Source organism: Thermomonas brevis (assembly GCF_014395425.1).
GTDB lineage: Bacteria > Pseudomonadota > Gammaproteobacteria > Xanthomonadales > Xanthomonadaceae > Thermomonas > Thermomonas brevis.
Genome location: NZ_CP060711.1, coordinates 3,341,129 through 3,396,623, shown reverse-complemented (window position 1 = coordinate 3,396,623; position 55,495 = coordinate 3,341,129). Strand labels below are relative to the sequence as shown.

Below are 55,495 nucleotides of genomic sequence, written 5' to 3'. Positions count from 1 at the left end.
GCCACCGGCAGGCTGGACATCGAGGCGCTGCCCTTTCCGCCCGAGATCGAGCGCGCGCGCAAGGCCGGCAAGAAGATCGAATCGTCCTACTACGTCGAGGCCACCGTCGCCCCGCGCGGCGCCTACACCTACGACCTCACCGCGCGCACCAAGGCGCAGGAAAGCGCGGTGCGGCGGCAGTATTCGGAGCTGTTCGACCAGGACGGCAACCTGATCCGCAACGCGCGCTCGCCGACGCTGTTCACGGTGTTCCTCGACACCTCGAAGATCACCGCCGGCAGCGAAGTCGCGTTCTCGATCGAACTGGCCGTCTCCAACGCCGGCTACGAGGTCGACGGCGCGCTGTTCCTCAAGCAGCACATCCCCGGCGAATACCTGTTCCGCGACACCCTGGTGCTGTTCGCCAAGCAGGACGATGCCGGCGACTGGAAGCTGCGCTACGTCTGGGCCGACGACCGCTGGGCCACCGGCCCGAAGTCGGAGGCCGACGTCATCGAATTGGGAAAGAAAGCCATCGGCATCCAGCAGCAGTCGCCGTCGGCGTTCGCCATTCCGCTGGAATCGAGCAAGGGCTTCCGCGCGTCGCTGTGCATCGCGCTGTCGGCCTGGGCCTGACGGCGCCCATGCGCCGGCGCGACGCCGGCGCTTCCACTTCGGCGTTTCAGACGTGGAGCGAAGTGAGCGAGGCGTGCAGGTGGGCGGCTTCCAGCATGTGCCGAAGCCGCAGCTCGACCGCGTGCAGATCGCCGAGTTCGTGCGGCGCATACAGCGTGTAGATCGGGCGGTTGCGCTGCCCGTCGAACGGCTCCTTCCTGCTGACGCCGATGTTGCGCGTTCCGCTGGCCTGCACCCAGAGGCTGCGCAGCGCGTGCGGCCCGATGCTCTCGTCCTTGCCCAGGGTGAAGGTGAACATCGCGACCTGGTGGCTGGACATGCGTGGACTCCGTACGGTTCCCGAGTATGCGCCCTTCCTTGCGATCGCGACGCGCGATCCGCGCGCATGGCGGCCGGCGCCGCATGCGCGTAGGATGTGGTAGCCATCGCGCCACGCGCGTCCCGCCGGCGCATTCCGCGCCGCGCGCTTCGCTCCCTTCCATGCGTCTCCATTCCGCCCATGCGGAGTGACGCCCCTCCGGGAGCGCCCATGCAGGCATGCCACGCCCACAGCACCCGCCCTCCGCACCGACCGGCCGCATGACCGCAGCTGCCGACGCCGCAGACTGCGCGCGGTGCGACGCCGTCTGCTGCCGCCTCACCGTGGTGCTGACGCCGCAGGACACGGTGCCCGCGCGTTTCGCCGCGACGACCGCGCGCGGCATCGCGGTGATGGCGCGCGACGCCGACGGCTGGTGCTCTGCCCTCGACCGCAGCCGCATGCGCTGCTCCATCTACGCGAACCGGCCGGAAGTGTGCCGCCGGTTCGCGATGGACGGACCCTACTGCCGCGCGGTGCGCGCCGACTACCGCGAGCGCATCGCCCGCGGCATCCCGCTCCTGCTGCATTGACCCAGACATCGAACCGAGGAGGCCACATGCCGCGCCCGAAGAAATCCGCCAGCAGCGACGCGCAGGAAGCGCCGCAGCCGTCCAGGACCAGCCACCTGTTCCAGAGCCGCAAGCCCCCGGAGCGCGGCGGCGCGCTCACCCGCGAACGCATCGCCGAACACATGGACGCGTTCCGCAAGGCCGGCGGTGCCATCGAGGTCCTCGGCACCACCCGCTCCCTCCAACGCATCGGCCAGCCGGCGGACGCGTCCGCGCCGGTGGCGCCCGCAACCCCAAACAAACGCAACCGCTGACCCAGGAGCTTCCATTGCCGAAACCCAATTACGCATTCGAAAAACGCCAGCGCGAACTGGCGAAGAAGAAGAAACAGGACGAGAAGGACGCCCGCAAGCGCGAAGCGCGCGAGGCGAATGCGCCCGTCGCCGCGTCGGCGACGGAATCCCCACCGGCGGATGTCCCATCGCCGGCACCCGGTCCGCGCGTGCACCTGCGCAAGCCGGACATGTGACGAAGCAGCGGCCGTCCCGTCGGCCGTTCGCTTCTCTCGTGACGACGCGAAACGCGACGCCCGCGTCGCGCTTCAGCCGGAACGGCACGCGGCCGATACAGGAGGACGGCTGCGCTTCGCGGCCCCAGCCGGATGCTTCCATGACGCGCCATCGCCGCCGCATCGCTTGCGTTTCCCTGCTGTTCCTGCTGTCCGCCAGCGCCGCCGCACAGGCGGCCGACTGGAGCGACACCTCGGTCGCCTGGCGCGCCGGCGACCGTTTCCGCGAACCGCACAACCCGAACGCCATCGGCAAGCAGATCGCCTCGCTCACCCACGCCAGCGGCTGGCGCTACGGCAGCCAGTTCCTCAACCTCGACCTGCTGCAATCCGACCACCGCGACCCGGCCTCGCCCGGCGGACGCAAGGGCGCGTTCGAGGCCTACCTGGTCTATCGCCACACGCTGGACATCGCCAGGCTGGGCGACCTGCACCTGCCCGGCCCGATGCGCGGGCTGGGCCTGACCGCCGGCATCGACCTCAACGCCAAGGACGATGCCGCCTACAATTCGCGCAAGCGGATGTGGGTACTGGGGCCGCAGGTGTCGTGGGCCGTACCCGGCCGCCTCAACACCGCGCTGCTGATGGCCTGGGAAAGCAACGCGCCGCACGGCCCGTTCCCGCCGATCTCCGGCGTGCAAGGCCGCTACCGCTACAAGCCTCACCCGCTGCTGGCCGCCGACTGGAGCGTCCCGGTGGGCGAGCATTGGGCGTTCGAGGGCTTCGCCAACTTCATCGCGTCGAAAGGCCGCGACGAAGCCGGCCGCGCCACCGGCGCGGAAACCAACATCGACGCCCGCCTGATGCTGGACGCCGGCGCGCTGCTCGGCGCCCGCAAACGCGCGTTCCTGGCCGGCATCGAATACCAGTACTGGCACAACAAGTTCGGCAACACCGACGCCACCACCGGCAACCGCGGCAACACCGCCAGCACGCCGATGCTGCGCGTCGAACATCATTTCTGAGGCGGCGCCGCCAACCGCAGCGCCAGCGCGAACCACGCGAAAGGGAACAGCGCGAGAACGGCCATGGCGATGAGGCCGGTACCGGCCAGGCGCAACGCCACCAGCATCCAGGCCAACGCGAACGGCACGAACGCGAAGACCAGCAAGGCGTTCACGATGCGTCGCCTGGTGGATGGCATCAGCGCACGCGCGGCGGCATGGGCGATCAGCCGCCCGACAAGCGACGCCGCGAAGACGAGTTCCGCGCTTCCGAACAGAAGGATGAGACTCGCGAAGGCGGGGCCATCGCCGCCGCTCGGATGCGCTTCCAGATCGCGCAATGCGTACAGCGGCCCCAGGACCAGTGCAACGAAAAGGATTCCCGCCGCCGCCAGCGCATGCCGCCACTTCGGCAGGAGCGCCGGCAACGAACCGACCAGCAGGAAGAACAGGATCAGGAACGTCATGCACGGCTCCGGCAATCGCCACCTGCCGCAACGCGGCCGTGGCCCGCACGCATCGCGCTAGCCGTTGTACGACAGCGCCACGATGCCGAGCTCCGGCACGACCAGCAGCGCCTTTTCCGGCCCGTAGGCGTAATAGGCGCCGGCCGTGCGGGCTGCGCTCTCCAGTTGCGCCCGCAGCCCGCCATCGAGCTTCGCGCACTCCAGACCGGGCGAGAGCAGCGTCTGGTCGTCGTCGGCCCACGCCGGGTCCGGCGTCGAATGCCACGAGGAAAACGTGTGGTAGGCATCGTTCGCCTTGCGCGAGTGGCCGGCGTCCTTGGAGAACGCCAGGCCCCTGGATCGGATGTCCCGCTTCGTCGCCGCGTCGATCCGGAACACCGCCATGCCGCAGCCTTCGCGGAAATCGCTGATGCCGTCGATGGCGATCGGGTAGTTGATGCCGATGGCGGCGGGAACGACGCCGGCGAAGTGCCAGGCTTCGAACAGTTTCCAGGCCACCACCAGCGCCGCCGGAACGCATGCGAAGCCGATCGCGGCCGCGCGGCATCCACGCATCGACGTGGCGTCAACGCGCGGCGCTGCGGAACAGCCACCCGGCCAGCAGCCACGGCAGCGCGAAGCACGCGGTCAGCGCCAGTTCGCGCGCCTCGAAACCGCCCGTCGCCAAGGCGATGCCGACCGCCGCCAGCTGCGCCGCCGCCGTCGCGAACATCGCCTTCGCCATGCCCGCCGGCCGGAAGCGGGCCAGCAGGCTGCCGAGCGCGGCGACCGCCAGCACGCCGAGGAACAGCAGGTTGGCGGGATTGCCTTCGTCGCCCAGCATGCCCACCGCAAGATTCGCCCAGACCGTCAGGAAGCCGGCAAGCACCGCCAGCCCGAAGCCGGCGCGGTACGCGCGCGTCGCGCCCAGCCAGGCGCCGAGTTCGTACAGGCCGCAGGCCGCGGCCAGCAGCGCGCCCATCACCGCGAAGTCCGCGCCCGACCAATCCACGCCGGCCTCCGGAAAGAACCGCATCGCCGCCACCGGCAACAGCAGCAGGCCCGCCGCGCCGCCCCACACGAAAGGACGCAATCCGTTCCCGCGCCCGCTTCCCATCGCCATCGTGCCCGTCATCGCCCTGCTCCCGTCGTTGAGTGGAATGGCGCGCAGCATCCGCCCGCGGCAAGGGCGCGCGATGGCGGCTGTGTGAAGCGTGGGCGAAGTCGCGCGATGGCGACAGCGAGGTCAGGCCGTGCCCGCCTCGTCCTCCAGCACCCGCTCGCGGCAGGCCTGCCAACTGCCCGCCACCATCGCCAGCGCACACAGCGACAGGAACGCAAACGGCAGGCCCCAGCCTCCGCGCAGGTCGTGCAGCACGCCGAACAGGATCGGCCCCGCGCAGCTCAGCGTGTAACCCACGCCCTGCATGAAGCCCGACAGCTTGGCCGAGCCGGCCGGCGTGCGCGTGCGCAGGTTGATCAGCGTGAGCGACAGCGGGAACGTGCTGGGGCCGATGCCGAGCAGCACCACCCACAGGATCGGCGCGGCCATCGGCGCCAGCAGCAGGCCCGGGAACGCCACCGCGTAGGACAGCGCGCAGGCCACCACCAGCGGGAACGGATTGCGCATGCGCACGGCGACCGCCGGCATCGTCAGCGCGCTGCACAGGCCCAGCGCCGCGAACAGCGCCACCATCGTGCCGCCGAACGCCGGGCTGGCGCCGGCTTCGGTCATCAGCTTCGGCAGCCAGGTGAACATCGAATAGGTGATCAGCGAGGTCATGCCGAACATCAGCGCCATGCCCCAGGCCAGCGGCGAACGCCACGGCCGTATCGTCGCGGACGCCTTCGCCGACGGCGCCGCCAGTTCCGGCGCGGCGTCGCCCGTGCGCACCGCGCCATCGTGCACGGCGGCCAGCACGCAATCCCGCTGCCGTTCCCGCCACAGCACGCCCAGCCAGACCAGCGTCGCGACCAGCGCCGGCAGCGCCCACACGCCCAGCGACACCTGCCAGCCGGCCGCGTCCGCCAGCGGCACCGCCGCCAGCGCCGGCACGATGGTGCCCACCTGCAGCAGGGTGAGATACAGCGCGCTGACCGTGCCCACCCGCTGCGGGAAATAGCGCTTCACCAGCGGCGGCAGCACCACGTTGCCCATGCCCATGCCGGCCAGCGCGACCACGCAGCCGATAGCCAGCCCCGGCACGCCGCCGGCGAACGCGCGCGCCAGCAGGCCGACGGCGGCCAGCGCCATCGACAGCAGCGCCGCCTGTTCCAGCCCGATGCGGTGGGCGATGCGCGGCGTCGCCACGCCGAACGCGGCGAAGGCGGCGGTGGGCAGCATCCCGAACAGTCCCACCACCGTCGGCCCGAAGCCGAAGCGGGCGGACAGCAGGTCGAGCAACGGCGTCAGCGAGGTGACCGCGGTGCGCAGGTTGAGGGCGGACAACAGGATGCCCGCGAGCACCAGCGCGCGGCCGGTCCACGGGGAGGAAGCGGGGGAAGGCATGCGGCGATTATCCCAGAGCGGGCGCGGCGACGCGTGACGTTCGCCTTGCCACGCCGGCCGATGCCGGTAGTGGCTCGAGAAACGCAACGCAAGAGGGCGGCAGCGGCAATCGCGTGGAAGCGATCCTCCGCGCGCTCCGAAAGCGGCAACTGCCTGGACGCGGCGCGGCAAGCCGCGCATTCACCCCTTGTTGCGTGCGCCCGCGAACAGCGCATAGCCGACCGCCACGAAGCACGCGAAGTACGCCAGCGCCTGCGCATGCGGCTCGAACAGCGGCGGCGGCATCCTGCCGCCCGCGTCCGAAGCGATGTACTGCACCATCGTGGCGGCATAGGGACTGAGCGAACCCCAGCCGGTGCCGAGCATGCCCAGCGTGCCCACCCAGAGCATGAAGCCCATGCCCACCGGCACCATGACGTTGGCGAAGCGCAGCGCCACCGCGTATTGCAGGGCGACGATCGGCAGCGCGCCGACGAAGTAGCCCAGGCCGTCGCGCGCGACCATCGACCACGGGATCGGCGCCGACGGCAGGTCCACGCCCGGCACCAGCAGCGCCGGGATCGCCGCCGTCATCCACGTCGCGAGGCAGAACGCCGCGACGAACAGCGCGATCATCGACGCCACCACCGCGAGCTTGGCGAAATAGAGCGTCCATGGCCTGGCGGGAAGCACGTGCACCAGCTTCCATGCCTGGTTGCGGAACTCCACCTGCACCACCAGGCTGGTCGCCAGCACCGCGCCCATCGGCAGGAAGAAGATCGCCGACGATTCCCAGGCCGCGTGCCAGAGGCGTTCCCAGTAGTCGGGGGCGGCGTGCAGCGCGGGCAGCCCGCGGTATCGCAACAGCCGCATCGCCAGCACGATCGACGGCGTGAAGCAGGCGCAGGCGACGACCATCCAGGCCGTCCACGTGCGCCGCTGCTTCAGCCATTCGCCGCGCAGCACGTCCGCGAACGCGGCGCTCACGCGGCCTCGCGGCGCGCGCCGCCCTCGGTCATGTCCATGAAGATGTCCTCCAGGTCGGCCCGATCCTGTCCGGACGCGACGCCGTGGATGCCGATTCCGGCGCCGACCAGGCCGGCGACCGCCGCCGCGACGGCGGGATCGTCCAGCATGGGCAGCGCCAGGCCGCCCTCGCCGCGCCGCGCCGCATGGCCCGCCTGCCGCAGCCACGCCTCCGCGCGCGCGTCGTCGTCGGTGCGCAACCGCACCATGCCTGCCTCGCGCCTGCGCGCCTGCAGGTCGGCGATGCTTCCCTGGAACAGCAGCCGCCCGCGGTCGAGGATGCCGACGTGGGTGGCGAATTTCTCCACCTCGGCCAGCAGATGACTGGACACCAGGAACGTGATGCCGCGCTCGCGGTTCAGCCGCTGCAACAGCTGCCGCATTTCGACGATGCCGCCCGGGTCGAGGCCGTTGGTGGGCTCATCGAGGATCATCAGATCCGGCCCGTGCAGCAGCGCCATCGCCAACCCCAGCCGCTGCTTCATGCCCAGCGAGAACCGCGCGGCGCGCTTGCCCTGCGTGTCCGCCAGGCCGACCAGCGCCAGGACCTCGTCGACGCGCGCCGCCGGGCAGCGATGGATGCGCTGCAGGAGCAACAGGTTTTCGCGCGCGGTGAGGTTGCCGTAGAAGGCCGGGCTCTCGATCATCGCGCCGATCCGGCGCATCGCTTCGGGCCGGTTGGCCGGCGTCAGCGGCCGGCCGAACACCAGGATCTCGCCGGCCTGCGGCGCCAGCAGGCCCAGCAGCAGGCGCAGCGTGGTGGTCTTGCCGGCGCCGTTCGGCCCGAGGAAGCCGTAGATGCTGCCGGCGGGCACTTCGAGATCGATGCCGGCGAGCGCCGTGCCCTCGCGAAACCGATGGGTCAATCGCCGGGTCTGGAGGCAGAGCATCGCGCATCCCCATGTTTGTTGTTAGAGTTAAAACTACTCCGCCGAAAATTTTAAGTCAAACTTAAATAACGATCATGGACACCCTGCCCCTTCCCGCTTCCCTGCGCACCCGCAGCGCACGCCTGGCCCGCTGGACGGGCGTCCTGCTGGCCATCCTCGTCCTGATGCTGCTGACGGAAAGATTCGGCGCCGTCGGCCTCTCCCTGTTGCGCGAAGGCGCGGATCCGTCGGTGCGCGCCCGGCTCGGCGCCGAGGCGGCCGCGGCCCTTCCGGAGGGGTGCTGCATCGGGGCGCTCTGGTGGATCCGCGCGGCCCTGCTCGAACTCGCCTCCGGCGTCTTCCACACGCCCATCCTGGCCAGAGCGCTGCGGCGGGTCGGCACGCTGCTCGCGCTCGGCGCGGCGCTCGCCCTGTTCGCGGTGCCTAGCCTGCAACGGCTGGCCGGCGCCGATCCGGGCTACCTCATCGCCTACGACATCGGCAGCATCGCGCTCTGCGTGGTCGGCGTGACGCTGGCGATGCTGGCGCAGGTGCTGGAGCGCGCGGGCGAAGTCCAGTCCGAACTCGACGGGATGTTCTGATGCCGGTCCGCACCACGCTCGACGGCCTGCTGGCGCGCTCCGGCCTCACCGCGCGGGAGGTCGCCGCCCGCATCGGCGCCAGCGAAACCCATCTCTCGCTGTTCCGCTCGGGCAAGGTCCGCGGCGTGCGGTTCTCGACGCTCGCCAAGCTGTGCCTGGTGCTGGACTGCCAGCCCGGGGAATTGCTGGCCTATGACCCGGATCCGGCGGATCTCGCTTCTGCCAGCGACGACGATTGAACCGGCCTTTCGGCATCGCGGGCGAGCGCCGCTAGGCCTCGTCCGCCGCCTGCGCCGTGCCCAGGTGCTCCCGCAATGCCCGCCGCACCGCCTCGGCCTTTTCCAGGTGGAAACCCCGCGGTCGTTGACAACCAGGGATCGCGGCCATCGGCACCGGCATGGAAAAGTGCCGCCCATCGCAAATCCGGATTACAGTCGCGACCTCGGCGACCATCGCCGCGCGCAGCGCCCCATTCGACTGGAACAGGCACCGCATGCCCGCGATCCTCCGGAAGCTTTCCTCCTCGTTCCTGCCGGTGTCCGCGCTGCTGGCCGTGGTGCTGCCCACGGCGATCGCGCTGCTGATGGCGCACTGGGTCGGCATGCAGCGGCTGGAGGAGATCGCCACGATGACGGCGCGGCAGACGCTGGCGCGCGCCGACACGATCAACATCGAGATGACCCGGGCCAACGGCATGCTGGCGCCGCTCGACGGCCAGGATCCCTGCGGCCGGGAAAGCATCCGGCTGATGCGCAAGGCGATGCTGCACACCGACACGCTGACCGATGTCGGCTACATCCGCGGCGACCGCGTGCTGTGCTCCGCCTTCGGCCAGCAGGACCAGCCGGTAGGCGCGCCCGCCTACACCAGCGGTCCCGGCTTCGCGATCCGCAACGACGTCCGCTTGTCGGACGCGCCGGACATCCCGCTGGTTGCGACCACCGTTCCGCAGACGGGCGTCTCCATGTTTGCGCACGGCGCGCAGGTCATGGACGGCATTCCGGCCGACGAGCCGTGGCGGGTGGCGGTGGTCGGCTATGGGCAAGGGCCGGGCAAGGCCGTCGTCCTGGCGAGGCGCGGCGAATTCGATCCCGGCTGGCTGGAACGCGCGACCGCCGCCGACGCCGGCACCTTCCTCCACGCGCAGCAGATCGTCGCCTGGGAGCGCTCGAAGATCGGCGCCTACACCGCGTTCGCGGCGATGCCGCCCGAGGTCTGGCGGCCTGCGCTGCGCAAGAGCACCCGGCTGGCGCTGGCGCTGGGCCTGCCCGCCAGCCTGCTGCTCGCGTTCGCGTTCCGGCGGATGGCCTCGCGCAACACCACCATCCGCAACCTGCTGCGGCAGGCGATCAAGCGCGACGAGCTGTCGCTGGCCTACCAGCCCATCGTGGAACTCGACACCGGCCGCTGGATCGGCGCGGAAGCGCTGATGCGCTGGAACCGCCCGCGCGGCGAGACGATCAGCCCCGACATCTTCATCCCCATCGCGGAAAAATCCGGGTTGATGCCGGCGCTGCGGGAACACCTGATCCACATGGTCGAACGCGAGACGCCTGCGCTGTTCGCCCGCCATCCGGACTTCCACGTGGCGCTCAACTTCTGCGCGGAGGATTTCTGCGCGGCCGGGTTCACGACCCGGCTCGCGGCGGCCATCGAGCGGATCGGCGCCAGGCCGGGCAACCTGCAGGTGGAAGTGACCGAGCGCGTGTTCATGCACCTGGAGGACGCCGCGCCGGCCATCGGCGGATTGCAGAAGCTCGGCGTCTCCGTCGCCATCGACGACTTCGGCACCGGCTTCTCCAGCCTGTCCTACCTGACCCGGTTGCAGTTCGACTGCCTGAAGATCGACAAGACCTTCGTCGGCACCGTGGACACCGGCGCGGTCACCAGCAAGATCGTCGACCACATCATCGAGATGTCCAAGTCGCTCGGCATCGCGATGATCGCCGAAGGCGTGGAAACGCAAGCGCAGGCCGACTACCTGCGGGAGCGCGGCGTCCGCTACGCGCAGGGCTGGCTGTACGCCAAGGCGATGCCGATCCGGGAGCTGCTGGAGCGGCTGCACGCTGCGCATTCCGCCGCGTGACCGCCGCTCACTGGCGCTGGAACGCCTGCCCGCGCCAGGTGAGCCGGCCCGCACCGGCATCGCATTGCAGCGGCTCCGGCGGCTCCAGCGCCGCGGTCGAAGCGGCGAACAGGCCCGGCCGCGCCGGCGCCAAGCGCAACTCCAGTTCGCCGATGCGGGCCGACAGCGATCCTCCGTCCCGCTCCACGCGCATGACGCCGTAGAACGCGTTGGCGAAACTGCCTGTGCACGTTCGCAATGCGGCGGCATCGGGATGCCAGTGCCAACCGCCCCACTGCGGGTCGGCGCGATCCCGTTCGATCGCGGCGCGGCGCTTCGCCGCCTTCGCCTCGACGTTCGCCGGCCACGCCTCCATCGCGTTGCGCAGGCGTTCCGGCTCGCCGGGCAGTCCGGTCGCCAGGCCGATGAAGGCTTTCATCATCGCCAGCTGCAATCCCTCCATCGCGCTGTCGCTGCTGGCGACCAGCGACAGCCCAGCGCGCGCCGACGGCACCAGCACGGTCACCGATACCGTGCCGTCGTAGGAGCCCGGATGCATCAGCGCCCGCTGCCCGCGATACGCGCAGCTGTACCAGCCGAGGCTGTAGCCGTCGCAGTCGATCTCGCCGTCGGCCAGCTTCGCCCGCGCCAGCGGACGCTGCGAGCGTTCCCACGCGGCGGCGGGCAGAGCGCCGCGCGCATTGCTGATGCCGAGGTTGGCCTGCATCCAGCGCGCCATCGCGGCCGGCGTTGCGACCAGGCCGCCGGCCGCGTGCATCAGCGCGTCGGGCTTGGGCCGCAGGGTGCGCCAGCGCGCGCCGTCCCACTGGTGGTTCCAGGCGAGGCGTTCGGCGGGCACCGTCGAAGTGCGCGACGACACGCCGTCGAGCGCCAGCGGTCGCAGCACCTCGGCATCGAGCCAGTCGCGCCAGTTCCGGCCGGTCGCCGTTTCCAGCGCCGCGCCGTAGATCAGGTCGCCGATGTTGGCGTAGCGGAAGCCGGGATCGCGCGGCTGCGCCTCGGTCGCCAACAGCGCCGGATACTCCGCCGCCGGCACGTCGCGCACGTGGGCGGCGAGGACGTTGAGCGTGTCGGTGCGCAGCCCTTCCTGATGCGAAAGCAGATCGGCCATCGTGATCCGGTGCGGGTCCGCTGGCGCGGGCAGGACCAGGTCCGGCCAGACCTCGGCCAGCGTCCGCGACAGCGGGAACATGCCGCGCGCATCCAGCACCGCGCCCAGCAGGCCGACGAAGGATTTGGTCTGCGAGGCGATGTAGAAGCGCGTGTCGGCATCGGCCGGCGCATCGCGATCCGCGCGCACGACGCCGCGCACGTCGATCCACGGCGCCGCATCGCCCTGCACCACCACCGCCGCCATCGCGGGCGTCCCGCCGGGCACGCGCCTCGCCGCGTCGAGCGCTTCGCGCAATGGCGCCGTCAGCGCGTGATCGGGGACATGTGCGGCGGCCGGGGAAGCCGGCTGCGCAGCCAACCCATCGCGCGCCCACGGCAAGAAGATCAGACACAGGACGAGTGCGGCGCGTGTACACGGCATCTGCATGGCGGTTTCCCGGCGTCACGTGGACGACGGTGTCCACGCATGCAGGAGATACGCCCCATGCACGCGCGGTTGCACCTCTTCGCGCGCCGGCCTTTCCGGCCGGTGATGATCAGCGATGCATGCCCGCGCCGGCCCAGCCCAGGTCCGGTTCGGGGTGGTAGCGGATGCCCAACGCATCCAGATGCGGGCGCAACGCGCCCATCCGCTGAGCGAACCCGGCATAGTCGCGGCGCGACGCCGGGGTCCACGCCACTTCCGCCACCGCCGCCAAGCGCGGCCAAAGGCGATTGTCGACGGTGGCGTCGGCGTGCACCCATTCCGACCACAGCGCGCCTTCGACACCGACCGCGCTCTTGAACGCCGCCGGATCGAAGCCGTAGATCCGCGCCAACGGCACACCTTCCTTGCGGCACCAGTCGTAGGTCTCGGGCTGCCCCGCGTAGTTGCCGTGGTCGATGTAGAAGTACGAGCAAGGCGACAGGATCAGCGGATGGCCCTTGGCGACCGCCGGGGCGATATCGTAATCGTCGTTCCACAGTTGCAGCAGGACGCCGGGGCTGGTATCGGCCACCGAGCCTTCCTCCCAGACGATGGGCGTGCGCCCCATCGCTTCCACCATGGCGGCCGTGCGGGCGACGAAATCGGAATAACGGGGATGCTTGATCTCGTCGCCGCCGATGTGGATCTCGCGGGAAGGGAAAATCGCCAGCACTTCCTCCAGCACTCCGCGAACGAACGGATACACCACGTCCGGCTTGTCGAGGCAGAGCACGCTGAACCCCACGTCCACGCCATCGTAGGGAGACAGGTTGCGCACGCCATCGCAGGCCAGCTCGTTGTAGGAGGCCAGCGCCGCCTGCACGTGGCCGGGCATGTCTACCTCCGGCACGATGGTGACGCCGCGTGCCTGCGCATACGCCACCAGGCGCCGCAGCTGTTCCTGCGTGTAGTAGCCGGCACGCCCGCCCTTGACCGCACTGGCGCCGCCGATCTCCGCCAGTTTCGGATAGCGTTTGATCTCGATGCGCCAGCCTTGGTCGTCGGTCAGGTGCAAATGCAGGCGGTTGAACTTGAACAGCGCCATGCGGTCGATCTGTCTTTCGAGGTACGCCATCGGCAGGAAGCTTCGCGCCACGTCCAGCGACACGCCGCGCCACGGATACGACGGAACGTCCACGACGGCGAGATGCGGCAACCGGTAGTCCGGTTGCGCCTGCGCGGGCAGCAGCTGGCGCAGGCTCTGCACCGCATAGAACAGGCCGGCATCGGTCCGCGCGCTCAGGACGATGCCGTCCGCCACCGCCAGTCGGTAACCCTCCCCGCCCAGCGCCGCGTCCTCCGTCAGCTGCAACCGGACATGCGTCGCCGCCGCGTCGTTCAAGGCGATGCCCAAGCCCGCCAACAGTTCCCGCAACGCGCGCCCGGCATTGGGGGCCGCATCCGCCGCGTCCAGCGCCACTTCCCGCGCGAACCGCAATTCCCCGGCACCGGGCTCCACCCGCTGCGGCAGAGGCACGATGCGCGGCGCCTCACCGTCGGCAGCAACAACCGGCGGCCGGTGGGCGCAGCCGATGCCGGCAACGGCGAGCAGGAGGCAGGCCAGCAACACCTCGAACCTGAAGGGTGTCGTCATCGCGGCTGGCAATCCGAAGAGGGGATTCCGCATTCTGCATGGATCGCGGCCATGCCACCATCCGGCCCGGCCCAGTCCACGGCAGGGTGACATTCCCAGCTCCCGGCGTTGATTTCCATCCACGCCGTTCGTCGCATGCGGGAACCCCACGGAGACACACATGTGCCCCCTTGCCCTCCCCGTACGTCCATCCGTTCTCGTCCTGCCGAAGAGATCACGGCTGACCAGGGCGGCACAACGCACTCGTCAGTGCGCGAACGCCTCCGGCTTACGCCACCCCAGCGCCAGCATGACCGCCGCCACCGGCAGCGCGAACAGGTGCCAGCGCAGGGTCGCCATCGGATCGACGACCACGTTCAGCACCAGCGCGCCCTGCGCGCCGACGTAGGCCGCGGCCAGCAGCAGCAGTTCGAACAGCCGGCCGTTGCGGAACAGCGCGCCGGTCGCCAGCCCCCACAGCGCAATCGACAACCCGGCGACCAGCGTGGCGAGCGCGGCCGATGGCTGCGACAGCGCCAGCCGCAGCAACGCGGGCAGCACCAGCGCCCACGCCAGGCCGATGCCGACGGCCGCGCGCACCGCCAGCAGCCGCAGGCGCATGCCCGGCGCAGTGAACACCAGCGCCGCCGTGCGCGTCTCGCGTTCGCGCAGGATCAACCGGGCGAACACGTCCAGCGCCAGCACCCATGCGCCGATCATCGCGACCGCCATCGCCTTGGCCGGCGCGAATGCCTGCACGCCCAGCGCGACCAGCAACAGCAGCCACCACCAGGCCCGTCGCGGGCGCAGCACCAGCCGCAGCTCCGCCGCGACCAGCACGCCGAACGGCCCGCGTTGCAGCGGCGTCAGCAGCGCCTCCAGCCAGCGCAGCCGCGCACCGTCGCCGCGCGCCTTGCCGGGGCTGCCCACGTGCGCGGCGCAGCGGTCCAGCAGCGGCACCGCCATTGCCAGCAACACCAGCGCCAAGCCGAACCAGAAGCCGCGTGCGCGCAGCCCGCCCGCGTCCGGCGTCCAGCGCGGCCATTCCAGCAGCACCGGCCGCTTGCCCTCCAGCGACTGCGTGCCGATGCTCAGGCCGAGTTCCTTGCCCGCATCGATCGCCGGCCAGTCGCGCGACAAGTCGTGCTCAGCCAGCAGCAGTCCGTGCGGATCGCCGGGGAACGGCACCGCCGCGCCCGGCCGCTGGTCGGCCTGCGACGTGCCCATCGCCACCAGCGCCACGTACAGCACGAAGAACAGCACGTTGCCGGCGCTGCGCCGCAGCCACGGCACCATGTCGAACCACACCGCCAGCGCGGACGTCAGCGCCAGCGAGGGCACGGTCAGCACCAGCACCGGCTTGACCAGTTCGAGCAGGTCGATGCGCAGGTCTTCCGCGCGCAGCCACTGCGCGGCCAAGCCGACGATCAGCCCGCCCGCCATCACCAGCAGCAGCACCACGAGATGGCTCAGCCACTTCGCCCACAGGTAGGCGCCGCGGCTCATGGTGGTGGCGACCAGCAGCTGCCAGGTGCGCGTCTCGAAGTCGCGCACCAGCGTGCCGCGCACCAGGTAGAAACCCGCCAGCGACAGCGTGACGCTGTACATCAGCGCGGCGACCATGCCGATCCATGCGCTGGAATAGCGCCCGCGCATGCCGTCGCCGACCGACACGGTCAGGTAGGCTTCGCTCGCGGCGGGAAAGCACCACCACATCAGCGCTGCCAGCCCGGCCACCACCAGCCAGAAGCGCGGCGTGCGCAGGCGCTGGCGCAGGTCCGCGGCCAGCACCGCGGCGACCGCACGCGGCGCGCTCACGCCTGCGCCCCGCTGCGGTGGAGCAGCCACAGGTAGGCATCCTCCAGGTCGGCCGCCACCGGCACCGCGTCCGCCGACGGCGCTTCCGCGCCCACCACCCGCAGCTCCACGCCGTGCACGCGGCGCTGCGCGCGGCTGATGCGCAGGCGCGCGCGCGCATCGGCCAGGCGTTCGGCGTCGATGGTCATCTGCCACACATGGCCTTCGGCGTCGGCCATCAGTGCTTCCGGGCTGCCGTGGAAGCGCAGGCGCCCGCCGGCCATCACCGCCAGCATGCCGGCGCTGGCCTCGATGTCGGAGACGATGTGGGTCGAGAGGATCACCAGCCGCTCGCCGGCCAGCTCCGCCAGCAGGTGGCGGAAGCGCACGCGCTCCTCCGGGTCCAGCCCGACCGTGGGCTCGTCGACGATCAGCAGCTTCGGATCGTTGAGCAGCGCCTGGGCAATGCCGACGCGCTGGCGCATGCCGCCGGAATAGCCGCCCAGCCGGCGATCCGCCACGTCCTCCAGCCCCACCATCGCCAGGCATTCGTCCACGCGCGCCACCGACGCGCGCGCCGGCAGCCCCTTCACCGCCGCCAGGAAGGCGAGGAACTCGCGCGCCGACAGCGCCTCGTACACGCCGAAGTCCTGCGGCAGGTAACCCAGCTCGCGGCGCAGCGCGTCGGGCTTGCGGGCGATGTCCTCGCCGCGCCACAGCACCCGGCCGGCGGTGGCCTTCGACAGCGTGGACAACACCCGCATCAGGGTCGACTTGCCGGCACCGTTCGGCCCCAGCAGCCCCACGATCCCCGGCGCCATCGCCAGATCCACGCCCGCCACCGCCTCGTGTCCTCCGCGATAGCGGTAGCCCACGCCTTCCAGCGCCAGTTCCAGTGCCATCCCATCCGCCTTGCCTGCCTAGATGATTTGGTATGTTAGTGATGTATAACACCTAAACAATAGGTCATTCGGCAGGGGTCCTCCGGGGACGCCCGGTGTCGAATCCCGGCGCGCCCGCTCGTCGTACCCTCGAATCCCGCCGGAGACCGCCATGACCCCTGCCCGCCCCCGCCTGTACGCCCATCCGTTCTCGTCCTACTCCCAGAAGGCGCTGGTGGCGCTGTACGAGAACGGCACGCCGTTCGACTACCGCAACCTCGAAGACCCGCAGAACGGCGCCGAGCTGGCCGAACTGTGGCCGATGAAGCGCTTCCCGGTGCTGGCGGACGGCGACCGCACCGTGCTCGAAGCGAGTTGCATCATCGAATACCTGCAACTGCGCCATCCCGGCCCGGTCCGGCTGATCCCAGACGACGGCGACGCCGCGCTGGAGGTGCGGATGCTCGACCGCGTCTTCGACAACTACGTCTCCACGCCGCAGCAGAAATTCGTCTTCGACGTGCTCCGCCCGGAAGCCGACCGCGATCCCTACGGCGTGAACGAGGCCCGCAAGATGCTGGAAACCGCGTACGCCTGGCTGGACATGCGCATGGCCAACCGCACCTGGGCCTGCGGCGAACAATTCACGATGGCCGACTGCGGCGCCGCGCCGTTCCTGTTCTATGCCGACTGGACACACCCGATCGACGCGCGCTTCGCCAACGTGCGTGCCTACCGTGAGCGCCTGCTGGCGCGGCCCTCGGTCAAGCGCGCAGTGGACGAGGCGCGGCCGTTCCGCTCCTACTTCCCGCTTGGGGCACCGGATCGAGACTGACGCGCGCAGCGCGACGGAAGCCGCACCTTCCGCGCATGCGCCAGCACGCGCTCCGAGAACGACATCGACATCCCTCCCGTTTGCAGGACAGCGCGACCGCCGCGCCGGGTCGACGCCGGCCCGCGCATTCCCTACATTGCTCCGTCCGCGACACGATTCGGCCAGAGAGACGGAAGCAAGAGCGCGCATGAAGGGTAACCAGGGAACACGCGCGGGCGACGCCGGCTGCGCCATCGGTTTCATCGGGCGCATGGACCTGCGCCGCCTCGCCGCCGCGTTCGCGCTCCTGCTCGCCCTCGGCAGCGCCGTCGCCGCGCCTCCGCCCGCGACGACGCCGTCGTCGGCCTACGCCGCCGAACGCGACCGCCTGCGCGCGGAAATCGCCGTCAGCGAACACGGAGAGTTGCGGCTGGCCTTCATGGACTCGCTGCGCCGCCTCGCCGAAGCCAACGGCGACCGCGACACCGCGCAGCTGATGGAAATCGAGCGCATCTTCGCGACCCACGACGATGCCGCCATCGACGCCAGCCTGGACGCGCTCAACGCCGTCCGCAGCCGCGTCCGTCCGCAGGCGTCGCCCGAACTGCGCGAGGCGCTGGAGCGCGTGTACGGCAACCTGTATTTCGACGTCGGCCATTTCGGGCTCGCGCTCGAACACCAGCTGGAAGCGCTGAAGTGGGCGAAGCGGCTGCCCTCCGGAAGCCGCCAGGCGACGCTGTACCGGCTCGGCACCATCGCCGAGCTGTACAACGCGATGGAGCGGCCGGACGACGCCCTGCGCTATGCCGACATGGGCCTGGCCATGGCCGCCCCGCCCGCCGATGCGTCGGTCAATCCGGTGTCGCTGCTGGGTGCGCGGGCAATGGCGCTGCTGCAACTCGGGCGCACCGTCGAAGCGAAGCGAGCGCTCGACGAGGCTGGCCGCATCGACGCCCGCGGCGCGCCGGGCTTCAACACGCTGCGCATCGCCGCGAACCGGGCGGCGCTCGAACTCGCCACGGCCCCGCCCGCCGAGGCGATGCGGGCGGTGGAACGGCTGCGGCAACTCGCCGAACGGCAGGACAATGCTTACTACCGCACTCGCGCCGACCTGCTGCGCGGCCAGGCGCGCATCGCCGCCGGCGACGTCGCCGAGGGCCTGCGCGGGATGCGCGAAGCGACCGCCAGCTTCGAACGGCGGGGCCAGATGATCGACGTGCTCGACGGCCTCGACCGCGAGATCCATGCGCTTCGCAGGCAGAGCGCCTGGCCCGAGGCGGTCGCGTCGCTGGAGCGCCGGCAGGCGATCTGGTCGCACCTGTTCCGCAGCGAACAGACCCGGGCGATCGCCGAACTGGAAGCCAGGCAGCGCGCCGAAGCGCAGGAGCAGCGCATCGCATCGCTGGCGGCGCAGGTGCGCCTGGAGCGCGCACAGGTACGCGCGGAACGGCTGCGGATGGCGCTGTTCGCCGCGCTCGCGCTGCTGGCCGCCTGCATCGCCGGCCTGCTGTCCCTGAGCCGGCGGCGCGCGCACCGGGAGCGCGACCGCCTCTCGCACGCCGTGCGCCACGATCCGCTCACCGGCGCCTTCAGCCGCTACGAATTCCAGGTGCGCGCCAGCGCCGCCACACCGGAACGCGACGCCGGCAAGAGCGTCCTCCTGCTCGACGTGGACGAGTTCAAGGCCGTCAACGACGCGTACGGGCACGCCGCCGGCGACGCCGCGCTCAAGGCCGTGGTGGACCGCCTGCGCCAGGCGATGGGCGACGGCGACGCCATCTACCGCTGGGGCGGCGAGGAGTTTCTGCTGGTATTGGCGCCGCGCAACGACGCCGCGCTCGCGCGCGATCTGCGCGCCCTGCGTCGCGCGGTCGCCAACGCGCCGGTGGCCTGGGAGGGCGGCGCCTTCGCGATCACCCTGTCCGGCGGCGCGGTCCGCCATCCGCTGGCGGCGGGCTGGCAGGGATCGCTCTCCGACACCATCCGCTGGGCTGACGCGGCGATGTACGCCGCCAAGCACGCTGGCCGCGACCGGATCGTGCAGGTGCGGCTCACTCCACAAGGCATTGATGCGCTGGCCGGCCACCGGCCGATCGACATGGCCCAGCTCCAGGATTGGGAGCGGCAGGGCTTCGTGCGGATCGAGGACCGGGACGACAACGGTCGTTCGGACGTCGGCTGAAGCGCGGCTCCTCCGCCGGAAGCGCCAGTGTGGATCGCTGGCGTCGAGTCGGCGGGCAACGGCTTGCCTGAAAGCGAAAGACGAGTCGCCGTCGCCGACGGCGTTCGCCGCTCGCGTCGAATCGTCGATGGCGCGACAGGCCCGCCGCCGCGCTCAGCCCCGCCGCGCCGCCTCGATCGCGGCGATGTCGATCTTGCGCATCGTCATCATCGCGTCGAACGCACGCTTGGCCGCGACCCGGTCGGGATCGACGATCGCGTCCAGCAGCGCGCGCGGCGAGATCTGCCACGAGATGCCCCACTTGTCGCGGCACCAGCCGCAGGCGCTTTCCTCGCCGCCGTTGCCGACGATGGCGTCCCAGTAGCGGTCGGTCTCGGCCTGGTCGTCGGTGGCGACCTGGAACGAGAACGCCTCGCTGTGCTTGAACGCCGGCCCGCCGTTGAGGCCGATGCAGGGGATGCCCAGCACGGTGAACTCCACGGTGAGGATGTCGCCCTGCTGGCCGGACGGGAAATCGCCCGGCGCGTGCATCACCCGGCCCACCGCGCTGTCCGGGAAGGTGGCGGCGTAGAACGTGGCGGCTTCCAGCGCGGCGCCGTCGTACCACAGGCAGATGGCGTTCTTCGGGGTCATGGCCTTGCTCCTTCGTGGGGGTTCGACTGTACGACGGACGGGCGTGAAGGAAATCGACAGATAATGCGGCGACGTCCGCCGCCGCAGGCCACCCGTCCGATGCCCCCCAGCCCGCCCATGCCTCCTCCCATCGGCTTGCTGCTGCGCGAATGGCGCGCGGCGCGCAAGCTGAGCCAGCTCGACCTGGCGCTGGCGGCGGACATGTCGGCGCGCCACCTGAGCTGCATCGAAACCGGCAAGGCACGCCCCGGCCGCGACGCGCTGGCGCGGGTGGCCGCGGTGCTGGACATGCCGCTGCGCGAGCGCAACGCGCTGCTGCTGGCCGCCGGCTACGCGCCCGACTATCCCGAGCACGCCTGGGAAACGCCGGTGCTGGAGCGGATGCGGCAGGCAGTGGAGCTGATCCTGGCGCAGCAGGAGCCGTACCCGGCCTTCGTGCTCGACCGCCAGTGGAACGTGCTGATGGCGAACGCGGCGGCGCAGCGCGTCAACCGACTGCTGATGGCCGGGCGCGAGAGCCGGCACGCCAACCTGCTTCACCAGGTGTTCGATCCCGAGGACTTCCGCGCGGTGATCGTCAACTGGCCCGAAGTGGCGGAGAAGTTCCTGCACCACCTGCACGCGCAGATCGCCGCCGCGCCGACCGACCCCGCCCCGCGGAAGATGCTGGAAGCGATCTCGCGCTATCCGGACGTGCCGGCGCCGGGCCGCGCCGCCATCCGCGCGCCGGACCCGGTGCTGACCCTGCGCTTCCGCAGCGGCGCGGGCGAGCTGCAGTTCTTCGAAACCATCACCACCTTCTCGATGCCGTTCGACGTCACCCTGGAAGGGCTGCGCATCGAATGCGCATTCCCGGCCGACGTGCACACCGCGAAGGTCTGCGCGGAGCTGGCGCGCGGCGACGCTTGACCTCGCAGGTCATTGCCGGCCCGCGCGCGCATCCGCAGGCTGGCGCCTCCCTCCCCGATGGATTGCCCGATGCGCGCCTGCCGCCTGCTCCCGCTTGTTCTCCTCGCCGCCGGTCTCGGCGTCTCCCACGCGCGCGCGGCGGAGCCCGCCGCCGATCCGGGACTGCGGCGCCTGGACATGCTGATCGGCCATTGGGAAGTGAAGCAGACGCTCTGGACCGCGCCCGGCCAACCGCCGGCGGTCGATGCCGGCCGCGCCACCTTCGCGCCGGTGCTGGGCGGGCGGCATCTGCGGCAGGAGCTGCACATCGACGCCGCCACGCCGTTCGACGGGCTCGGCTACCTCGGCTACGACGGCGCCAGCGGCCGGTACGAAAGCCTGTGGATGGACGTGAACTTCGACGGCGCCATCGTTGCGCGCGGCGGCTTTGACGCCGAGACCTCCAGCTACACCTTCCTCGGCCGCGTGCCCGATCCGGCGCATCCGGGCGGCACCAGCCCACTGCGCGAAGTGGTGCGGCTGGTCGATACCGACCACTTCAGCCACGAGTACTACGAACGGCGCGACGGCAGGGAAACGCTGGCGGTGCGCCTGGAGTACACGCGCAAGCCGTGATCGCGGGACGGCGCGCGCCGCCGGCCGCCGTCACTCCGGCGGATACATCGCCGGCAGCACCTCGGGCGCCAGCGCGCGGTAGATCGTCCCGTGATCCAGATCGGGACGCGCCACCACCCGCCACGCCAAGCTCGCGGGCGCGCTGGCCAGCGCGCGCTCCAGCACGCCGACGTTGGGCCCGATCGTTTCCGGTTCCGCCCATCCCACGTACAGTCGTCCGCGCGCGTGCGGATGCGCCGCCAGCCACGTGGGCGCGTCCGCGGCCAGCTTGCCACTGTTCCACCACAGGCTCGGATCCAGCGCGATCCAGGTGTCGAACAGCTCCGGCGACGCGGACAGCGTTTCGAGCACGAACAGTCCCGCCAGCGATTCGCCGATCAGGCCGCGCCGCCCGCTGGCGGGATACGCCGCTTCGATCCGCGGGATCAGCTCGTCCGCGATGAACGCGCGGAACTGCGCGGAACCGCCGACCACCGGCGCGATCTCGCGATCCTCGGCCACCGACGTCGGCCCGGTCAGGTCGCGCCGCCGCTGGGTGTTCTCGATGCCGACCAGGATCACCGGCGCCATGCGATCCGCGCGGATCGCGGCGTCGATGGTGTTGGCGACGTGCGGGAAATCCTCGGCCACGCCGCCGTCCAGCATGTAGACGACGGGATAGCGCCGGTCCGGCGCCTGTGCGGGCGGCAGGTAGACGTTGATCCGCCGGGTCTCGTGCAGCGCTGCGGATTCGAGCGTGAACGAGGCGTGCGGCGGCGGTGCGGCCTCTTCGGCGGCCGGCGCGTGCGCGCAGGACGCCAGCATCCATCCGGCCAACATTGCGGCGATCCAATGCGCCGCGGCGCGTCCTGCGAATGCCATGCGATTTCCCTTTCCGTTGCGGAAGCGCATGGTAAGGCAGCCGGTGCGCGGCGTTGCGCACCGGCCAGGACGTGCGATTCCCGCAATCGAGCGGAGCGACGGTGCCTGCCATAAGGCCGCGCGCGGCATCAGGAGTCGGCCGCTGCGCCGGCTCCCGCGATCGCCACGCTGATCCGCTGCACCGTCGGCCCGAACAGCAGGACGATGGCGAACGCGGCCGGCCAGGCGGCGAGGAAGGCGTGCCGCCAGTGCAGCAGATAGGCGGCATCGAAGCCGAGGTTGAGCCAGACCACGAAGGCGGTCATCAGCAGCGACATCCACAGGGACATCAGGCCGGAAAAGACGAGGCGAAGGCGCTGAGGCTGGGTCATGGCGGAAGCTCCGTGTCGGGACGCGCACAGGCTAGATACACACCACATCCGGAACCAGATCCATAAATTCAATCTATGATTCGCGAAAACGCAATCATGGATCGGCCATGTTCGACGCGATCGCCCTGTTCGTCTCCATCGTCGAAGCCGGCAGCCTCGGCGCCGCCGCCGAGCGCCTCGGCCTGCCCGCCGCCACCGTGACGCGGCGCCTGCAAACGCTGGAGCAGGAGCTGGGCTGCCGGCTGCTGCACCGGAGCGCCCGCCGCCTGCAACCCACCGCCGAGGGGTTGCAGTACTACGAGCAATGCCGGCCGCTGGTGCACGCGCTGACCCAGGCCACGCAATCGCTCGACGCCAACCTGCGCCGCGTCGCCGGCCACATCCGCGTGCTGGCGCCGGTGAACCTGGCGAGCGGGCCGCTGACGGCGGCGTGGACGGGCTTCCTCGACGCGCATCCCGAGGTGAGCCTGGAGCTCCAGCTCAGCAATGCCGTGCAGGATCTGGTGGGCAGCGGCGCGGACCTCGCGATCCGCGTCGGCGCGCAGGACGATTCGCTGCTGACCCAGAAGCGGCTCGGCGAAATCGGCGTGCACCTGGTCGCATCGCCCGCCTACCTCGCGCGGCGCGGCACGCCGATGCACGCGCGCGACCTGGCCGGACACGACGCCATCGTCACCGCGCCGCTGCTGGCGTGGCCGCTGCGCGATCCGGCCAGCGGCGCGGACACCACGCTGCGCCCGCAGGCGCGGCTGCGCGTCGACGAAATGCGGCTGGCGGTGGCCGCGGCCGAAGCGGGACTCGGCATCCTGCTGTGCCCGAACACCCTCGCCCGCGACGCCATCGCCCGCGGCACGCTGACCACCGTGCTGGAAGGCTGGACGCCGCAGCGGCGGACGCTGTTCGCGGTGTGGTCGCAGCAGCGCTACCTGCCGGCGCGGGTGCGCGCGCTGGTGGATCACCTGCAGGCGTTCGTGCAGTCCGATCCGCAGCTTGCGATGGCGTCGGCGAGCGCCTGACGGCCGCGTCGCCGTTATTTGCCCGAATCGGCCGCCATGCGCGATCGGCAGCCGGCTTATTCGCCGCCCTTGGCTTCGCCCATCTGGCGCTGCAGGTACAGCGGCAGGCCGAGCATGCGGATCAGACGCAGCTGCTGCTCCAGCCAGTGCGCATGGTCTTCCTCGGTATCCACCAGCTGCGACACCAGCATGTCGCGGCTGACGTAGTCGCCATGCCGCTCGCACAGCGCCACGCCTTCGGCCAGGTGGGCGCGCACCGCGTATTCGGTCTTCAGGTCGCGCTGCAGCATGTCCTCCACGTCGATGCCCGGCTCGAACGCGTCCGGGTTCATGTCCGGCGTGCCTTCCAGGAACAGGATGCGCTTCAGCAGCGCGTCGGCGTGCTGGGTCTCCTCCTCCATCTCGTGGTGCATCCGCTGGTGCAGCACGTGCAGGCCCAGGTCGTCGTAGCGGCGCGAATGGATGAAGTACTGGTCGCGCGCGGCCAGTTCCCCGCGCAGCAGGAATTTCAGGTAATCGACGACTTCGGGATGGCCTTTCATGGCAATGGCTCGCTGCGGAAACGGCGGCAGTGTGCCCGAACCCGCAGCGTCATGACGGGACGCGAATGCGTGCGGTTTCCTTTCGCATCCCCCGTGGCGGCCCATGGATGTCGAAGCCGGGCAACCGGGTATAGCGGAACGGCGACGGCGCGTGCCGCTCGATCCGGTCCCCGGATTTGTCTCCCACGCGCGTTCGGGTCCACACTGCGCGGCAGGCCGGCATGTCCTTGCCGGCGCGACGCACAGGTGAACTGCCATGTCCGTCTCCGGCATCGGTTCCGCATCGTTTCCCAGCGCGCGGCTTCGCCTGCCGGCGCAAAACGCGGCCTCGCAGGGCGCGTCGGGTCCGGGCGCGCAGCCACCGCATTCCGGCGATGGCGCCACCTCGGCGCATGCGCGCCCGTCGGGCGAACGGGCAGACACCAGCGGCACGCCGCAAGCCTCCGGCCGCTCCACGGGCGCATCGGCCGCGCGCGGGCAGATCGCCGGAGGCCTGACGGCGGAACAGCTGGTCGAACTGGACAGACTGAAGGCGCGGGACACCGAAGTCCGCCAGCACGAAGCCGCGCACCAGGGCGCCGGCGGCGCCTACACGGGCAGCGCCAGCTTCACGTTCACCCGCGGTCCGGACGGCAAGCGCTACGCCACCGGCGGCGAAGTGTCGGTGGACACGTCGCCGATTCCCGGCAAGCCCGAAGACACCATCGCCAAGATGCGCATCCTCCAGCAGGCGGCGCTGGCGCCCGCCGAGCCCTCGCCGCAGGACAGGCGCGTGGCGGCCCAGGCCGCACGGGCCATGCACCAGGCGCAAAGCGAACTCCAGCAGCAGGACAGGGCGCAGGCGCACGCGTCCGCAGGCGACGACGGCAGCCGCCAGCGGCGGCTCGCGCACGCCGCCGGCGCCTATCGGGAAACGGAAAAGGCGTCCGCCGCGTAATCGCGATCGGACCGTCGCATCCCGCAACGCAATCCCAACAAGAAACGGGTCGGAGCGACGGGCGGACGGCGATTCCGCGACGCGCCGGCAACCGCGCATGCGGTGGTGTTCCCGCGCGCTCCGCCGCCGGAAAGGCCTCCGTCCGCGGATGTATAGTTGCCGGGCTTGCCGGGCACGGTGCCCGGCCACGAACCACAGGGAAATGTCATGGGTCTTGTGCAGGCAGTGGTGGGCGCGGTCGGCGGTGCGCTGGGCGACCAGTGGAAGGACTTCTACACGGTGCCGGACGGCCTGCCGCCGACTGCGGCGCTGTTCGCCGCGGTGCCGCGCGGCACCAATGCCGGACGCGGCTCCAACACCCACGGCTCATCGAACATCATCAGCAACGGCTCGAAGATCGTGGTGCCGGAAGGCTACGGCCTGCTGCTGATGCAGGACGGCAAGATCACCGGCTTCGCCGCGGAACCGGGCGGCTACGAATGGCGTTCGGACGACGTCAACTCGAAGTCGATCTTCGCGGGCGACGGCCTGGTCAGCTCGCTCATCACCCAGAGCTGGGAGCGCTTCAAGTTCGGCGGCCAGCCGGGCTCGCAGCAGCTGGCGTTCTTCGTCTCGCTGAAGGAACTGCCGGACAACCGCTTCGGCACCCAGTCGGAAATCTACTGGGACGACGGCTTCCTCAACACCCAGGTCGGCGCGGTCACGCGCGGCTCGTACACGCTGAAGATCGTCGACCCGATCCTGTTCGTGAAGAACTTCGTGCCGGCCAGCTACCTGCAGCCGGGCCAGGTGTTCGACTTCACCGACCTCGACAACGTCGCCGCCAGCCAGCTGTTCAACGAGGTGGTCGGCTCGCTGGCGCCGGCCTTCAGCCTGTACACGAACGATCCGTCCAAGGGCAACCGCATCACCAAGATCCAGCAGGATTCGGTGGGCTTCGCGAAGAGCCTTTCCGATGCGGTCGAGAACGCCTACCAGTGGAAGTCGGATCGCGGCTTGGCCATCGTCAAGACCGCCATCGTCTCCATCGAATACGACGCCAACACCCGCGAACTGCTCAAGACCGTGCAGCGCGCCGACGCGCTGTCCGGCGCGCGCGGCAACTCCAACCTGCAGGCCAGCGTCGCCCAGGGCATCCAGTCGGCCGGCGAGAACGGCGGCGCGGCGGGGATGATGGGCATCGGCATGGCCAGCGGCATGATGGGCGGCATCGGCGGGTTGCAGCAGCCGACCGCCCCCGCGGCGCCGGCGGCGGACGATCCGGTGGCGAAGCTGAAGAAAGCCAAGGAGATGCTCGACCTCGGCCTGATCACCCAGCAGGACTACGACGCGCTCAAGGCCAAGGCGCTGGGCCTGTAAGCCGCGGCCGCACCACGCCCATGCCGAACGCCAACACGCCTCCGCCGGTGCCGCCGGCGCCTCCCGCCTTGGGCCCGGGGTCGCCGCAGGACGTGCCGCCGCTGCCGGGCGAGCTGAGCGTCGATCCGTCCACCCTGCCCCCGCCGATCCGCGACGAGCTGCTGAAGCCCGACCCGGTCGCCATCGACACCGCGTCCAGGGAATTGAAGGACGGCCTCAACCGCTGCCCGAAGTGCGGCTCGACGGAGATCAAGCAGCGTCCGGGCACCGACCTGCTGGTCTGCCTGTACTGCCGCCACGAGTGGCACGGCCAGCGGGTGGAAGAGGAGTTCGGGCTGGGCGCCGGCATCGACCAGCTCCGGGGCACGGTGATCGCCTCCGGTGCCCGCGACATCGCCGCCGATGCCGCCGCGCTGATGACCTTCAAATGCGCCGGCTGCGGCGCCGAGGTCACGGTCAACACCGGCAACGCGATGACCGCGCGCTGCCACTGGTGCCGGCATGTGTTCGGCGTCAACGAGCAGATCGCCAACGGCGCCGTGCCCGACGCGGTGCTGCCGTTCCATGTCAAGAAGGACGATGCGGTCGCGCGCATCCGCCAGTTCGTGGACAAGCGGAAGTTCTTCGCGTTGAAGGCATTCAAGGAACAGTTCACGCCGGAGAACGTGGTCGGCGTGTACCTGCCCTACATGATCGTCGACGCCAACGCGAGCGCCGACGTGGGCGGCCACGGCGAGATCGAGACGCGCCGCTACACCCGCGGCGAAGGCGACAAGAAGCAGACCTATTACGACGCCGACGTGTACCGCGTGGAACGGCACGTGGACTTCACCGTGGACGACCTGCCGCTGGAATCCTCCACCGCACGCGGCAACCTGGACACGCGCGTCAACACCAACAACATCATCAACGCCATCCTGCCGTTCGATACCAAGAACGCGGTGAAGTGGAACGCCTCCTACCTGTCCGGCTACAGCTCGGAGAAGCGCGACAACAACGTCGAAGCCCTGCTGCCGCGCATGGAGGATCAGCTGCTGTCCATCGCCCGCGCCCAGGTGGAGGCCTCGGCGAACCGCTACGACCGCGGGGTGCGCTGGGAGCAGGAACGCATCGACGTGCACGGCTCGCGCTGGGTGTCCATGTACCTGCCGGTCTGGCTGTACTCGTACCACCAGCCGGGCGGCAACGGCGGCATGCTGCACTACATCGCGGTGAACGGCCGCACCGGCGAAACCATGGGCAGCGTGCCGGTGCAGCAGTGGAAGCTGCTCGCCGCCGCGCTCACCGCGGGCACCTTCCTCGAAGGCATCGCACTCTGGATCGTGGGGAATCAGTGATGAGCGACGACGGCGGACTCTGGTTGCTGCTGCTCGGCCCGGCCGGCGCCACCGGCCTGTACTGGGCGCTGTACCGGTACTACCGCAACACCGACAAGTCGCACGCGTTCGAGCGCGAGACCGAGGTCGAGGCCAAGCCCGTGACCGGCTCCGACCGGAAAGTGGACGAAGTGACGGGCACGCGGGAAACCCGGATCCGCGGCGACAACCTGCGCGCGTACCGGCAGCGGGTGGAGCGGGTGCGCAGCGGCGGCGATTCGTCCTGACGCCGCGCCGGCGAACGATTTCGCGATCGCGCGCGACGGCTCGGCTTCGCCGCCTTTCCATCGCATGGGAGGCAGTTCGTTTCCCGAAACCCGCGTCTAGGCCCGGATCGCCAGCGGCCTGCCATCGCCGATCCCGTACGCGTCGCTGAACACCAGCGCCGGCAGCGGCTGGCTGAACAGATAGCCCTGCCCTTCCTGGCATCCCATCCGGTAGAGGCGGTCGCGCTGGCGTTCGTTTTCGATGCCCTCGGCGATGGTGTCCAGGCCGAAGCTGCGGGTCATGTCCACGATCGCCCGCACCACCGAGGCGTCGCGGTCCGACTCGTGCACGTGCTTGACGAAGGAGCGGTCGATCTTCAGCCGGGTCAGCGGGTATTTCTTCAGCAGGCTGAGTGAGGCATAGCCGGTGCCGAAATCGTCGAACGCGATGCCGACACCGGCCTGCCGCAACCCGGCCAACGTGTCGAGCACCAGGTCGTCGTTGTCCAGCACGATGTTTTCCGTCACCTCCAGCTCCAGCGCGGAGGGCGGCAGGCCATGCCGGCGCAGCGCGGACAGCACGTCGGCGATCAGGTCGTTGAGGCGCAGCTGCGCGGCGAACAGGTTCACGCCGATGCGCAGGTCCGGCGCGCCGCGCGCGCGCCAGTAGGCGGCCTGCGCACAGGCTTCGTCCAGTACCCAGGCGCCGACCGCGGCGGCCAGCGATCCGGTTTCCAGCGCCGGCAGGAAGGCAGCCGGCGACAGCAGGCCCTGCTGCGGATGCAGCCAGCGGATCAGCGCCTCGGCGCCGACCAGCGCGCCGTCGCTCAGGCGGACCTGCGGCTGGTAGAACAGCACGAACTCGCCTTCGCTCACCGCGCGATGCAGTTCGGTGCCCAGCAGGCGGCGCGTGTTGGCTTCCTCGCGCAGCGCCGGCAGGAACACGCAGACCTGACCACGCCCCTCCTTTTTCGCCCGGTACAGCGCCAGGTCGGCGTCGCCCACCAGCTCCAGCGCTTCGCGCCCGTGCTCGCCCGCGATGGCGATGCCGCAGCACGCCGCCACCCGCACCTCGCTGCCGTCGAGCATGACGGGCTCGGCGACCACCTCCACGAGCCGCTGCGCCCGATCCACCGCCTGCTGTTTGTCGCCGACGCCGGCCAGCAGGATCGCGAACTCGTCGCCGCCCATCCGCGCCACCAGGTCCTCCGGGCCGATGCACTGCTTCAGACGGCGCGCGATCTCGCACAGCAGGCCGTCGCCTGCGCCGTGTCCCAGCGTGTCGTTCACGTCCTTGAAGCCGTCCAGGTCCAGCATCAGCACGGCCAGCTCGCTGGATTCCAGCAGCGCGGATTCCATGCGCCGGTACAGGCCGGTGCGGTTGGGCAGGCCGGTGAGCATGTCGGTGCTGGCCAGGCGATGCAGTTCCTCCTGCTTGAGCAGGCGCGCGGTGCGGTCCTGCAAATGCACGTTGAACATCAGCCGCCCGTTTTCGTTCCAGCAGAACAGCGCGATGCCGAGCAGGAATTCGCTGCCGTCCTTGCGCAGGCCGCAGATGCGCTCCGGCATCGACAGGCCGTCCACCGAGCCGGCCCGCGCGGCGCGCGCGATCAGCGCGTTCACCTCGGCGCGATCCGGCTCCGCCAGCAGCTCGTCGATGCGGCGGCCGATGCCCTCGGACGGCTCGTAGCCGAACAGGGTGGCGGCGGAATCGTTCCACGCCACGATCGCGCCGCTGCCGTCGAACCACGCCACCGCGGTCGGCGAGTTGCGGGCGTAGGCGTCGAACGGCCGCATCGCGTTCGCCGACAGCTCGATCCGGCGCAGCTCCAGCCGGTCCGATGCGATCTTCGCCAGCTCGCGCAGGTGCTGGCGGTCGGCGTCGGAGAAATCGTGGTGCGGGCGCTGGTCGAGCACGCACAGCGCGCCCAGCGGATGCCCCTGCGGCGACAGCAGCGGCACGCCCGCGTAGAAACGCAATCCCGCCGATCCTGTCACCAGCGGGTTGTCGTGGAAGCGTTCGTCGAGGCGGGCGTCGGACACCACCATCACCCCGTCCTGGGTGATCGCGTGCGCGCAGAACGACACGTCGCGCGCCATGTCCACGCCTTCGCCGCCGGGCTCGATGCCGGCGCTGGCGGCGAAGAACACGTGGTCGCTGCCGATCATGTTGACCGCCGCCATCGGCATTCCGAGCGAGCGCGCGGCGAGTTGAACCACGGCATCCAAACTGGGCAGCGGCCGGTTCTCGCCCAATCCGTAATCGGACAGGGCCTGCAACCGCTCCTTTTCCGCGGGCAACGCGGGCGGACATTTCATCGCCGTCTCTCCGGCATGCGGCCGCCACTCCCGTGCCCTGCTCTCCCCGCTCCGACGACAGCGGCCAAACTCCGTCGGACGCGGGTGCCACCATACCGCAAGTAGCCGTTCCGCCGCTGGAAAGCCGGCCCCGCGCGATCAAAGCCGCAAGCCGCACCCTCCGGCCCCGCCTACAGCGTGCGCGTCACCTCCGCGCCGCGCGCGGCCAGGAAGCGCGCGGCCTCGCGCTGCTGCATCGCCGACAGCGCATGCACGACAACCGCGCTGCGTCCGGCCGCGATGGCCTCGCGCACCGCCTGGATGTAGCGGTCGTGGTCGGGGCGCAGCGCCACCAGCCCGCCGAGGAACAGGCCCCCGATCGCGCCATACAGCACCCACCAGCCACCTGCGGCCAGGGGCGACGTTTCGACGTAGTGCACGTCCGCCAGCATCATTCCCATGAACACCAAGCCGCCGACGATCGCGCCCAGCAGGCACAGCTTCAGGTGCGCAAGCACGATCGTGCGCCAGATGTTGCCGCCCTCCGGCTCCAGCTTGATGTCGACGTCGGTGGTCCCCGGCGTGATCAGCTTCACCTGCGCAGGCGCGATGCCGAGCTGCTCCACCAGATCCGCCGCCGCGTCCTGTGCGGAAGCCTTGGCCGGGAACACCGCCGCCAGCTTGCTGTTGGAGACCTCTCCGGTCACGGGATTGTCGGACATGGCCCACTCCTGCATTCGGGGTGTTTCCGCTATAGCAGCCGGCGGGTGGGCGCCGCGTCAAAGCGCCGCCCTCGCGCGCATCGGTTCCGTTCAGGAACGCATCATCGCTTCACCGACACGCCGCCATCCGCCAGCAGCGTCACGCCCGTGGTGAAGGAACCGAGGTCGGACGCCAGATACAGCGCCGAGCCGGCGATTTCCTCCGGCGTCGCCATCCGTTCCAGCGCATGCAGGCTGCGGACATGGGCGACCGCTTCCGGGCTGTCGGCCACCGCCCGCCCCATCGGCGTGTCGGTGCCGCCGGGCAGGAGCGCGTTCACCCGCACGTTCCGGCCGCCGTACTCGGCCGCCAGCGCCTTGGTCAGGCCGATCACGCCGGCCTTGCTCGCGGCGTAGGCGGCCATGCCGGAAAACCCGACCGTGTGGCCGACGAACGTACCGGTGAAGATCAGCGCGCCACCGCCCCGCTCCACCAGCGCCGGCAACTGATGCTTGGCGCCGAGGAACGCGGCGGTCAGGTTCACGTCGAGCGCATGCCGCCAGTCCTCCAGCGCGACTTCCGAGGTCGGGCCCATCGGCCCCAAGTCGCCCGCATTGTTGAACGCGATGTCCAGCCCGTCGAACGCATCGACGGCGGCCTCCACCAACGCCCGCGCGTGGGCTTCGTCGCGGACATCGCCGGCCAGCGCCAGCGCCTGCCCGCCGCCTTCTTCGATCTGCGCCTTGAGCGCGGCCAACCGCGCCGCGTCCCGCCCGGCGATCACCAGCCGCGCCCCATGCCGCGCGAACAGGCGGGCGGTGGCGTGACCGATGCCGGAACTGGCGCCGGTGATCAGCGCGACCTTGTCTTTCAGCATGTGCATGCGGGACTCCCGTGAAATGGAGCCGCATGGTGACCGCGTCTTTAAGATTCGGCGTCCCGTTTCTTGCCACCTTTCAGCAGCACGCCATGAAAGATCGTCACATCGTCGCCAACCGGGAATCCATCCAATCCGCCACGGCATCGATCACTTCAGCATCACCATACATCCAGCTGTGCTTGAGCCCACGCAAGCCAGGCGGCGCCTTGCAGGCGTGTCGGGTGATGTGCTCATCGGCCATTGCCGGGATCACCGTCGTGCGGATCCGCAAGAGCCAGTTATGAAAGATTCCTTCGCCACCATAGGCACCGGGATGAGCGCGCACCAACAGAGGCACGCCAGCCATCACGAGCTGCCAGTAGATGCCGTACATGAGCATGGTCGCCGCACTTGCCAGCAAGCCGACACCGGCAGCGATCAAATGCGACTGCAGGCGGTCGTGGCCATCGATTTCGCCCAACATGGCGACGTAAGTGGACACTCCCAGCACGACAAGCCCCCCAATCAGCGTCGCCCTACGCCACAACGCATAAGGTATTTCCGCCAGAAAGCGGGTCAGCCCCAGCCACAAACCCGCCTCATCGCCCGATACATGTATGCAAAGCATCGGTACGGGTGGCACAGGCAGGCGCAATTCGGCCAGCAATGCCTCTTGCCTCGCCGCCAGGGAGGCTTCAAGGCGCGGCATGTTCCGAAAGACCATGAACGCCACGTTGATCACCATGGCGATCCCGTACACCGAGAACACCAATGCCGCCAACGTCCAAGCCGTGCCCGACAACCGCGTTCCCAACGCGAGCGAAGCGACCGCGGCAATGCCGCCAAGCAATAGCGCACCCAACAGCAGGGTCATGAACGGCAGGCCGAGACGTAGCAGTCCCATTGCCGCTCCAAGGCTGCGCGCCTCGCTGGCGATGAAAGGCGTCCCGATCGTCACGATCCCGGCCAAGTCCGGCTGAGATGGAGCATCTCCCAGTGCGTACAAAGCAACATTGCCTCCGTGGCTGTGGGCGACGACGAAGCGCGGCACACCCGGCCAAGCGCGGGCAACCTCATCCTGGTCTTCGCGCAGCGCCTCCGCGCCGGCTCGACGAGCCGAATGCGAGTTCGAGCCGCTCCAGTTGAAAGCGCGAAAACGCACGGCCTCGCCGAACCGCTCGCGCAAGCGTTGCCGAACCAGTGCCGCATCGTCGTTCGCCCATGCGGCGCCGCGGGCGAAGGTTCCATGGACCAACGTCACGACGAAGGGAGACGCTTCCGTAGTCACGGAAACATCTCGACCCGCACAGCCTTAATTTTCAAGCGATGCCAACAGGCAAGATTCGAAACATCGCGAACTGGGTTCGATGCCATTCCGCCCCCTAGGGATCTGCCCACGCAATTCATTGCGTCGCAATGAGCGAACGCCCGTAGTCGGCCGCATCGCTCAAAGTGGTTCTTCCGCCCACGTGCAGTACGTATTCGAAGTTCTGGTTCATGCCGCCATACGCCACGTCGGATTCGCCGTAATTCGCGCCGACCACGAGCGAATGAGGGCCTCTCGACAGAGGCTTGATCATCAGCCAATAGCCGTCCGCCGCACCCAGCGGCGATGAAGGGTCGTCGGGATCCATCGGAAAACAGCCTTCGCTCTTGACGCGAAACAAGCGCACGTCACCGACCGGCTTATCGTCCAGCAACACCACCGCACTGCGCAGATGATCATTGTTCACCGCCGCAGACTCCTGCAGTGTCTTGCATGGCAACCGCGAATCCCCGGGACCGCGTTGCCAATAGATCATGTTGATCACCGGCACCAACAGGTACTTGCCTTCCGGGACTTCGCATTCGCGCTTCGGCCGGAAGCGGCCGTTCGTTCCGGCCAGGAACCAGACCGGCCCCTCCTGCCCCATCTCGCAGAAGCGCCCGTCCGGATCCAGGAAAGGCTGTACCGGCTGGTTGAGTGCCCAACGCCACCAGCGCGCAGTCCATTCGCCGAGGCTGACGCCTTCGACAGGTTCGGTAGTCAGCGCTTCCGCAGCGGATGCAGATGACGTTGGCGAAGCAGCATTCGCGACAAACAACGAGGCTGCGAGCACCATGCCTGCAGCGGAGAGAACGCATCGCCAAAACATCCAACCCCCAGGTTCAAACGGTGCCCCCCACTGCTAAACGAGCATAACAAGGCGACGCCATTTCGTGTCGATGCGACCAGAACCCACAACATAAAAAGTCCGGAGCAGCTTTGCGCTGCACAAAAGCGTAGTGCCTATGTAGCTCGGATAATGAACTCGATTCCGCTATTTGCCGACACTCGTGCCTGTTTCGGCATGCAACCGCCTCCATTTAGGAGCCTTCCTCATACATCGTTTTTCCATGGCGAAACACTATCCCGCCATGCAGCCGCTGCTCGCCCTGAGCATGCAGGTGCACGACGGCGGCCGGCTGGAACCCACGCTGCAGCAACTGGTGCTGATGCGCGTCTCGCAGATCAACGGCTGCGCGTACTGCCTGGACATGCACAGCAAGGACGCGCGTGCCGCCGGCGAGACCGAGCAGCGCCTGCACCTGCTGCCGGCATGGCGCGAGACCACGCTGTACAGCGAACGCGAACAGATCGCGCTGGCCTGGGCCGAGGAACTGACCGAACTCGCGCACGGCGCCGTTTCCGACGCCCTTTACGAACGCGCGAGCGCAGTGTTCGACGAGGACGCGCTGGTCGACCTGACCCTGCTGGTGGTCGCCATCAACGGCTGGAACCGGATCAACGTCGCCGCGCGCAACATCGGCGGCCATTACCAGGTGCCGAAAGCGAAGGCGGCATAACGCGAGAAACGGTGTCCGGGAAACGGTGTCGGGGACAATCCGGACTTGTGGCGCTACAGCCTGCTCACACCGTCATCGATCCCGGCGTCTTTTCCTCAATCGCGTTCCCTGAGGTCGCGCGTGGCAATCGCCGCAGCGGCCTGCAACGCATCGGCATAGACCTTGCGGATCGGCGGCACGTCCCGAGCGGCCGACTCCAGGCCCTGCACATACGCCGAGAGCAGATCCTGCGCGTTGTACTGCTGGCCCAGTTCGTCCACCGTCCTCGCGACCGCATCCCGCAGATGCCAATCCACGTTGGCGCCCGACTCCGCCTGTTTGGCGACATCCATGACGCGCAGGACATGTGGGGTGACTAGACCGACGACGGTGGCTTTCACTTGCTCGACCTGACTGGCAAGGGATCGGGAAGGCAACGATAGCGCGTCGCCATGTGAATGGCGCGTGGCGGCGGCGCATCTGGCAGGCATGAGGCAACGAGGCCAGCGCGCAGGTGCGCCGCTGGCCCCGCTTTCCCCGCTCTACCTGCTCTCGTCCTCCGCCTTCGGCAACGGTGCGCCGGTGTACTGGTTGAAGCGCGGCCCCTGAGCCGGGGTACGCATCAACATCGGCGCCACTTGCTCCACCGGACCAACGGCCGCCCACCAGAGCTTGAGCGACTTGAATGAGAAGACTTCATCGAAGTCCACGGCAAACGAATCCGGATCCATCGCTTCGGTGCCGGGCCGGTTCTGGAACCACTTCATCCATTCCTTCGACCCCGGCGCCGGAGAGCAGATCACCGTGCCGTTCGGATCGGGCTTGCCCTGGTCATTGCACAGCTGGAAGTACGGCGCGGCCTTGGTCGCGAACGACGGCAGCAGGAACGAATTCATCCGGTTGCTGGTCGTGCTCCATTCCGCCGTGCTGTGGCAGCTCATGCAGCTGGAGTTCGGCGCATTGCGGATGACCTTCCCATCCACCGCGATATCGTTGCGCCCGCCGTCGTTCGGCCCGGTCAGGCGCCCGCCCCAACCCAGCGTCTGGGTGGAATACAGCGGCGCCTTCGGGTTGTTCCAGTTCTCCTTGAGCGGCATGTCGGGAGAGGTCGCCTGCGGATCGTTGCCCCACTGCACGCCCAGCGGCACCATCTTGTCCCAGACATCGCCGGGTGCATCCTTGTCGTACACCAGCGTCATGAACACCCAGCCGGTGGTCGGGGACGACTGGCTGTCCTTGACGATGATGTCGAACTGCGCGACGTAGCCGGGCCAAACCTGCGGCTTGCTCTCGCTGCCGACAGGCAGGTACAGGCTCCATGCAGCGGCGCCGGCCATGGCGTCCCACCAATCGGCCTTCACCTTCGGATCGGCGGATGCGAACAACGCCGCCTTGACGATGATCGCGCCCTCCTGGAACTGGGCCTTCTCCGTCTTCAGCGCCGGCTTCATCGACGATTCGCCCCAGAAGTCGCGCAGCGAATAGGCTGCACGCTTGTCGTAATAGGTCAGAACGTGGGTATTGAAGGTGGCGCGCAGCCCGGTACCGGGGAAAATCGACGGGCCGAACGTGCCCGCGGGATACGTCCCGCTGATCGCCTCGCGCAGGCTGCCCACCCACGGTTCGTTGTACCAGCCGGCCTTGGCCGCGTCCCATTGGTCGTGCCGCATGATCAGCTGCTTCGCGTTGTCCGCGACCGCAGCCTTCAGCACCGCGGCATACGCGGACGCATTCTCCACCGTGATCGGCCCGTTGCCGATCGCCTCCTGCCACGGCGTCTTTCCGATCGGCGGCAATGGTGACGTCGGCCAGTCGTGGCTGAGCTTGAACAAAGGCCCGGAATAGACGCCGCGCGGCGGCACCTGCCCGTTGTTGTCCTGATACGGCGTCGCCGCTCGCAGTGCCTTCATGCTCGGCATCTGCATGGTTGAAAAGGCATCGCCGGAGACGGCGTATTTCGCCGCCAGTCCCGAAACCGCCAATAGCACGCCTGCCGCCAACAAGCTGGGCTTCAACTTGCTCATCATCCATTTCCTCCCTTGAAATCAGTGATCGCGGTGGCGCCACGCAGGACACCATCGACAATGCGAACCGCACCTCCGAGTCGCGCGCTCCCCTGCGCACGGTCGGTCAGTGGGAACCAACGGCGGGTGATGAACAAATGGGACAAATGGAGGAAATTGATGTCTAGGCGGCAACAACAGGAATAACCAGGACGCGTTGACGTTGCCCTTGGCATGGGCCGCATGCAGGGCAGCAAGCAGAGCATCGCGAAAAGACAAATCCGGCGATGGCGTCCCCACCGTGGTCGGAAGCATCCATGCGGGAAGGCGTTAGGTGGCTTGCTACCTCCCGGTTTGATTCCCCTACGTTTCCACCCTGCCGCTCTCCGCCATCCTGGCCAGCCAGTCGCGAGGCGACATCCCCACCCTGGCCACGAAGGCGCGCGACAGGGCGGAAGGATTCGCGTACCCCAATTCCTCGGCCAGCAGCTTGACCGGCCGGCCATCGCGCAGCCGGCTTTGCGCCAAGGCCATGCGCCAATCGCCCAGATAGTCGGCCGGGGGCTGCCCCACGCGTTCGCGGAACGCATTGGCGAAAGCCGTGCGCGACATGCCCGCACGCTCGGCCATGCGCTCCAGCGTCCACGGCTCGCCGGGAGCGTCGTGCATCGCCACCAACGCGCGCGCGAGGCGCGGATCGGACAGGCCCGCGATCAGCCCGGGGCGCACGCCCGCCTCCTGTGGATGATCCAGCAGCCAGCGCAGCAGTTGCAGCACGACCACCTCGAACAACCGGTCGGCCAGCAGGCGCTGGCCGCAGCGCACCCGGTCGGTTTCCGCGAACAGCAGGCCGAGCGCCGGCTCCAGCCCCGGCACCCGCGCCAGCGGCAGCGCGACCAGCGGGGGCAATGCACGCGCCAACGGATTTTCCGCGCCGCCCTCGAAGCTCAATCGCGCGCAGGTCAGATCGGCGCCGTCGCGCGGCGTGTCGCTGAAACGATGGGTGCGGGGACGCGGATACAGCAACAGCGTCGGTTCGTCGAAACGCATCGCATTCGGCAGGTCGCGCGCATGCGGATGACTGACCTCCAGCCAGCCACGGCGCAGCACGTGCAGGTAGGCGAATCCTTCGCTCGCGTCGAAATGCGTGAGCCTGCACAGCGTGCCCGAATGGTGCAGTTGCGCGCGGACGCGGAAACGCTCGAGGAGGCCCGAAAGGCGGTCGATGGGAGGCTGCGCGCTCATCTGTACGAAAAGATGCTTTTAAAGTACGAATTGATCCAAATCATACAGGCGATCCGCGCACACTGCGCAAGCCCCGTCGGGGTGTCCTTTCCACCACCTGACCTCTTCAGGAGATCGCCATGTCCCGCGTCAACCTCGAATCGCAATCCGCCCCCGCCGCCAGCCAGCCCCTGCTGGCCCAGATCCAGCAGGCCTTCGGCGCCACGCCCAACATGTTCAAGGCCGTGGCCAACTCGCCTGCCGCCCTGCAGAGCATGTGGGCCGCCTTCGGCGCACTCGGCAAGGGCAGCCTCGGCGCCAGGCTCGGCGAGCAGATCGCCGTGGCCATCGCCAACCGCAACCGCTGCGAATACTGCCTGGCGGCGCACACCGTGCTTGGCCAGAACGCCGGCGCGTCCGCTGCCGACATGGCCGCCGCCCAAGTCGGCACGTCCAGCGACGCCAGAACCGCCGCCGCCCTCGACTTCGCCCTGAAAGTGGTCGAACGGCGCGCGCAGGTGGACGACGCCGACATCGCCGGATTGCGCAAGGCCGGATTCGATGACGGACAGATCGTCGAGATCCTGGCCCACGTCGCCCTGAACCTCTTCACCAACTACATCAATGTCGCCCTGGACATCCCGGTCGATTTCCCGAGGGTCGCCCTGAAGTAAGTCCTTGCGGGCTTGATCCCGCCTTACGAATCGGCGCCGGGGCGAACTGTCCCGGCACCGATTTCTTCCGCCGGCACGAAACCCTCGCCTGATGCATCGTCTGCCGCCAGGCGCGGATTGAACGCCGAAACCCGGGTTTCATGGATCCCTGTTTCGTGCTCTGCAAAACGGACAAGCAAACCGGGTTCCCTAGTTTCCGCCCTCAGCTTTCTTCCACCGAAAAAACGCAGACACCCAATGACCGGCTCTTGGCCCGGTACATGGCCGTGTCCGCGGCGCGCAGATAGTCGTCGATGGTTGCCAACCCGGACTCGCTGCTGACCAACCCGATGCTCGCGCCGCTGGTCACGGTCTGCGCACCGATTTCGTAGGGCACGGCGAGGGCGGCGGCGATCTGGCGGGCGCGGTCGGCCGCTTCGGCGGGGTCGATGGATTCGAGCAGCACGTTGAACTCGTCGCCGCTCATCCGGGCAACCAGGTCGCCCGTCCGCACGCAGGCTTCGAGCCGGCGCGCCACCTGCTGCAAGAGCTGGTCGCCCACATGATGCCCGTGGGTATCGTTGACGGCCTTGAACCGGTTGAGGTCCAGCACCAGCACGGCGAACATCGTGGTTCCACCGCGTGCCGGCGCGTCGCCGCCTCTCGCCGCCTCGTTCCGGTGCAGCGCGATGGCATGCGCGAGGCGGTCGCGGAACAGTGGCCGGCCGGGCAAGTTGGTCAGGGCGTCGTAGGAACTGCCGCGTTCCGCCAGATCGCTCAGCGAGCCCGCCATGCGCACGGCAACGCCGCCCTCGAACTGGGCAACCCCGCGCCAGTTGACCCACACCAGCCGCCCCGAGCCGTGGAATGCGCGGAAATCCACCGAAAAGTTCGGGCGGTTCCCCGACAGGTGCCAGCGATAGGCCGCCTGCACGCGCTCGCGGTCATCGGGATCGATGAGCCGCTCAAGGAAGCTCCAGCCACCGTCGTGCACGTGATCGATGCCGTCCAGCCCGACGATCTCGTGGAAGCGCTCGGACGCATGCAGCACGTCCGTGCGCAGGTCCCAATCCCAGATGCCGTCGTTGGAGCCGCGGGTGGCGAGCGAATAGCGGTTGTCGGAGCGCAGCAGTTCGAGTTCCGTGTTCTTCTGCCGGGTCACGTCGATCATCAGGCCGATCATGCGGTTCGGCCGCTCCGGCTCGACCACCACGCGGCACAGGTCGCGCACCCACACGACCTTGCCGGACTTGGCGATCAGCCGGTAACTCATCTCGTACGCATAGCTGTGCGTCGCGTTGTACGCGGCATCGTCGATGACCAGGGCCTCCGCCAGATCGTCGGGATGCACATGCATCCGCCAGAAGCGCGGGTCGGAGCGCCACTCCTCCACGGTGTAGCCGAACAGCCGCTCGACCTGCGGACTCAGGAAGGTATTGCCCACGCCGAGCTCGGCCTCCCAGACGACGCCATCGATGGTTTCCAGCAGGCGCAGGAAGCGCTGGCGGATCTCCACCAGCACCTGCTCGGTGACCTCGGTGATCTCGATCAGCACGCCCTGCCGGCTGATCACCCGGTTCGCCGCGTCCGACTCCGGGTGGAGCTGCAGGCGCACCCAGCGATAGTCCCCGTCGGCGAACCGCAGCCGGAACACCGGCATGCCCGAGCGCAGGGTGCCGACGTCGTCGGGATGCACGAATTCAAGCAGGGATCGGCCAAGCGCCGCCTCCACCGGATGGCCGGTGAGCTTGTGCCAAGCCGGGTTCAGGTAAGTGATCTCCCACAGCGCATCCGTTTGCACCACCGCCTCGGGCAGCAGTTGCAGTAGATGTGCGGACGGCGTGGGCGTGGCGGGCATACGGGCTATGGTCACCGAGGGTAATCGGGCAGTCCAGCATGCGCCCGCATGAGAGACGATCCCGTCACATTCCCGCAAAAGCGGGGTCAGAGCCGACTTTCCCAAAAGCGGGGTCCAAAAGCGGGGTCAGAGTCGACTTTCCCGACGACCATCAGCTCTTTTGCCTGATCGACGCCAAACGCCCTCGCCGCGAACCTGCGGATGTCCCATCGCGCAGGCCAGCCCAATGCCCCGCCCTCCCCGCATCGATCTTCCAGGCATCCCGCACCATGTCGTTCAACGCGGCAACGACCGCCAGCCCTGCTTTTTCACCGAAGCGGACCACCTCTGCTACCACACGTTGCTACGCGAAGCCGCTCTGAGCGAAGGCTGCGCGGTGCATGCGTACGTGCTCATGACCAACCACGTGCATCTGCTGTTAACCCCGCAGCACCCGCACGCCGTGTCGCGCACGCTGCAATCGCTTGGCCGGCGCTACGTCCGCTACATCAACGACACGCATCACCGCAGCGGCACGCTGTGGGAAGGCCGTTACAAGGCCAGCTTGGTCGGGGATGGCGACTACCTCATGCACTGCCATCGCTATATCGAGCTCAACCCCCTGCGCGCCGCAATGATCGCCGATCCGGGCGAATACCGCTGGTCCAGCCATCACGCGCTGGCCTTCGGTGACGCCGATCCGTTGGTGCACCCGCATTCCGCCTACTTGGCATTGTCCGACGATCCCGCAACGCGCCAACGCCTGTATCGCGACATGGTCATGGTCGCCGTCAACCCGGACGATATCGACGCCATCCGCCTCCATCTGCAACGCCAGCACGCCTATGGGAGCGAGCGCTTCCGGCAGGCCATCGAGAGGCAACTCGGGCGGAGCGTGGGGCCGCAGAAGATCGGGCGCCCAAGGAAAGCCGAGGAGGATCAGCGCCCATCCTTAGAGCAGACTCAGCTCAGTCTTGGCAAACCCTGAGAAAGCCGACTCTGACCCCTGTTTTTGGAAGGCCGTTACAAGGCCAGCTTGGTCGGCGATGGCGACTACCTCATGCACTGCCATCGCTATATCGAGCTCAACCCCCTGCGCGCCGCAATGGTCGCCGATCCGCGCGAATACCGCTGGTCCAGCCATCACGCGCTGGCCTTCGGTGACGCCGATCCGTTGGTGCATCCGCATTCCGCCTACTTGGCATTATCCGACGATCCCGCAACGTGCCAACACCTGTATCGCGACATGGTCATGGCGGCCGTCAACCCGGACGATGTCGACGCCATCCGCCTCTATCTGCAACGCCAGCACGTCTACGGAAGCGAGCGCTTCCGGCAGGCCATTGAGGAGCAACTTGGGCGGAGCGTTGGGCCGCAGAAGATTGGTCGACCAAGGAAAGCCAAGGTGGAGCAGCGCCCATTCCCAGAGCAGACCCAGCTCAGTCTTGGCAAACCCTGAGAAAGTCGACTCTGACCCCTGTTTTCCTGACCCCTGTTTTCGTGTCTTCTTCTAACTCTTGTTTTCTTAATCGCACTCTGCCGGGAGCCGTCCGATCTGTATGAGGCTCGCTTTGGTACCAGATGCTGCAAGATTATCGTTGCTCAGCATTAGTGCGGAAGCAGGCGTGTCTGATTGGACATGCAGTGGGATAAACCACGCATATCTCTCGCCATGACCACTAGCAACCTGCCGTCGTGCAAGGGCAGCAATGACATAATCTCCTTGCTCAAGTGTCATTTGGAAACGGCCATCCGCATCAGTCTTGGCAATGGAGACTGGCTGAGGCAAGGTCTTGAGGATGCCACTAGCTGATAGCAACTCTGCCAGCTCCATACAGTGGATGATTTTTTTACCCGTCCCCTCCCCAGCCTGCTTCCTTAGAAGTTCGAGAAGCCTCTCATTTAGCAATTCTTGAGACAGGAGCTCTGCATGCCTAAGTAATTCTTGCAACCTGCCACTTGATGAGCCCACAAAAGAAGGATCAAACTCCGCTTTCTTTAGCGCAGCCTTAAGTGGATTGATCTCATCGTTGATCTCTTTTTCACGGCGAGCGGCTTGAGCAATAGCCTCCGACAATTTCTTCGACTTTTCGTTGAGCGCATGTTCGGATTGAGCCAACGCCGGAAGCGCGGCCGTGCTATTGAATGCACGCACCTCAACGAGGCCAAGTTTGTAGTTGACGCCACCCTCTGTGACGATGAATGCAGATCCTTGCAACGTGACCGGCGCAGGCTTACAGCCTGCGAAGGCGAAAGCCATGATGGCGAGAATTAGCATGCGGCGAATATAAAACTTGAGCATTTAACCCCCGAAAATGTTCTCGCAGCAACTGCCCCTGACACCTTTTTCTGACCCCGTTCCCCGACACGTTCCCCCGGCTCAGTCGCGTTTTTTCCTCGGCTTCTGAATCACAACCAAGAGAGCTTGCTCGCACTCCTGGATCCGTGTGCAAAGCCCGTCATTTGGATCCCGAACCTGACGTGAAGCATCCTGGAAATCATCCGGAGCAGTAATTGAATCATTGAATGCAGCCAGCGCATCAAAAGTCAATTTCGCATGGCTTGGATCTAAGCATGACGCCTCCCGCAACAGCCCCCCGAGCCTCTTGATATCACTAATAATCAAGCTCGCAGAAACAGGAGTCTTAACTATGGCTCCTGAATCAACATAATGGGAAACGGCGCTGTCTGAAATTTTCGATATAAGCTTCTTCGCATCGTCAAGCCAGCGCTGCTGCCAATCGCGCCCACTCTTTTGCCTCTCGCGATGCAATGTAAGGTGGTGAGCTATCACCGCCGTTAAAATCGGAAGACATATCGTCAACCACCAAGGCGCTCCGGCCGCCGCCCCCTGCGACGCCCCCACAATTAGTGACCTCTCTTTTCACTAGCAGCATCTCTTATTCGCTGCCAAGCAGTTTCGACCGCATCAGGATCGTCATCAGCAACGATTTTGATTCTGCGCCGAGCTTCCTTAAAACCTAAAATCGAACCAAGCTCCCCGAACGCCTCATCCAAAAAGCCCGAGCTGTAGCCCGCACTTCCAGTCAGGTCAAACGTAATGAGATCGTATTGGGCCAACAATGGCAAGACCACGCTTTCGCGAAATTCCTCCCCGGAATGCTCGCCATGTTTGCGCCGCCTCCCGCCCGGGAATCTCGTATAGCTCTTAGCCACGGAATATACGAATTCTCTTGGCATATCAGCCTCAGCTACTTGATCGTTCACTAACGGGCTCTGTCTTAATGCCACGCAGTGTCCATACGATGAGAGATCCATTTAACCCACCTTCGATGGTATCCACTTTAGCATTTCCGCCACTCGTGGAAAATTCAACATCACCCTTGTTCGCAATAACCCTTAACGAGCCTTCAACACCCAAGGAGTCTAGAAACCTCTTAAGCTTATCCAGACCATGACCTCTGCGTTTGGAATTGTGTCTCGATATGGGACGCCTTACCGCTCTATCAATCCACTGACCATCCGACCATCCAACCAGCTTCTGAAGAACCCGCTCAGACTTCTTTTTTCGTATCGTCGCTGGAATTCCAGCACCCTGATCATAAAAAGCAAACCCAATTGCCGATTGCTGGTGATCCGCATACCCAATCAGCCACCACTCCTTGTAAAGGTGAGGCAGGTGCGACTTGGGGTCGTAGGCATGCTCGAAAACATTATCCATACACTCAATTAGGGCAACGTGAAGTCGCTTCCGGTCAGCATCATCAAACTCAAATACCTTTGCAAAACACTCAAGCAGCGAGTCAACGACCTTAGGAAGCGTCTTGTTCCGACGCTCAACCTGCACGTAAGTTCTTGACTGATAGGCTTTAGGTAAGACGGGCTCCTTGATAGACAGTGCCTCATAGAACCCAATCTCAGACAAAAGTTCCGTGACCGCATGCTCTCTAGGATGTGTCCCAGTTATCACGGTGCGAGTTCCACAATAGGCCTCGCACCTCTGTATTTCAGCAACCAGCATGAGAGCGACTTCTGGAGACATTACTCGAACCCCAGAATGATCAAGCACAATTCTCTTGAAATGCCCTTTTAAAGCAGCTTCACGAATTGAGCCAAGCAGTGAGACAACTACATTTACGTCCTGCTCGGATTCAATCGTTAGCGAATCTGGGAACTCAATTACTTTCTTGCCTCTTGACTTCCCTTTGACATGAAACTTCGGATTCTTCCTGGGCTGGTGCTCTAACCATTTTTCCGCGTAGTAGCGACGCCCCTTTCGCGCATTGCGCTTGACCCCACGCTTTTCGGACAATGCAATCTGGCGCCATCGATTTTTAGGATTCTGACTTCGATTTCCGGACAAAGACCACCCCCCCTATTCGGTCGGCCTCACATATTCCTCCGATACTCCCCGCCCACCTCATACAACGCATGGCTGATCTGCCCCAGCGAATGCGTCTTCACCGCTTCCATCAGCGATTCAAACACATTCCGCCGCTCGCGGGCGGTGGCCTGTAGCACACGCAAGCCCTCGGCCGCATACCCGTTCCGGTTGCCCTGATACCCCGCCACGTTCGCGATCTGCTGCCCCTTCTCCTCTTCCGTGGAACGGATCAGCTCGATCTCGGTGACGATGTCGCCGCCGTGTTCCTTGGGCAGGAAGGTGTTGACGCCCACCAGCGGCAAGCTGCCATCGTGCTTCTTGTGCTCGTAGTACAGGCTTTCTTCCTGAATCTTGCCGCGCTGGTACATGGTGTCCATCGCGCCCAGCACGCCGCCGCGTTCGCTGATGGCCTCGAACTCCTTGTAGACCGCCTCTTCCACGATGTCGGTGAGCTTGTCCACGATGAAGCTGCCCTGCCACGGGTTCTCGCAGAAGTTCAGACCCAGTTCCTTGTTGATGATCATCTGGATGGCGACGGCGCGGCGCACGCTTTCTTCGGTGGGCGTGGTGATGGCTTCGTCGTAGGCGTTGGTGTGCAGGCTGTTGCAGTTGTCGAACAGGGCGTACAGCGCCTGCAAGGTGGTGCGGATGTCGTTGAACTGGATTTCCTGCGCGTGCAATGAGCGCCCGCTGGTCTGGATGTGGTACTTCATCATCTGGCTGCGCGCGGACGCGCCGTAGCGTTCGCGCATGGCGCGGGCCCAGATGCGGCGGGCGACGCGGCCGATGACGGTGTATTCCGGATCCATGCCGTTGCTGAAGAAGAACGACAGGTTGGGCGCGAAGTCGTCGATCTTCATGCCGCGCGCCAAGTAGTACTCGACGATGGTGAAGCCGTTGCTCAGGGTGAAGGCGAGCTGGCTGATCGGGTTCGCGCCGGCTTCGGCGATGTGGTAGCCGGAGATCGACACCGAATAGAAATTGCGGACGGCGTTGTCTACGAAGTACTGCTGGATGTCGCCCATCATGCGCAGGGCGAATTCGGTGCTGAAGATGCAGGTGTTCTGCGCCTGATCCTCTTTCAGGATGTCGGCCTGCACGGTGCCACGCACGGTCTTGAGCGTGTCGGTCTTGATGCGAGCGTAGGTGTCGGCATCGACCACCTGATCGCCGGAGACGCCCAGCAGGCCGAGGCCGAGGCCGTCGTTGCCCTGCGGCAGGTCGCCTTCGTAGCGCGGGCGCGCCTTGCCCTCGAACAGCTTGTCGATTTTCTTTTGCGCATCCGCCCAGCGCGCCGTGTCGGCCTTCAGGTATTTCTCTACCTGCTGGTCGATGGCGGTGTTCATGAACATCGCCAGGATAATCGGCGCGGGGCCGTTGATGGTCATCGACACGCTGGTGGTCGGCGCGCACAGGTCGAAGCCGGAGTACAGCTTCTTCATGTCGTCCAGCGTGGGGATGTTGACGCCGGAGTTGCCGATCTTGCCGTAGATGTCCGGGCGCGGCGCGGGGTCTTCACCGTACAGGGTCACGCTGTCGAAGGCGGTGGACAGGCGCGCGGCAGGCTGGCCGACGCTGAGGTAGTGGAAGCGGCGGTTGGTGCGCTCCGGGGTGCCCTCGCCCGCGAACATGCGGATCGGATCCTCGCCGGTGCGGCGGTAGGGATAGACGCCGCCGGTGTAGGGGTATGCGCCGGGCAGGTTTTCCTTTTGCAGGAACACCAGCAGTTCGCCCCAGCTCTTGTAGGTGGGGGCGGCGATCTTCGGGATCTGTTGGTGACTGAGGGATTCGCGGTAGTTTTCGACGCGGATGGTCTTGTCGCGCACCTGGTATTCGTTGACCGGCTCGACGATGGATTTCAGGCGGGCGGGCCACTCGCGCAGCAGGCGCAGGGCTTCGGAATCAAGCGACTGGATGGCGTCGTTGTAGCGCTGGCGCAGGGTCTTGAGGCTGCGGTCGTCGCCTTCGGTCAGCGCTTCGGCAGCGTAGAGGTCGAGGGCGTTCGGCAGCCTGTCGTCGCCCAGTTCCTTGAGCGCCTCCCACAGCGACTGCGCGCGGTCGGCGATCTCGGCCTGCGATTCGATGCGCGCATTGATGCCGCGCCCCTGCTCGGCGATCTCGGCGAGATAGCGCACGCGGTTGCCGGGAATCAGCACGGTGGCGCGCGGTTCCTTCAGTTCGGTATTGATCGCCGGCGACCAGCGGCCGGCATCCAGCGCCAGCTTCTCGCGCAGCAGGCGGCACAGGTTGGCGAACATCCAGTTCAGGCCAGGATCGTTGAACTGCGAGGCGATCGTCGGATAGACCGGCACGTCCTCGTCCTTGGTCTGGAACGCCACGCGGTTGCGCTTCCACTGCTTGCGCACGTCGCGCAGCGCATCCTCCGCGCCGCGCTTGTCGAACTTGTTGAGCACGACGAGTTCGGCGTAGTCCAGCATGTCGATCTTTTCGAGCTGGCTGGGCGCGCCGAAATCGCTGGTCATCACGTACATCGGGAAATCGACCAGATCGACGATCTCCGAATCGCTCTGGCCGATGCCGGCGGTCTCGACGATCACGAGGTCATAGCCCAGCGATTTCAGGAAGGCGATGCAGTCCTTCAAGACGATATTGGTCGCCATGTGCTGGCGGCGGGTCGCCATCGAACGCATGAACACGCGCGAGGAGCGCAGCGAGTTCATGCGGATACGGTCGCCCAGCAGCGCGCCACCGGTGCGGCGGCGGGTGGGATCGACGCTGACCACGGCGACGTGCATGTCCGGGAAGTTGGCGAGGAAGCGGTTGAGCAGTTCGTCGGTGACCGACGATTTGCCCGCGCCGCCGGTGCCGGTGATGCCGACCACCGGGGTCTTGCCGCCGGCCAGCGCCCATTCCTTGCGCAGGCGCGCCAGTTCGCTTTCGTCCAGCGCGGACTCTTCGATGGCCGAGAGCATCCGGCCGATCTCGATCTCGTTGTCGAAGCCGACCTTGTGCGGCTTGTCGACCGGCAGGCGCGCGGCTCCGGCGCGGCGCACCACGTCCTCGATCATTTCCACCAGTCCCATCTTCATACCGTCGTTGGGGTGGTAGATGCGTTCGACGCCGTAGGCCTCCAGCTCGCGGATTTCCTCCGGCGTGATGGTGCCGCCGCCGCCGGCGAACACGCGGATATGGGCGGCATCGCGCTCCTTCAGCATGTCCACCATGTACTTCAGGTATTCGACGTGGCCGCCCTGATAGGACGACAGCGCGATGGCGTCGGCGTCTTCCTGCAAGGCCGCGCGCACCACGTCCTCGACGCTGCGGTTGTGGCCGAGGTGGATCACCTCCGCGCCCTGCGACTGGATCAGCCGGCGCATGATGTTGATCGCGGCGTCGTGGCCGTCGAACAGGCTGGCGGCGGTGACGAAGCGCAGCGGGGTGGCTTCGGATTGCGGCTGCGGGAGGGTTTCGGCCGGGGTGCTCATGGACTGCATCCACACGTTGAATGGCAATCCCCGATTGTAGCGCGCGGGTTAGGATGGCCCGGACGCCACCGTATCCGCCGCCCATGCGCCCTCACCTCCTGTTGCTGCCTTTTGTCTTCGCCGTCGCGCTGGCCGCCTGCCGGCACGCGCCGCCGGCGCCGCCCGCATCGGAGCCGGTGCTTTTGCTGGGCGAAGTGCACGACAGCGCCGCCGGCCACGCCGCGCGCGCGGCGCTGCTGCGCGGGAAGATCGAGGCCGGCTGGCGGCCGGCGATCGCGATGGAGCAGTTCGACACCGCGCAGCAGCCGGCGCTGGACGCGGCCATAGCCGAATGCGCGGACGCCGACTGCGTGATCGCCCGCGCCGCGCCGCCGAAGGCGAGCTGGACGTGGGCCTACTACAAGCCGGTAATCGCGCTGGCGCTGGAATACAAGCTGCCATTGCTGGCCGCCAACCTGTCGCGCGCGGACGCATCGCAGGTGGTGAAGGACGGCTTCGCCGCCGCGCTGCCGGCCGAGTTGATCGCCCACTACCAATTGGGTGCCTTGCCCGCCGACGTGCTGGCCGCGCAGGAGCGCGAGGTGCGCGACAGCCACTGCGGCATGCTGCCGGAGGCGATGGTCTCACCGATGGCGAAGGCGCAGATCGCCCGCGACGTGGTGATGGCCGAAACGCTGCGCACGCACGCGGCCTCGGGCGTGGTGCTGATCGCCGGCAACGGCCACGTGCGCGGCGACATCGCGGTGCCGTTCTGGCTGCGCCGCGATGGCCTGCATCCGCATGCGGTGGGTTTCCTGGAACCGGCCGCCGACGCCGCGGCGTTCGACGAAGCGCACCGCATCCCGGCGACGCAGCGGCCCGATCCCTGCGCCGGCTTCAAGGCGCCTACGCCGGCCGGCTGAAAGCGGCGCCCGCGCGCCGTACCGGCGCGTATACAGGCCCGCGACGGGGGAATGGCTTAAAATGTCGGGCTGCGGCGGGGAGTCCGCCCGGCCGCAGCACATTTCCGTTTCCATTCCCACAGCCACCGGTTCCGCTGCACGCGGCGGGCGCCGGCCGGAGTTTTTGCAATGATCTTCGAAACGCTCGACATCTACGGCCACGAGCAGGTCGTGTTCTGCCACAACAAGGACGCCGGCCTGAAGGCGATCATCGCCATCCACAACACCGTGCTGGGCCCGGCGCTGGGCGGCACCCGCATGTGGCCGTACAAGAGCGAGGCGGAGGCGCTGAACGACGTGCTGCGCCTGTCGCGCGGCATGACCTACAAGAACGCCGTGGCCGGCCTGAACATCGGCGGCGGCAAGGCAGTGATCATCGGCAACCCGGCCACCGACAAGTCCGAGGCGCTGTTCCGCGCGTTCGGCCAATTCGTGGAGTCGCTGGGCGGGCGCTACATCACCGCCGAGGACGTCGGCATCGACGTCAACGACATGGAATACGTGTACCGCGAGACCGAGTACGTGACCGGCGTGCACCAGGTGCACGGCGGCTCCGGCGATCCCTCGCCGTTCACCGCCTACGGCACGTTGCAGGGCCTGATGGCGACGCTGAACCGCCAGTTCGGCGACGAGGACGTGGGCAAGTATTCCTACGCCGTGCAGGGCCTGGGCCACGTCGGCATGGAATACGTGAAGCTGCTGAAGGAACGCGGCGCCAAGATCTTCGTCACCGACATCAACCCGGCGCTGGTCGAGAAGGCCGTGACCGAATACGGCGCCGAGGCCGTGGGCCTGGACGACATCTACGACGTGCCGGCCGACGTGTATTCGCCCTGCGCGCTGGGCGGCACCGTGAACGAGCAGACCCTGCCGCGCCTGAAGTGCAAGGTCATCTGCGGCGCGGCCAACAACCAGCTGGCGAACAACGAGATCGGCGACGAAGTGGTCCGCCGCGGCATCCTGTACGCGCCGGACTACGCGGTGAACGCGGGCGGCGTGATGAACGTGGCGCTGGAGCTGGACGGCTACAACCGCGAGCGCGCCATGCGGATGATGCGCACGATCTACCACAACCTGTCGCGCATCTACGAGATCGCCGACCGCGACGGCATCCCGACCTATCGCGCCGCCGACCGCTTGGCCGAAGAGCGCATCGAGAAGATCGGCAAGCTGAAGCTGCCGCTGGGTCGCGGCCGGACGCGCTTCCAGGGGCGCATCCGGGCCTGATTGATGCGGGCTGGGCCCGGATCAATCCCCCGAAGTTTGCGAAGCAAACTTCGGGCCCCGGCCAGTCGCCTCCACATACCCCGCCGCTGTCGCGGCGCCCCCCTTGACTCAAGAGGGGCTCTGCGGAGCCCATTTCAACGCAAAGTAGAAAACATTCCATGCGCCCATTTCCCCTCGGCGAAGACATCGATGCCCTGCGCGAGGCGGTGCGCCGCTTCGCCGACGCGGAAATCGCCCCGCGCGCGGCGAAGATCGACGAGGACAACTGGTTCCCGCAGGACCTCTGGCCGAAGCTCGGCGAGCTGGGCCTGCTGGGGATGACGGTTCCCGCCGGTTGCGGCGGCAGCGAGATGGGCTACCTCGCCCATCTGGTGGCGATGGAGGAGATCAGCCGCGCTTCCGGCTCGGTGGGCCTGAGCTACGGCGCGCATTCCAACCTCTGCGTCAACAACCTCTACGCCAACGGCAACGACGCGCAGCGGGCGAAGTACCTGCCCAAGCTGTGCAGCGGCGAGTGGAAGGGCGCGCTGGCGATGAGCGAGCCGGGCGCCGGCTCCGACGTGGTCGGCTCGATGAGCTGCCGCGCCGAGCTGAAGGGCGGCGTGTGGATCGCCAACGGCAACAAGATGTGGATCACCAACGGCCCCGAGGCCGACGTCCTCATCGTCTACATGCGCACCGCCAGCCGCGAGCTGGGCAGCAAGTGCATGACCGCCTTCATCGTCGAGAAGGGCATGAAGGGCTTTTCCACCGCGCAGAAGCTGGACAAGCTGGGCATGCGCGGCAGCAACACCTGCGAGCTGGTGTTCGAGAACTGCGAAATCCCGGCCGAGAACGTACTGGGCGAGGTCAACAACGGCGTCAAGGTGCTGATGAGCGGCCTGAACACCGAGCGCCTGGTCCTGTCCGGCGGCCCGCTGGGCCTGATGCAGGCGGCGCTGGACATCGCCCTGCCCTACGTGCGCGAACGCCGCCAGTTCGGCCAGGCCATCGGCACCTTCGAACTGATGCAGGCCAAGATCGCCGACATGTACACGGCGCTGCAGTCCAGCCGCGCCTTCGCCTATCAGGTCGCCCGCGACTACGACGCCGGCCACAAGAGCCGCATCGACGCCGCGGCCTGCCTGCTGCACGCCAGCGAGGCGGCGGTGCAGGTGGCGCTGGAGGCCATCCAGTCGCTGGGCGGCAACGGCTACATCAACGAATTCGCCACCGGCCGGATCCTGCGCGACGCCAAGCTCTACGCCATCGGCGCCGGCACCAACGAGATCCGCCGGATGCTGATCGGCCGTGAGCTGTTCGCCGGCAACCACTGAGTCGGCGCCACGCCCGGAAATTTCATCCGGGCGAATATTTTCAACCGAAGCAGGCGGCCGGTTCCGGCCATTCCAGCGATGGCACTCAAGAAATGCCGCGACCTGCCGATTCCGTGCATGTCGACTTGCATCCGGACCTGACATGAGCACACCTGCCGCACCCCTCGCCGCCCAAACCGCAACGGCCGGCGAATTCCTCACCTTCACCCTGGGCAAGGAAGAGTACGGCGTGGACATCCTCAAGGTGCAGGAGATCCGCGGCTACGACGCGGTCACCCGCCTGCCCGACGCGCCGGACTACATCAAGGGCGTGATCAACCTGCGCGGCACCATCGTCCCGGTCATCGACATGCGGGTGAAGTTCCGCCTGGAGGCCAAGGTCGACGCGCTGACCGTGATGATCGTGCTGAACGTGGCCGACCGCGTGGTCGGGATGGTGGTGGACAGCGTGTCCGACGTGGTGCAGCTGACCGGCGAGCAGATCCGGTCGATGCCGGAAGTCGGCACCGGGATCGATCGCCGCTTCCTCACCGGCATCGGCGCGCTGGACGAGCGCATGCTGATCCTGCTCGACATCGAAGGGCTGATGACCAGCACGGAAATGGGCCTGGTGGTCGACAACGCCACCGCGCAAGCGGCCTGACGCCGCATCCGATGCCGGCCCCTGCGCCGGCATCATCGTTTCCGGACACCCGCAGATTCCCCGGGCGGCCCCGACGCGCGCCCTCTTGCCACGGTCTTCAGCCCCGCAATGAGCATCCTCACGTCGCTGTCGCGCGCCCTCGCCAACCTGTCCGTCCAGCGCAAGCTGATCCTGCTCACCCTGATCAGCGCGATCGGCGTGATTTCCGTCGCCGTCATCGCCGCGCGCTTCCAGTACCTGGACGTCAACAAGACGCGCAAGATCGCGCTGGACATCCGGGTGCAGCTCGCCAACAGCGTGCTCGACCACTACCGCAAGCTGGAACAGGACGGCAAGCTTCCGCGCGCCGACGCCCAGCGGCAGGCCCTGGCCGCGCTGAGCACGATGCACACGGACGACAACGACAACTACTTCTACGTCCTCGACACCGGCAACCGGATGCTGATGCATCCGCTGCGCAAGGACCTGGTCGGGCAGGACCTGAAGGACTACCGCACCGAGCACGGCGACCGGCTGTTCTACGACCAGCTGGAATCGGTGCGGCGCGGCGACGGCTTCACCACCTACCACTGGGCCAAGCCCGGCCACGGCGACGCGCCGGTGCTGAAGATGGCCTACGCGCGCCTCTACCAGCCGTGGAACTGGGTGGTCGCCACCGGCGTCTACATGGACGACGTGCAGGCGCAGGCGTGGCGCTTCACCGGGATCATGACGCTGGCCGGCGGCCTCCTGGTGGTGGCGCTGTTCGGGCTGGGCTGGCTGATCGGCGACCGCATCGTCGGCCCGCTGCGCCGGGCGACCTCGGTGGCCGACGCGATCGCCCGAGGACGCCTCGACAACGCCATCGTGCAGACCTCGCGCGACGAATGCGGGCAGCTGCTCGGCAGCATGCGCGGCATGCAGGAGACGATCCAGGCCGTGCTCGCCGCCCAGCGCGAGATGGAGCGCCGGCACGAGGAAGGCACGATCAGCTACCGGATGGACGCGGACGCCTTCCCCGGCGACTACGGCGCCATGGTGGCCGGCACCAACCAGCTGGTCGCCGGCCACATCGGCGTGAAGATGCAGGTGATCGAGCTGGCCCAGCGCTACGCCATCGGCGACCTCAGCCAGGACATGCCGCAGCTGCCCGGCGAGAAGGCCGAGATCACCGAGACCATGGCCACGATCAAGCGCAACCTGAGCGCGATCAGCCAGGGCATCCGCCGGCTGGGCGACGCCGCCGCCAACGGCGATTTCAGCCTGCGCGGCGACGCCGACAGCTACCAGTACGACTTCCGCGAGATCGTGCTCAGCCTCAACACGCTGATGCAGACCACCGACGACAACCTGGCCCGGACGTCGTCCCTGCTCCAGGCCATCGCCCGCGGCGACCTGACCGCGCGTATGGAAGGCGACTTCCAGGGCGTGTTCGCGAAGATGCGCGACGACGCCAACGCGACGGTGACGCAGCTCACCGACATCGTCGGCCGCATCCAGGCCTCCGCCGCCGACATCAACACCGCCACCCGCGAGATCGTCAGCGGCAACGACGACCTGTCGCAGCGCACCGAGCAGCAGGCGGCGTCGCTGGAGGAAACCGCGGCATCGATGGAGGAACTCACCTCCACCGTGCGCCAGAACGCCGAGAACGCGCGCCAGGCCAACCAGCTGGCGCAGGGTGCGGCCGGCGTGGCCGCGCAGGGCGGCAAGGTGGTCCAACAGGTGGTGGCGACGATGAGCGCCATCGAGGCGTCGTCGAAGAAGATCGCCGACATCATCGGCGTGATCGACGGCATCGCCTTCCAGACCAACATCCTCGCCTTGAACGCGGCGGTGGAAGCGGCGCGCGCCGGCGAGCAGGGCCGCGGCTTCGCGGTGGTCGCAGGCGAGGTGCGCGCGCTGTCTCAGCGCAGCGCGGGCGCGGCCAGCGAGATCAAGCAGCTCATCATCGACTCGGTGATGCAGGTCGAGGAAGGCAGTGCCCTGGTGGAACGGGCCGGCCAGACCATGACCGAGATCGTGGGCAGCGTGCAGCGCGTCACCGACATCATGGCGGACATTTCCGCCGCCTCGCAGGAGCAGAGCAGCGGCATCGAACAGGTCAATCAGACCGTTACCCAGATGGACGAGACGACGCAGCAGAACGCGGCGCTGGTCGAGGAAGCGACGGCGGCAGCGCGCTCGATGGAGGAGCAGGCGCGTCAGCTGGTCGAAGCCGTGGCGATGTTCCGGCTGGAAAGCTCCGCCGCCCGTCCGACCGCGCACGCGTCGGCGTCAACGGTTTCCCAGCCGGCACCGAAGGCGGCTCCGTCGCAGTCGGCGCCGGCGAAGAAGCCGGCCGTCGCGCCAAAGCCGGTCAAGCGCAGCGCGCCGCCCCAGGCCGAAGGGGACGACTGGCAGGAGTTCTGAGCCACCCGACGCCGGCTGCATGGCCGGCGTCGCGCATCGGGCTCAAGAAACGTCCGGCACGGCCGTATCAACGGGATACGCCCTCGCCGTGCGTCAGCGGGACCGGGCGGCTGTCCGCGTACGCACGCCTCTGGAGACCCGCATGCCCTGCCCCATCCCGCGCCGCGCCCTGCTTGCCGCCGCCCTGCTCGCGGCCTGCGCCGCGCCCGCCGCCGCCTCCGGCCTGCCGTTCGACATCGCCCCCACCGCCAACCTCCAGTACGAATGGGCGCGGGTGGATTCCGACCTCGGCTCGCTGCAGACCGAGGACGGCTTCCGCCGGGCGCGGCTGGGCCTGCGCATCAAGGGCGACAACAAGAAGTGGCAGCTGGTGCTGGACCACGACTTCGCCGACAAGACGCCGCCCGACGCCTACCTCGAACTGACGCCGGGCGAAGGCCAGTCCTTCCGCATCGGCCAGTTCAAGCAGCCGTTCGCGCTGGAGGACGCGATCGCCGACAAGCAGACCGCGTTCCTGGAAGCCTCGCCGGTCGGCGCGTTCGTGATCAGCCGCCGGATCGGCGCGGAATACGCGCGCTGGGGCAAGCGCGGCACGTTCAACGCGGCGGTGTTCGGGCACCGGCTGGACGGCACCAGCGAT

58 protein-coding genes (2 of these 58 cut by a window edge) are annotated in these 55,495 nt (G+C 67.8%); 28 read left to right on the top strand and 30 right to left on the bottom strand.

Going from position 1 to position 55,495, the window contains the following annotated elements; translation table 11 throughout:
* Positions 1-615, top strand: partial view of an esterase/lipase family protein gene (locus H9L17_RS15680; protein ID WP_187570339.1) — the 3' end only. Its footprint begins 912 nt before the window's first position; only the last 615 of its 1,527 coding nucleotides appear in the window; its start codon lies beyond the left edge, outside the window; its stop codon occupies positions 613-615.
* A 46-nt stretch (positions 616-661) separates the two neighbouring features.
* Here the strand turns inward: H9L17_RS15680 and H9L17_RS15675 are convergent, their stop codons facing one another.
* Positions 662-934: a hypothetical protein gene (locus H9L17_RS15675; RefSeq protein WP_187570338.1), complete on the bottom strand. Its 273-nt coding sequence runs from the start codon at positions 932-934 to the stop codon at positions 662-664.
* Between the two features lie 260 nt (positions 935-1,194).
* On the opposite strand from H9L17_RS15675, the gene H9L17_RS15670 reads away from it, so the two are divergent.
* From H9L17_RS15670 to H9L17_RS15655, 4 genes are all read left to right on the top strand, one after another.
* Positions 1,195-1,506, top strand: a complete 312-nt coding sequence (locus tag H9L17_RS15670) for a YkgJ family cysteine cluster protein (protein WP_187570337.1) — start codon at positions 1,195-1,197, stop codon at positions 1,504-1,506.
* Between the two features lie 26 nt (positions 1,507-1,532).
* Complete coding sequence (locus H9L17_RS15665; protein ID WP_187570336.1) at positions 1,533-1,799, top strand: hypothetical protein; 267 nt, start codon at positions 1,533-1,535, stop codon at positions 1,797-1,799.
* 14 nt (positions 1,800-1,813) lie between these two features.
* Positions 1,814-2,014, top strand: coding sequence for a hypothetical protein (locus H9L17_RS15660; RefSeq protein WP_187570335.1), 201 nt, complete (start codon positions 1,814-1,816; stop codon positions 2,012-2,014).
* Positions 2,015-2,154: 140 nt separating this feature from the next.
* The gene (locus tag H9L17_RS15655; protein WP_187570334.1) at positions 2,155-3,018 is read left to right on the top strand and encodes an outer envelope protein; all 864 of its coding nucleotides are present in this window, start codon (positions 2,155-2,157) and stop codon (positions 3,016-3,018) included.
* Here H9L17_RS15655 and H9L17_RS15650 read toward each other — a convergent pair.
* From H9L17_RS15650 to H9L17_RS15625, 6 genes are all read right to left on the bottom strand, one after another.
* Positions 3,009-3,464: a hypothetical protein gene (locus H9L17_RS15650; protein WP_187570333.1), complete on the bottom strand. Its 456-nt coding sequence runs from the start codon at positions 3,462-3,464 to the stop codon at positions 3,009-3,011. The genes H9L17_RS15655 and H9L17_RS15650 overlap by 10 nt on opposite strands.
* Positions 3,465-3,521: 57 nt before the next feature.
* A complete protein-coding gene (locus H9L17_RS15645) occupies positions 3,522-4,019 on the bottom strand; it encodes a hypothetical protein (protein ID WP_187570332.1) in 498 nt (165 codons plus the stop codon).
* A 10-nt stretch (positions 4,020-4,029) separates the two neighbouring features.
* On the bottom strand, positions 4,030-4,578 hold the full coding sequence (locus H9L17_RS15640) for a hypothetical protein (protein ID WP_223158066.1): 549 nt from the start codon (positions 4,576-4,578) through the stop codon (positions 4,030-4,032).
* A gap of 111 nt (positions 4,579-4,689) precedes the next feature.
* Positions 4,690-5,952, bottom strand: a complete 1,263-nt coding sequence (locus H9L17_RS15635; protein ID WP_187570331.1) for a CynX/NimT family MFS transporter — start codon at positions 5,950-5,952, stop codon at positions 4,690-4,692.
* 180 nt (positions 5,953-6,132) lie between these two features.
* A complete protein-coding gene (locus H9L17_RS15630) occupies positions 6,133-6,918 on the bottom strand; it encodes an ABC transporter permease (RefSeq protein ID WP_187570330.1) in 786 nt (261 codons plus the stop codon).
* Entirely contained in the window at positions 6,915-7,847 is a 933-nt protein-coding gene (locus tag H9L17_RS15625) for an ATP-binding cassette domain-containing protein (RefSeq protein ID WP_187570329.1), read from the bottom strand. Before H9L17_RS15625 ends, H9L17_RS15630 begins: the two co-directional genes overlap by 4 nt.
* Before the next feature lie 74 nt (positions 7,848-7,921).
* Between H9L17_RS15625 and H9L17_RS15620 the strand changes: the two genes are divergently transcribed.
* Both H9L17_RS15620 and H9L17_RS15615 read left to right on the top strand, forming a co-directional pair.
* Positions 7,922-8,428, top strand: a complete 507-nt coding sequence (locus tag H9L17_RS15620) for a DUF2975 domain-containing protein (RefSeq protein WP_187570328.1) — start codon at positions 7,922-7,924, stop codon at positions 8,426-8,428.
* The gene (locus H9L17_RS15615) at positions 8,428-8,667 is read left to right on the top strand and encodes a helix-turn-helix domain-containing protein (RefSeq protein WP_187570327.1); all 240 of its coding nucleotides are present in this window, start codon (positions 8,428-8,430) and stop codon (positions 8,665-8,667) included. The genes H9L17_RS15620 and H9L17_RS15615 overlap by 1 nt, the downstream gene beginning before the upstream one ends.
* Positions 8,668-8,698: 31 nt before the next feature.
* Here the strand turns inward: H9L17_RS15615 and H9L17_RS15610 are convergent, their stop codons facing one another.
* Positions 8,699-8,923 carry a hypothetical protein gene (locus H9L17_RS15610; RefSeq protein ID WP_187570326.1) on the bottom strand — a complete coding sequence of 75 codons (225 nt, stop codon included), beginning with the start codon at positions 8,921-8,923 and terminating at the stop codon, positions 8,699-8,701.
* Between H9L17_RS15610 and H9L17_RS15605 the strand changes: the two genes are divergently transcribed.
* Complete coding sequence (locus H9L17_RS15605; protein ID WP_187570325.1) at positions 8,922-10,514, top strand: EAL domain-containing protein; 1,593 nt, start codon at positions 8,922-8,924, stop codon at positions 10,512-10,514. The genes H9L17_RS15610 and H9L17_RS15605 overlap by 2 nt on opposite strands.
* Before the next feature lie 7 nt (positions 10,515-10,521).
* Here the strand turns inward: H9L17_RS15605 and H9L17_RS15600 are convergent, their stop codons facing one another.
* The 4 genes from H9L17_RS15600 to H9L17_RS15585 all read right to left on the bottom strand — a co-directional run bounded on the left by H9L17_RS15600 (position 10,522) and on the right by H9L17_RS15585 (position 16,365).
* Positions 10,522-12,054, bottom strand: a complete 1,533-nt coding sequence (locus tag H9L17_RS15600) for a serine hydrolase domain-containing protein (RefSeq protein ID WP_187570324.1) — start codon at positions 12,052-12,054, stop codon at positions 10,522-10,524.
* A gap of 109 nt (positions 12,055-12,163) precedes the next feature.
* Positions 12,164-13,687, bottom strand: a complete 1,524-nt coding sequence (locus H9L17_RS15595; protein ID WP_187570323.1) for a beta-N-acetylhexosaminidase — start codon at positions 13,685-13,687, stop codon at positions 12,164-12,166.
* A 246-nt stretch (positions 13,688-13,933) separates the two neighbouring features.
* On the bottom strand, positions 13,934-15,484 hold the full coding sequence (locus tag H9L17_RS15590; protein ID WP_187570322.1) for a hypothetical protein: 1,551 nt from the start codon (positions 15,482-15,484) through the stop codon (positions 13,934-13,936).
* Positions 15,481-16,365 (bottom strand): ABC transporter ATP-binding protein, encoded by an 885-nt coding sequence (locus H9L17_RS15585; RefSeq protein ID WP_187570321.1) that lies wholly within the window; start codon positions 16,363-16,365, stop codon positions 15,481-15,483. The genes H9L17_RS15590 and H9L17_RS15585 overlap by 4 nt, the downstream gene beginning before the upstream one ends.
* 151 nt (positions 16,366-16,516) lie before the next feature.
* Between H9L17_RS15585 and H9L17_RS15580 the strand changes: the two genes are divergently transcribed.
* Positions 16,517-17,179 carry a glutathione S-transferase family protein gene (locus tag H9L17_RS15580; protein ID WP_187570320.1) on the top strand — a complete coding sequence of 221 codons (663 nt, stop codon included), beginning with the start codon at positions 16,517-16,519 and terminating at the stop codon, positions 17,177-17,179.
* A 187-nt stretch (positions 17,180-17,366) separates the two neighbouring features.
* Positions 17,367-19,340 carry a GGDEF domain-containing protein gene (locus tag H9L17_RS15575; protein WP_187570319.1) on the top strand — a complete coding sequence of 658 codons (1,974 nt, stop codon included), beginning with the start codon at positions 17,367-17,369 and terminating at the stop codon, positions 19,338-19,340.
* 153 nt (positions 19,341-19,493) lie between these two features.
* Here H9L17_RS15575 and H9L17_RS15570 read toward each other — a convergent pair whose 3' ends face one another.
* Positions 19,494-19,973, bottom strand: coding sequence for a VOC family protein (locus H9L17_RS15570; protein WP_187570318.1), 480 nt, complete (start codon positions 19,971-19,973; stop codon positions 19,494-19,496).
* Between the two features lie 117 nt (positions 19,974-20,090).
* Between H9L17_RS15570 and H9L17_RS15565 the strand changes: the two genes are divergently transcribed.
* A complete protein-coding gene (locus H9L17_RS15565) occupies positions 20,091-20,882 on the top strand; it encodes a helix-turn-helix domain-containing protein (RefSeq protein WP_187570317.1) in 792 nt (263 codons plus the stop codon).
* Positions 20,883-20,951: 69 nt separating this feature from the next.
* On the top strand, positions 20,952-21,497 hold the full coding sequence (locus H9L17_RS15560) for a DUF1579 family protein (RefSeq protein WP_187570316.1): 546 nt from the start codon (positions 20,952-20,954) through the stop codon (positions 21,495-21,497).
* A gap of 30 nt (positions 21,498-21,527) precedes the next feature.
* Here H9L17_RS15560 and H9L17_RS15555 read toward each other — a convergent pair whose 3' ends face one another.
* Both H9L17_RS15555 and H9L17_RS15550 read right to left on the bottom strand, forming a co-directional pair.
* On the bottom strand, positions 21,528-22,316 hold the full coding sequence (locus H9L17_RS15555; RefSeq protein WP_187570315.1) for an alpha/beta hydrolase: 789 nt from the start codon (positions 22,314-22,316) through the stop codon (positions 21,528-21,530).
* 170 nt (positions 22,317-22,486) lie between these two features.
* Positions 22,487-22,729, bottom strand: a complete 243-nt coding sequence (locus tag H9L17_RS15550) for a DUF2798 domain-containing protein (RefSeq protein ID WP_187570314.1) — start codon at positions 22,727-22,729, stop codon at positions 22,487-22,489.
* Positions 22,730-22,836: 107 nt separating this feature from the next.
* Here H9L17_RS15550 and H9L17_RS15545 point away from each other — a divergent pair, with 107 nt between their 5' ends.
* Positions 22,837-23,745: a LysR family transcriptional regulator gene (locus tag H9L17_RS15545; RefSeq protein WP_187570313.1), complete on the top strand. Its 909-nt coding sequence runs from the start codon at positions 22,837-22,839 to the stop codon at positions 23,743-23,745.
* Positions 23,746-23,801: 56 nt separating this feature from the next.
* Here the strand turns inward: H9L17_RS15545 and bfr are convergent, their stop codons facing one another.
* Positions 23,802-24,287 (bottom strand): bacterioferritin, encoded by a 486-nt coding sequence (gene bfr, locus H9L17_RS15540; RefSeq protein WP_187570312.1) that lies wholly within the window; start codon positions 24,285-24,287, stop codon positions 23,802-23,804.
* A 256-nt stretch (positions 24,288-24,543) separates the two neighbouring features.
* Here bfr and H9L17_RS15535 point away from each other — a divergent pair, with 256 nt between their 5' ends.
* The 4 genes from H9L17_RS15535 to H9L17_RS15520 all read left to right on the top strand — a co-directional run bounded on the left by H9L17_RS15535 (position 24,544) and on the right by H9L17_RS15520 (position 28,186).
* Positions 24,544-25,224: a putative metalloprotease CJM1_0395 family protein gene (locus tag H9L17_RS15535; protein ID WP_187570311.1), complete on the top strand. Its 681-nt coding sequence runs from the start codon at positions 24,544-24,546 to the stop codon at positions 25,222-25,224.
* A 207-nt stretch (positions 25,225-25,431) separates the two neighbouring features.
* A complete protein-coding gene (locus tag H9L17_RS15530) occupies positions 25,432-26,583 on the top strand; it encodes an SPFH domain-containing protein (protein WP_187570310.1) in 1,152 nt (383 codons plus the stop codon).
* 20 nt (positions 26,584-26,603) lie between these two features.
* Positions 26,604-27,920 (top strand): TFIIB-type zinc ribbon-containing protein, encoded by a 1,317-nt coding sequence (locus H9L17_RS15525; protein WP_187570309.1) that lies wholly within the window; start codon positions 26,604-26,606, stop codon positions 27,918-27,920.
* Positions 27,920-28,186 (top strand): hypothetical protein, encoded by a 267-nt coding sequence (locus H9L17_RS15520; protein WP_187570308.1) that lies wholly within the window; start codon positions 27,920-27,922, stop codon positions 28,184-28,186. Before H9L17_RS15525 ends, H9L17_RS15520 begins: the two co-directional genes overlap by 1 nt.
* A 96-nt stretch (positions 28,187-28,282) precedes the next feature.
* On the opposite strand, the gene H9L17_RS15515 is transcribed toward H9L17_RS15520, so the two are convergent.
* The 5 genes from H9L17_RS15515 to H9L17_RS15495 all read right to left on the bottom strand — a co-directional run bounded on the left by H9L17_RS15515 (position 28,283) and on the right by H9L17_RS15495 (position 34,126).
* The gene (locus tag H9L17_RS15515) at positions 28,283-30,484 is read right to left on the bottom strand and encodes a putative bifunctional diguanylate cyclase/phosphodiesterase (RefSeq protein ID WP_187570307.1); all 2,202 of its coding nucleotides are present in this window, start codon (positions 30,482-30,484) and stop codon (positions 28,283-28,285) included.
* 170 nt (positions 30,485-30,654) lie between these two features.
* Entirely contained in the window at positions 30,655-31,185 is a 531-nt protein-coding gene (locus H9L17_RS15510; protein ID WP_187570306.1) for a hypothetical protein, read from the bottom strand.
* Positions 31,186-31,286: 101 nt separating this feature from the next.
* Positions 31,287-32,048 (bottom strand): SDR family oxidoreductase, encoded by a 762-nt coding sequence (locus H9L17_RS15505; protein ID WP_187570305.1) that lies wholly within the window; start codon positions 32,046-32,048, stop codon positions 31,287-31,289.
* Positions 32,049-32,145: 97 nt separating this feature from the next.
* Complete coding sequence (locus tag H9L17_RS15500) at positions 32,146-33,312, bottom strand: esterase/lipase family protein (RefSeq protein WP_187570304.1); 1,167 nt, start codon at positions 33,310-33,312, stop codon at positions 32,146-32,148.
* Between the two features lie 115 nt (positions 33,313-33,427).
* Positions 33,428-34,126, bottom strand: a complete 699-nt coding sequence (locus tag H9L17_RS15495) for a hypothetical protein (protein ID WP_246455113.1) — start codon at positions 34,124-34,126, stop codon at positions 33,428-33,430.
* A 295-nt stretch (positions 34,127-34,421) separates the two neighbouring features.
* Between H9L17_RS15495 and H9L17_RS15490 the strand changes: the two genes are divergently transcribed.
* Positions 34,422-34,850: a carboxymuconolactone decarboxylase family protein gene (locus H9L17_RS15490; RefSeq protein WP_246455112.1), complete on the top strand. Its 429-nt coding sequence runs from the start codon at positions 34,422-34,424 to the stop codon at positions 34,848-34,850.
* A gap of 95 nt (positions 34,851-34,945) precedes the next feature.
* Here H9L17_RS15490 and H9L17_RS15485 read toward each other — a convergent pair whose 3' ends face one another.
* Both H9L17_RS15485 and H9L17_RS15480 read right to left on the bottom strand, forming a co-directional pair.
* A complete protein-coding gene (locus H9L17_RS15485) occupies positions 34,946-35,230 on the bottom strand; it encodes a hypothetical protein (protein WP_187570303.1) in 285 nt (94 codons plus the stop codon).
* A 141-nt stretch (positions 35,231-35,371) separates the two neighbouring features.
* Entirely contained in the window at positions 35,372-36,739 is a 1,368-nt protein-coding gene (locus H9L17_RS15480) for a hypothetical protein (RefSeq protein WP_187570302.1), read from the bottom strand.
* Between H9L17_RS15480 and H9L17_RS16185 the strand changes: the two genes are divergently transcribed.
* Positions 36,738-36,872: a hypothetical protein gene (locus H9L17_RS16185; RefSeq protein ID WP_281401899.1), complete on the top strand. Its 135-nt coding sequence runs from the start codon at positions 36,738-36,740 to the stop codon at positions 36,870-36,872. The genes H9L17_RS15480 and H9L17_RS16185 overlap by 2 nt on opposite strands.
* Positions 36,873-37,195: 323 nt before the next feature.
* Here H9L17_RS16185 and H9L17_RS15475 read toward each other — a convergent pair whose 3' ends face one another.
* Positions 37,196-38,077, bottom strand: coding sequence for an AraC family transcriptional regulator (locus H9L17_RS15475; RefSeq protein WP_187570301.1), 882 nt, complete (start codon positions 38,075-38,077; stop codon positions 37,196-37,198).
* A gap of 119 nt (positions 38,078-38,196) precedes the next feature.
* Between H9L17_RS15475 and H9L17_RS15470 the strand changes: the two genes are divergently transcribed.
* Positions 38,197-38,730, top strand: a complete 534-nt coding sequence (locus tag H9L17_RS15470) for a carboxymuconolactone decarboxylase family protein (RefSeq protein ID WP_187570300.1) — start codon at positions 38,197-38,199, stop codon at positions 38,728-38,730.
* A gap of 202 nt (positions 38,731-38,932) precedes the next feature.
* On the opposite strand, the gene H9L17_RS15465 is transcribed toward H9L17_RS15470, so the two are convergent.
* Entirely contained in the window at positions 38,933-40,567 is a 1,635-nt protein-coding gene (locus H9L17_RS15465) for a sensor domain-containing diguanylate cyclase (protein WP_187570299.1), read from the bottom strand.
* Between the two features lie 226 nt (positions 40,568-40,793).
* Between H9L17_RS15465 and H9L17_RS15460 the strand changes: the two genes are divergently transcribed.
* Together H9L17_RS15460 and H9L17_RS15455 are read left to right on the top strand one after the other, a co-directional pair.
* Positions 40,794-41,534, top strand: a complete 741-nt coding sequence (locus tag H9L17_RS15460) for a transposase (protein WP_187570298.1) — start codon at positions 40,794-40,796, stop codon at positions 41,532-41,534.
* Positions 41,535-41,558: 24 nt separating this feature from the next.
* Entirely contained in the window at positions 41,559-42,005 is a 447-nt protein-coding gene (locus H9L17_RS15455; protein WP_187570297.1) for a hypothetical protein, read from the top strand.
* A 66-nt stretch (positions 42,006-42,071) separates the two neighbouring features.
* Here the strand turns inward: H9L17_RS15455 and H9L17_RS15450 are convergent, their stop codons facing one another.
* The 5 genes from H9L17_RS15450 to H9L17_RS15430 form a co-directional block, all read right to left on the bottom strand.
* Positions 42,072-42,848, bottom strand: a complete 777-nt coding sequence (locus tag H9L17_RS15450) for a hypothetical protein (RefSeq protein WP_187570296.1) — start codon at positions 42,846-42,848, stop codon at positions 42,072-42,074.
* 78 nt (positions 42,849-42,926) lie between these two features.
* Positions 42,927-43,412 (bottom strand): hypothetical protein, encoded by a 486-nt coding sequence (locus tag H9L17_RS15445; protein ID WP_187570295.1) that lies wholly within the window; start codon positions 43,410-43,412, stop codon positions 42,927-42,929.
* A gap of 2 nt (positions 43,413-43,414) precedes the next feature.
* Positions 43,415-43,774, bottom strand: a complete 360-nt coding sequence (locus H9L17_RS15440) for an STAS-like domain-containing protein (protein WP_187570294.1) — start codon at positions 43,772-43,774, stop codon at positions 43,415-43,417.
* Complete coding sequence (locus H9L17_RS15435; protein ID WP_187570293.1) at positions 43,755-44,819, bottom strand: STAS domain-containing protein; 1,065 nt, start codon at positions 44,817-44,819, stop codon at positions 43,755-43,757. The genes H9L17_RS15440 and H9L17_RS15435 overlap by 20 nt, the downstream gene beginning before the upstream one ends.
* Positions 44,820-44,896: 77 nt before the next feature.
* Positions 44,897-48,337, bottom strand: coding sequence for a methylmalonyl-CoA mutase family protein (locus H9L17_RS15430; RefSeq protein ID WP_187570292.1), 3,441 nt, complete (start codon positions 48,335-48,337; stop codon positions 44,897-44,899).
* A gap of 83 nt (positions 48,338-48,420) precedes the next feature.
* On the opposite strand from H9L17_RS15430, the gene H9L17_RS15425 reads away from it, so the two are divergent.
* The 6 genes from H9L17_RS15425 to H9L17_RS15400 all read left to right on the top strand — a co-directional run.
* Positions 48,421-49,239, top strand: a complete 819-nt coding sequence (locus H9L17_RS15425; protein WP_223158065.1) for a ChaN family lipoprotein — start codon at positions 48,421-48,423, stop codon at positions 49,237-49,239.
* A 168-nt stretch (positions 49,240-49,407) separates the two neighbouring features.
* On the top strand, positions 49,408-50,505 hold the full coding sequence (locus tag H9L17_RS15420; protein WP_187570290.1) for a Glu/Leu/Phe/Val dehydrogenase: 1,098 nt from the start codon (positions 49,408-49,410) through the stop codon (positions 50,503-50,505).
* 158 nt (positions 50,506-50,663) lie between these two features.
* Positions 50,664-51,821, top strand: coding sequence for an isovaleryl-CoA dehydrogenase (locus tag H9L17_RS15415; protein ID WP_187570289.1), 1,158 nt, complete (start codon positions 50,664-50,666; stop codon positions 51,819-51,821).
* Between the two features lie 142 nt (positions 51,822-51,963).
* Positions 51,964-52,464, top strand: coding sequence for a chemotaxis protein CheW (locus tag H9L17_RS15410; protein ID WP_187570288.1), 501 nt, complete (start codon positions 51,964-51,966; stop codon positions 52,462-52,464).
* Between the two features lie 108 nt (positions 52,465-52,572).
* Positions 52,573-54,855, top strand: coding sequence for a methyl-accepting chemotaxis protein (locus tag H9L17_RS15405; protein WP_187570287.1), 2,283 nt, complete (start codon positions 52,573-52,575; stop codon positions 54,853-54,855).
* Positions 54,856-54,997: 142 nt separating this feature from the next.
* Positions 54,998-55,495: the start of an OprO/OprP family phosphate-selective porin gene (locus tag H9L17_RS15400; RefSeq protein ID WP_187570286.1), read on the top strand. The gene runs 600 nt beyond the window's last position; 498 of the gene's 1,098 nt are visible here — the first part of the coding sequence; it begins with the start codon at positions 54,998-55,000; the stop codon falls past the right edge of the window.

Coding starts and splice junctions, on each gene's coding strand:
- H9L17_RS15665 (WP_187570336.1), top strand. CDS start 1,533: ATGCCGCGCCCGAAGAAATCCGCCAGCAGCGACGCGCAGGAAGCGCCG.
- H9L17_RS15655 (WP_187570334.1), top strand. CDS start 2,155: ATGACGCGCCATCGCCGCCGCATCGCTTGCGTTTCCCTGCTGTTCCTG.
- H9L17_RS15675 (WP_187570338.1), bottom strand. CDS start 934: ATGTCCAGCCACCAGGTCGCGATGTTCACCTTCACCCTGGGCAAGGAC.
- H9L17_RS15415 (WP_187570289.1), top strand. CDS start 50,664: ATGCGCCCATTTCCCCTCGGCGAAGACATCGATGCCCTGCGCGAGGCG.
- H9L17_RS15640 (WP_223158066.1), bottom strand. CDS start 4,578: ATGACGGGCACGATGGCGATGGGAAGCGGGCGCGGGAACGGATTGCGT.
- H9L17_RS15615 (WP_187570327.1), top strand. CDS start 8,428: ATGCCGGTCCGCACCACGCTCGACGGCCTGCTGGCGCGCTCCGGCCTC.
- H9L17_RS15465 (WP_187570299.1), bottom strand. CDS start 40,567: ATGCCCGCCACGCCCACGCCGTCCGCACATCTACTGCAACTGCTGCCC.
- H9L17_RS15580 (WP_187570320.1), top strand. CDS start 16,517: ATGACCCCTGCCCGCCCCCGCCTGTACGCCCATCCGTTCTCGTCCTAC.
- H9L17_RS15555 (WP_187570315.1), bottom strand. CDS start 22,316: ATGTTGGCCGGATGGATGCTGGCGTCCTGCGCGCACGCGCCGGCCGCC.
- H9L17_RS15505 (WP_187570305.1), bottom strand. CDS start 32,048: ATGCACATGCTGAAAGACAAGGTCGCGCTGATCACCGGCGCCAGTTCC.
- H9L17_RS15490 (WP_246455112.1), top strand. CDS start 34,422: ATGCAGCCGCTGCTCGCCCTGAGCATGCAGGTGCACGACGGCGGCCGG.
- H9L17_RS15610 (WP_187570326.1), bottom strand. CDS start 8,923: ATGCGGTGCCTGTTCCAGTCGAATGGGGCGCTGCGCGCGGCGATGGTC.
- H9L17_RS15595 (WP_187570323.1), bottom strand. CDS start 13,687: ATGACGACACCCTTCAGGTTCGAGGTGTTGCTGGCCTGCCTCCTGCTC.
- H9L17_RS15520 (WP_187570308.1), top strand. CDS start 27,920: ATGAGCGACGACGGCGGACTCTGGTTGCTGCTGCTCGGCCCGGCCGGC.
- H9L17_RS15470 (WP_187570300.1), top strand. CDS start 38,197: ATGTCCCGCGTCAACCTCGAATCGCAATCCGCCCCCGCCGCCAGCCAG.
- H9L17_RS15600 (WP_187570324.1), bottom strand. CDS start 12,054: ATGCAGATGCCGTGTACACGCGCCGCACTCGTCCTGTGTCTGATCTTC.
- H9L17_RS15570 (WP_187570318.1), bottom strand. CDS start 19,973: ATGACCCCGAAGAACGCCATCTGCCTGTGGTACGACGGCGCCGCGCTG.
- H9L17_RS15495 (WP_246455113.1), bottom strand. CDS start 34,126: ATGGTGCTCGCAGCCTCGTTGTTTGTCGCGAATGCTGCTTCGCCAACG.
- H9L17_RS15405 (WP_187570287.1), top strand. CDS start 52,573: ATGAGCATCCTCACGTCGCTGTCGCGCGCCCTCGCCAACCTGTCCGTC.
- H9L17_RS15550 (WP_187570314.1), bottom strand. CDS start 22,729: ATGACCCAGCCTCAGCGCCTTCGCCTCGTCTTTTCCGGCCTGATGTCC.
- H9L17_RS15410 (WP_187570288.1), top strand. CDS start 51,964: ATGAGCACACCTGCCGCACCCCTCGCCGCCCAAACCGCAACGGCCGGC.
- H9L17_RS15565 (WP_187570317.1), top strand. CDS start 20,091: ATGCCTCCTCCCATCGGCTTGCTGCTGCGCGAATGGCGCGCGGCGCGC.
- H9L17_RS15575 (WP_187570319.1), top strand. CDS start 17,367: ATGAAGGGTAACCAGGGAACACGCGCGGGCGACGCCGGCTGCGCCATC.
- H9L17_RS15625 (WP_187570329.1), bottom strand. CDS start 7,847: ATGCTCTGCCTCCAGACCCGGCGATTGACCCATCGGTTTCGCGAGGGC.
- H9L17_RS15515 (WP_187570307.1), bottom strand. CDS start 30,484: ATGAAATGTCCGCCCGCGTTGCCCGCGGAAAAGGAGCGGTTGCAGGCC.
- H9L17_RS15525 (WP_187570309.1), top strand. CDS start 26,604: ATGCCGAACGCCAACACGCCTCCGCCGGTGCCGCCGGCGCCTCCCGCC.
- H9L17_RS15420 (WP_187570290.1), top strand. CDS start 49,408: ATGATCTTCGAAACGCTCGACATCTACGGCCACGAGCAGGTCGTGTTC.
- H9L17_RS15530 (WP_187570310.1), top strand. CDS start 25,432: ATGGGTCTTGTGCAGGCAGTGGTGGGCGCGGTCGGCGGTGCGCTGGGC.
- H9L17_RS15650 (WP_187570333.1), bottom strand. CDS start 3,464: ATGACGTTCCTGATCCTGTTCTTCCTGCTGGTCGGTTCGTTGCCGGCG.
- H9L17_RS16185 (WP_281401899.1), top strand. CDS start 36,738: ATGCTCGGCATCTGCATGGTTGAAAAGGCATCGCCGGAGACGGCGTAT.
- H9L17_RS15620 (WP_187570328.1), top strand. CDS start 7,922: ATGGACACCCTGCCCCTTCCCGCTTCCCTGCGCACCCGCAGCGCACGC.
- H9L17_RS15635 (WP_187570331.1), bottom strand. CDS start 5,952: ATGCCTTCCCCCGCTTCCTCCCCGTGGACCGGCCGCGCGCTGGTGCTC.
- H9L17_RS15645 (WP_187570332.1), bottom strand. CDS start 4,019: ATGCGTGGATGCCGCGCGGCCGCGATCGGCTTCGCATGCGTTCCGGCG.
- H9L17_RS15535 (WP_187570311.1), top strand. CDS start 24,544: ATGTCCGTCTCCGGCATCGGTTCCGCATCGTTTCCCAGCGCGCGGCTT.
- H9L17_RS15460 (WP_187570298.1), top strand. CDS start 40,794: ATGCCCCGCCCTCCCCGCATCGATCTTCCAGGCATCCCGCACCATGTC.
- H9L17_RS15430 (WP_187570292.1), bottom strand. CDS start 48,337: ATGAGCACCCCGGCCGAAACCCTCCCGCAGCCGCAATCCGAAGCCACC.
- H9L17_RS15560 (WP_187570316.1), top strand. CDS start 20,952: ATGCGCGCCTGCCGCCTGCTCCCGCTTGTTCTCCTCGCCGCCGGTCTC.
- H9L17_RS15605 (WP_187570325.1), top strand. CDS start 8,922: ATGCCCGCGATCCTCCGGAAGCTTTCCTCCTCGTTCCTGCCGGTGTCC.
- H9L17_RS15510 (WP_187570306.1), bottom strand. CDS start 31,185: ATGTCCGACAATCCCGTGACCGGAGAGGTCTCCAACAGCAAGCTGGCG.
- H9L17_RS15670 (WP_187570337.1), top strand. CDS start 1,195: ATGACCGCAGCTGCCGACGCCGCAGACTGCGCGCGGTGCGACGCCGTC.
- H9L17_RS15450 (WP_187570296.1), bottom strand. CDS start 42,848: ATGCTCAAGTTTTATATTCGCCGCATGCTAATTCTCGCCATCATGGCT.
- H9L17_RS15475 (WP_187570301.1), bottom strand. CDS start 38,077: ATGAGCGCGCAGCCTCCCATCGACCGCCTTTCGGGCCTCCTCGAGCGT.
- H9L17_RS15480 (WP_187570302.1), bottom strand. CDS start 36,739: ATGAAGGCACTGCGAGCGGCGACGCCGTATCAGGACAACAACGGGCAG.
- bfr (WP_187570312.1), bottom strand. CDS start 24,287: ATGAAAGGCCATCCCGAAGTCGTCGATTACCTGAAATTCCTGCTGCGC.
- H9L17_RS15545 (WP_187570313.1), top strand. CDS start 22,837: ATGTTCGACGCGATCGCCCTGTTCGTCTCCATCGTCGAAGCCGGCAGC.
- H9L17_RS15585 (WP_187570321.1), bottom strand. CDS start 16,365: ATGGCACTGGAACTGGCGCTGGAAGGCGTGGGCTACCGCTATCGCGGA.
- H9L17_RS15425 (WP_223158065.1), top strand. CDS start 48,421: ATGCGCCCTCACCTCCTGTTGCTGCCTTTTGTCTTCGCCGTCGCGCTG.